This window comes from Vibrio lentus, assembly GCF_030409755.1.
GTDB lineage: Bacteria > Pseudomonadota > Gammaproteobacteria > Enterobacterales > Vibrionaceae > Vibrio > Vibrio lentus.
The window spans coordinates 1-57,671 of sequence record NZ_JAUFQE010000003.1 but is presented as its reverse complement, the minus strand read 5'-3'; the positions used below and the strand labels follow the sequence as shown (position 1 = coordinate 57,671).

The window sequence follows — 57,671 nt, the reverse complement described above, 5'->3', positions numbered from 1 at the left end:
AGAAAGCGATGGAGCAGAGAGATGAGTTTCCTATCTGCTATCCGCTTTTTTAACAATTTGAGTAATATTCGATGATTAACAGTGTCGAAGTAGCTTTTTAAGTCCCCCTCAATAACATAGAAATGTTTTGATATGGAGTTAGCTAAGGGCATCAACACTGCAATCGCATCCATAGTGCATCGACTTTTCCTAAACCCAAAGGAATAGGGATGAAAATCCGTTTCGTATATAGGATCGAGTGCCATTCTTATACCTTCCTGAACAATACGATCTCGTAAAGCCGGAATACCGAGAGGACGTTTGGTTCCATTCGGCTTTGGTATATAGACCCTCTTTACAGGTAGTGGACGGTAATTCCCTGACTTTAACTGTTCTATGATCAAAGACAGTTGTCTTTCATAGGTTTGTTTAAAGTAGTCGCGAGTTTTACCATCTACGCCATCTGTCCTACTTCCTGGCCTAGATAACACATTAATAGCAGCCTGATGTATCCATGTCTCCCAATGAAGAAGATCGTATAAACGATTAAATTTATACTCTGGATTCTCAGTTGCTTTCTTTGCAAGTGTTTGTTGTTTTTGGGCGATCGTTGAAAGCAACATTACCGTTGTTCTCCTGCTTAATTCACTTTTACAAACGTTTTGTCAAACTGCCTCCCTTCGCCATGTGATTAGCTTTCCTAACCTCGGACTACTACGAAGGCTCCGCCCTTTCTAATTGCATGTAGGTTCAGGCTCCCAGATCTTGTTGCCAAGATAACAATAGAAAGTTCCCAAGTTCACATATGTAACGTCACCATCTTGCCTTAGACTCTGACTGTACCCCTTGCACGGCTCGTCGCCGTGCTCGTCACTGGGAGACTTGAACTCGTATCTCTGTAGGAGCGTTCAGTCTCTATCCAAGCGAGATTTCTCCCCCCGTCATAGGTGGAGATCCAGTGACTCTGTCTTGTCCCTACCTTCATAACAGACAGTCCAACCTTCGAGGCGTCAAACATCAGTTTCTTTCGTAGTCTTAGCAAGACTCTGATTAGCAGCTCTCCATTTCGTAGGGGAAATGTCAGCCACATTGTCAAAACGGCTTCACACAACAGCCAGCCTAATGGAAGTTGCATGCGTTTCTAATCATTGATTACTCCTTGAAATCAAGCAATTACATTGCGTTTTACATATGCGCTTCTTGGCGCACCACTCGGGTGATTATGATAGAGAATAACGGCACTCGCGTTCGTGGCCAGCGACGCTTTCACGACTTCACGCGGATAGACCGAAGCGGCATTAACGGTACCGTAGAACATCTCTTTGGTGCGCAACACTCGATGTTGATTATCGAGGAAGATAATCCCAAACACTTCAGACTCACAAGCGGCCAAGGACGTTTGGCAGAACGATTTCACCAATTCAGGCGAGGTTAATGGCGTTTGTTCTGAAATAAACAGTTTGGATTTGAGAATGCTTGCGGCCTGGTCAAGGATGCCCTTTTCTTCTGATGTGAATAACGAAACATTTGAGTATTGAACAAGTGCTGACATGGTATTTCCTTTCGGTCTTGGTGAGCGTCTGACTGTCCGTACCCAGTTGCAGGTTCTGTAGCGCAAGGGCGCGCAGCGGCGAAGCCTCCCTAGCGCGAGGGTTCTCAAATGGGACGGTTTAAAGGAAGTCGCGACAGCAAGCCAAAAGGACAGCCTAAGCCAGTACCTCAACCCAAAGCACGTCGCCCAGTTAGAAAGGTCCCTTCCCCACCAAGAGGGCGCCCTGCTGGTTACTCGACTTGCGCCACTCGATATTAATGCCGGCTCGTGACGAGCGTTTTTCTCGGTTTACTTGACTGGATGATTGCACACCGAATGTTCGCATCCCCCTCAACCAAGGACTCCCCCTCTGACGACGTGCTCATATTTGTCATAAAAGAACCTAAACGTGCTCACACACTCGATAACGTTGACCACTTAGTACAGGGCCGAACAAGGCGTTGCTCGTCGAAAAACACAACCCGTTTGAATGCCGCGAACGGCTAGAATATCGAAACAAAATCCAGACACACTAATGACCTTCTCTTATGAGTGTTTGATGACGTTACACAATAAGCAGGCTTCAGTCGTCATACAGAGAAGAGAGTAAAGCCTTTGCCGACTCGCGATGCTCGGAGGTGGTTTCTATCGTCCTTTCCGTTTTCTTGGCGTAGGCGTAGTCTTCTCGCATCTGCTTAATGGTGGTAGTGTTATCACACACACTGATACTCACCCCCTTCCCTCGGTTGCCTTCCTCTAGTATTAACGAGTCGGTATACCCAAACTCATTCACCAAAATCTCATGAACCTTGACGGCCTTTACGGTGGAGTAAAAGTCGGTTGAATTCACCCAAATCACGTACATGGATATGTCAGCGGATACCGTAGAACGAACTGTCATGTGACCCCCTAAGCGCCAAAACGCACATCGAAACAAAATCCTGAGCACTTAAACGTTCCCTCCCCCGTTGTCACAAAGCGCAACGCTGGAAACACAGACCCGTAAGTGGTGTACATAATGATGTGATCCACTCGCTCGTGAAGAAACCATTCACCAAAGCCAGCGCCATTTAATTCGATGAAAAAGTCACGGATTTCATGGAAAGCAAAACGACGCGACACCAATTGCGGAAACTGCTGCTTGATAGCGTCAACGAACCCTTGGTCTTTTAACGCGGCGATATCAGCCAGTTGCTCTGGCGACTGACGACGACTGAACATTTTCAAACGCTGGATTTTGGAGACAAAATCAGACTTACTTTTCACCTCATCACGACACTTTTTGACTTGATAGCGCAACTTCAATACTGCCAAAGGACTAGAGATATCATTTTTTGGTGAGCTTTCGTGCCCCAGCGGCGAAACGCTGGTCGATGAATTTGAATTAGAGAGAGTTGGGGTTGAGTTTTGTTGCGCCATGAGAGTTTCCTTTCTGTTTGAGTATCACTTTTCGGAGCCGCTTGGCTGTCCGCTCTCTCAACATCGTTCTGCTTTGCAAGGGCGCGCAGCGGCGAAGCCTCCCTTGAAAAACAGGTTGTGGGGAGAGACGGTTAACAGCCTGCGAACCCGAAAATGAGGCGAGTGAAAGAAATCGGCGCATAAGAAAACAAGCCCTTATTCGAACTTATTCAAAGACAGAGAGATCAACGAGGAGGGAACGACAAGGCGCTAAGGCTCTTAGGACAGTCAGGGCCTAGCCCGCAGGGTGCCCCTTAAGGCAACATAAGAATCGTGATAAAGACACGTTTAAAGTGTTTGTCTTTACAAGGAAATGAGGCTCAGAACAGGTAACAAGACTCTTCAAGTGTCATGTTCATCAATGTTTGAAGTTAAGTCCGAGGTAGGCCCTATGACATCGCTTAAAGTCTATAACGAGCCTTTAGATAAGACATGTAATACATATGTAATACATGTTTAATTCATTTTGTTGATCAACTCAATGAGATCTTCATCATCGATCTTGTCTCGATATAAAGCCAAGGCTCGGTACAGTTTTGCTGCAGACACATTTCTCTCTGTCTGCTCTTGCAGATTTGCTACCCAATCAGTTATCCGTTCTTTATCAGTCAGTGACATTCTAAGAGTCAGAGGAGGCACCTTATAAGATGTCGTCACTTTCTTTTTGACAGTCGTAATTCCAGTCGACTTACTTGAGCCTTCGTTCTTGTGAGTGGAGATAACTGTTATCGCTCCTCGTGTCTTTAACTTACTCATGTGTATTACCTATGTATAACATTAAATTTAAAAGAAACGCAGCGAGTTTTCGGTAATCGTTATTAACAAGAGAGCCCGATTTATAAAAGCGCACAGGAGAAGAAACGGCATTAGCTTGGCCGACATGCTCAGAACGACGGACAGATACTGGTAACAATTTATCTTGTACTACCTCCAATTCCTCATCAATGAACTCATTGATAATAGTGTTTCTTGAGTCGACCTCGTTCCTCAGGATCAGATAATTACCTTCATCCTCCTTAATTTCAGAGACAGCTTCGAGTAAAGGGCTAATGCCGTCCAATGAAAATGCACCTGAATCAATAGGGATCAAAATAAGGTCTGAGGCCTGGATTGCGTTGAGAGTCGTTAGGGATAAGTTTGGTGGGGTATCAAGAAGAATGAAATCATAGGTATCACCTAACTTTGCCAATTGCTTCTCTAAAATTCGTTCACGATTAATCTTTGTCAGTGATGTTTCGATGACACGTGACAACTGAACATCAGCAGGAACAACATAGAGGTTTTCAATGGAGTTCCCATTAAGCTTTGCAGGTTGAATTAAATCGACAATGGACACAACTTTAGGCTTATCAAACAAAGCAGCAACCGTCTCTTCAAACTTAAAATCACGTTGTCCGGTTAACGTTTTGGAGCAGTTCCCTTGAGGATCAAGGTCAATGACTAACACTTTTCGTTTTCGTGTAAGCTCAGCTCCTAAATTGACAAGAGTCGTGGTTTTTCCAACGCCACCTTTTTGGTTCGCTGCGCTGATGATCTTTGTTTTCATAGTAGACACCTCATGTATTACATGTGTAATACACAATAATAACCGCACATAGCCCTGTCAATGTATTACATAGGTAATACACTTTTCATTAAAAGTTATCCATCCGTTACTAATCGATAATATCAAGGCTGTAAAAAACCTAAAGAAGATGGCACCAGCCGCGTTGAATTAAGTTATTAGGCTTCTCACCAACCAATACCTGTTGTTTAACCTAACCTCAAGACTAGAATCAAAGTCGAGTCCTAAAATTGAAAATATTGTGACTACGATGGGTACACGGTTTAAGCATTACAACGAACAACTAGCAAGTTACGTCACTTTGCTTTCTGCCATAGAGCCTTGCTATTTTCATGATAAGATACCCTCACCAATAAATAGTCCATGTGAACAATGTCAGAACATTCATACCATCAACTTCTTAAGTCGACCTTCGAAAACACTCTTCTTCACCTTTACTTCAAAGTAAACATTGCCAGTCACTTTGTTAAAGAAGAGCAACGAAACAAGATCATCATTGACTTCTTGAAGCCAAAAATCAAACAAGCTCGATATAGCATTATCAAGAAAAAGCTTAAAACGGTTTGTTTGATGAAGAATAAGTTTGGCTCAATCGAAAAACACTTAGAAAGCGTTTTATCTCAATATTCAGCGATAGAAAGTCAAAACGACGTTGATAAGCTTTATGCCTTGTTAGAACGCTTTGAGAAGAGCGGATTAGAAACAAAACTTATTGAAGAGACCCCTAAACAGGAAATGGACGTTGTTTATATCGACAGAGCACATATCGATAACTGCTTCGATAATGAAAACCGTCAGATTGCACCCATTTCGCTGTTTATACATACGAATGAATTAGACAGGTTCACTCAGTGCTTAGTCACCCAGCCTTATTTCACATTTGAGTTGTGCCAAACAAGTGAAGAGTTGAAGAACTATCACTATCAAGTTCACCCAATTAGCTAACACAACCAAATCTAAAAAGCAGGGCACTTCCAACCCATATCAAGATGTGTTTGACGCGATTTACCAAGTGGTACTACCAGCCTTTTCCTTTTATCATCACAATCTATCGATCGAAGACTCTCTTCGATATAGACTGCTTCTCTATTGATGACGGTAAATTGGTTGGGAAAGGGATACTTGCATTCGATAAAGCTCTCCTAGACGAGCTTGGCGTTATCAATGTGATGGCAATTAAAGATGGAACTACTACGTTCCTTATAAATAAAGAATCCCATCAAGCAGTAAGCGGTACGTACCTAGTAGACATGGATGGGCTGTTGTCTCTAAATGAAATTCAACGTTTACCAGGCAAAAAACTAGCTATCAGCTTTAACGGTTCGACTCTAACAATCGAAGAAGATGAAGTAAGGGTTGTAGGTAGAGTTGCGTTAGTAATGGAAAAGCGTTAACTGTTGCACTCATCTGTTTAAGAGCACTCGCAACTAATTTGATTAATAGCGTCACCGATACTTAACAGCCTATTATCATCCGGGCCCCGGGGGAATAGCACTAACACTTTCGCATACAAACAAAAAAGGCTGCCTTATGGTAGCCTTCTTCTTTGGCTCGTTGTGCAACCTCTAAGTGGTCCTGAAACATTTTTGAGCATTTCTGTGTTAGTGGTTTTGCTAAATTAGCAATTCATGAATAACTACAAGTATGGAAAGTCACTAACTTGGTGCCATGCGTTAATAGACCAGTTCAAGGCGCAATGTCCCTCGACCATCATCGAATAATTTGCTTAATAAAGTGGCTTCAGGCTTGTTCAACACTCGGGATTTAGTGTTGGCTACGCAACACCTTAATCCTTATTTGTTATGCCTCTTGGTCACGATAGACATTCGGTTGCCAGATTTGCATTAATATCTCTGGATTTTCTACTGGTCTAAAACCGAATTGAGCATAGAGCCCGTGAGCATCCCTAGTGGCCAAAACCATCCTACGGAGTCCTTTTACATCAGCGTGTTCGACTATCGTTTGCACTAACAACTTGCTCAGACCTCTCCCTCTATGACGATCGTCAATAAACACATCCGCAAGGTAAGCGAATGTAGCTCTATCTGTTATGAGTCGAGCAAAGCCAACTTGATCGCCAGTGTCAGTAAAAACACCAAAACAAAAAAGAGTTTGATATCGCCTTTTTCAAAGTTTCTCTTGGAATCTCAGAAGCCCAATAACTACGTGAAATAAATTTATAGATAAACTCAAAGTCGAGGCCTTCATTGTTTGTGCTTACTTTGTATCCTTGCATTGCTCTCCATCCTTGAGACATAACGCCAAATTAAGTAGTGAGTAACGCTACCACCCACCTAAACCATTGTGCCGTAAACACTTAAGCTGATTCAAAGCAAAAATGCTGAGCGTTACGAATCTGCTTGAATTTATTGTTAGGCGATTGTTGCACGCAGATACTCCTCGTGCACTGACTCTCTCAAAGTCAGCATATACTCAGATGTCCTATTTTCTGGAAGGTTAGTTTTTCTTTTAGGGCTGTTCGCATTTTCTTGCCAATAACGAAACCTTTGGAAAAGTTTACTCCCATGACCATATTTCTTCCCCCACATAGTAGAGAATGTCTGTTCAAGCCTGTCAAAGTAATCTTCTGGCTCTTCAGTAGAGCGAGGAAGCATCATATTTGCTGTTTTGGCAACAGCTTTGTCCATACTAGCCAGTAGCCACAACTGTTCAGGATCTTTGTTAGCTAATGTTAGCCAGTGCTGAAGTAGTGCTAAATCCCAACCAGCATTCCTGACGCTTTTCATTGAGTTAGACTTGAGCATTTTAGGAACTTTCTCGCCACTAAAATATATCGCCATGAAGAAAAATGCAGGAGCACAAAACACATACTCCTCAAACATCCATTCTAATAATAACTTCACAGCTTCATAATCGTTTTTGCACTTAGAACGAATGCTCAGCCCCTTTTTGATGACGACTATATTGAACTCAAAAGCTTTGACACGGCATTCTGTATCAAAGTTAGCCAACTCGCCTGTTTGATAGCGAGGAGCAACTTCAGAGGGGATAGAGTTAATGTTATTTAAGGCAATATCCAAATATAAATTTGCATCCAAATTATCTGCTGAACGGAAATAGCTTAGCTCTTCATCTGCACGTTCGACAGAAGAGTTCTCAATGTATTCATGATATGAAAGACCCGGTTCAGATTTTATGTTTGAAGCATTGAAAAAGGCTTGAAGAGCGGCGGTCAGCCTATGACAACGGCTTGCTTCAAAGTCTGGCGACAAATTAATACCTTTAACCAAGTCAATTAAATATGAGACGATATTTCTATCAAGCAAACAGCTAACCTTTTGGTTACTGTTCAATAAATAATTTTCAAGTTTATATGCATGGTCAGAATCAATTCCATAGGGATTGAGCAAAACTTTTGACTCAATCAAAAGCTTTTCAATTTCTTTAAAGTCGCTGAGCCTTTCTTGATATATTACTGCTTCCATACTTTCCTCAAATCGCCTAACATTTTAATATCGTGCAGGCACGAATTCACACTTTCACTGCATCCCAAGAACATCACTTAACCAAATGAAAAATAAGAATATAATGCAGTATAAATCCGATTTTTCAGGTGCAAACCGTGCAAACACACATTGCTTCCAATTCAAGGCACGTTATCACTGAAGAACTTCCATTTAGTTATCGACTATTCAATAGCTTAAAAACACTTTAACAACGTATTCGTGCGTAATTGTGTTTGAAGATCAGTCTCTAGTGGTCTAGTAAGTTAGAACTTTAGGCATGAGGAAAAGTAAGACAAGTTCCTGAGTTTGAATCTGAGTTCATCCCTCTCTGGCTCACTTTGGGGCATTTTCGTGTTCCCCCCCCCCGCCAGAACACCTCTGTCGAGTAGACGACACTTGTTACCAAGTGCCGCCCCTCTAAGAACCGTACGTGCAACTTTCACTGCATACGGCTCAAGCCTCCACTAAGGCATCATTGATACCCAGCAACTTATAACGCAGTCGGGACAGGTTCTTTCCAAGAGTTGCGGGCTAGCCTTTTGGGTTTTCTCTTCGCCAAGTATTCTTGGTATTGAGGATCAAAAGGGGTCGCTGCACTCCTGATTTTTACGTGTCGCTCGATGGGCACTTTCGCTATTTGGAACAGATTGAAGTGACAGTCCATGTTCATGATTTTCTGCCAACCGTGAAATTGCCACTGGCCTTTACGATTAAGAAAATACTTGTGAACAATCCAGTCTTTGGACTTAGTTGGATGACGTCTAACTGCCCAGTGCCATAGCGCTTGGAATACTTTGTGGCCGACATACCCGAATACTTGTTTGGCAACACAGTGGCGATAGTAACTCGCCCATCCTCTGAGTTTCGGATTTATCAATTTGATAAGGTCATTAACAGGGATGGTTGCGTGCTTTTTAATGAGTTCTCTTAGATTTCTCAAGAATAACAACGTGTTGGATTTACTCGGTTTAATGAGCAATTTCCCTTTGTACTTCCTATGATTGAAGCCCAGAAAGTCAAAGCCATCATCAATATGAGTGATCTTCGTTTTCTCTTCGGAGAGGGTTAACCCTCTTTCTGCCAGAAAGTCAGCAATCAACGGTTTGATATCATTCACTAGCACCTCCTTTGAAGAGCAGGTGACCACGAAATCATCCGCGTAACCGATAAAGTTGGCCCTAGCACCCTTTTTCAGGGCTGTAGATTTTATTTGTTGCTCTATTCCCGCGAGAGTTATTAGCATCAAAGTTGGAGAGATTATTCCACCTTGAGGTGTACCCTCATCGGTATCGTAGAACAGTCCCTTATCCACATAGCCAGACTTTAACCATTGCTCTAACATACGTTTATCTACCGTGATATTGTTCATAAGCCATTCATGCCCGATTTTGTCGAAGCAAGCTTTAATATCTCCCTCAAGAACCCATTTCGCTGATCGCTTTAGAGCCAAACATTTGAAGCACTGACTGACCGCGTCAGCCGTGCTGCGATTTGGCCTAAACCCATAGCTATTGAGGTCGGCAAACGTTTCGGACACAGGCTCTAATGCAAGAAGGTATAGAGCTTGTTGCGCTCTATCAATCATGCATGGAATGCCTAATGGCCTGAGCTTACCGTTCTTTTTGGGAATGTAGATACGTTTGAGTGGTTTTGCAGAGTAAGCCTTGCGACTCAGTTGATTGACTGCTTTCATACGGCGTGCATCTGTGTTCCAGATAACACCGTCTATTCCAGACGTTTTACTGCCTTTATTCTGAGAGACTCGTTTAACCGCAAGAAGCTTGGCTGAACGAGAATGAGTCAAGAGCCACTGTAAAGACTTCACCTTACCGTATTTCTTTTCTCTAGTTGCTTTTGCGATACGCATTTGAAGCTTTAATACGTGCGCTTCAACGGATTTCCAGTCGATGGACTGCCATTGAGCGCCGTCAGAAGATGCACTAATCTCTTTCGAGACCATCATTTGCTTTTCTCCTTGAATAAAGTTCTTCAAATTCTCTCGCAATGGGAGACCAGTCGGAAGTGGGCTCACTTTCGTGATCAGACATAAGTCTGTATCTGCATCATTACAATGTAGCTTTCGCTTTTTCCGACCTCCTATACCTGCATCACTATCGGCCACAAAGGCTTTCCCAAAGGGAGTGATACAGGCTTACCCTGTTCCGTATGTCGCGCAATGTCAGGTTAGATGCCCACTATAGTGCGGAGAGTGCGGCGACCACGAAAAAGTACTGTCCAACCTCTTTCCAACTCTCATTGCCTTTTGGCCACAGCGTATTAACCACTTCCGCTGCTTCATCATATAACGCACCTTGAATGGATTCACATACGTTCATCATACTGACTCCCTAGCACTTACCCGAATTGTGGTTTTCAGGAGGAACGTCCTCTCACGATTCTTTTCCCACTCAGCCCAACGGCCAAGTTTCGTTACATTGTCCGAGCCGCTGCTTTATTCAGGCTCGTAGGTTCATCTGGTGATACAGACGGTTCACTCGTTAAGCGGTGAACAACGCTTCATACGACTTCAGGTCGCACGGACATAACTGTGTTACAAAGCGACTTATGTGAAGGTTAGGACACAACTATCGGGCGGGAAAACAAGTTAAGTCAGATAGAAGCACAAGCTACTCAGAGTTCTCTATTACGACGAATCACCAAACGGCACCCTAATAGATTAAGATTAATAGCCTCGCATGCGGGGCTTTTTCTTGCATAATAAACACCAATCGCACTCTTAATGCCTTTTTTTACGTTCACTACGTGTTATAAATGCTCACTATGACCGTTTTTAAAGGCATTACATGCTCTGATATTTTTTGTTATCATTGCTGTGTAATGACTGCTTTTTAAGTCATAATCTATATTAAAATTACTTAACGATTGAATTTTAGGTCATTATGATGAAGTCGAATATATACGCAATGTCAGATGAAGCACTGATCAGTGAACTTGGCCGTCGAATCGAAAGACGAAGACTCGATCACCGTTCGTCACTTACTCAAGCACAGTTAGCTAAAAAGGCCGGAATCAGCCGGTCAACATACCAAAATATGATAGAGGGTAGATCAACCCTAATAAACGTCATCAAGGTACTCAGAGTGTTAGATTCATTGGAAGGCATTGAATCTTTCCTACCAGACCCTGGAATTAGCCCAGTACAACTTCTCAAAATGAAAGGGAAAGTACGCCAAAGGGTAAAGCTGGCCTCAACGCCACAACAACCTAAAGAGGAGGACTTAGATTGGTAGGCAAGAAATACGACACAGCAAAAGTCAGTATATTCGGTAAAGATGTCGGCGCTCTAGCTGAAGATACTACGACCGGAATCGTTAGCTTTGAATACTTCGATGAGTGGCTAAAAACTGGGTTTGCCATTTCACAAAGACTCCCTCTTGAGGCTGGCGCGTTTAGTTTTCCCACTCTGAATTATCCAACCTATAAAGGCCTACCTGCAGCCTTCGCAGATACTCTACCCGATGACTTTGGTAATGCCGTAATCAATGCCTGGCTTGCACGCCAGGGCCGAGACCCACAATCTTTCAGTGCATTGGAAAGACTGCTCTATACCGGTTCACGAGGTATGGGAGCTCTTGAGTACACACCCGCATTAGCTGACACGAATAAAAAACAAGATGAATCAATTAAACTCGACTCACTTGTAGCAATGGCACAACTCGTCCTTGACGAAAGAAACAACCTAGATGAAACCATCATCAATGAGCAGGAAGCGGAGCAAGCCTTAACTGGCATCCTTCAAGTCGGCACCTCAGCTGGCGGTGCTAGAGCTAAAGCGGTTATCGCAGTCAACTCAGATCGCACGCAAATACGCTCAGGTCAGGTAAATGCTCCCAAAGGCTTCGAACACTTCCTATTAAAGTTTGATGGCGTTGTCGAACGCTCATCCACTAGTGAGGTATTTGGTGATCCTAAAGGCTTCGGCTTAATGGAATATGCCTATTACTTAATGGCCAAAAAAGCCGGCATCAATATCTCACATTGTGAATTATTAAAAGAAAACGGGCGTGCTCACTTCATGACAAAACGATTTGACCGCGTTGGAAACGAAAAAGTGCATTATCAATCTTTATGCGCTATGGATCACGCAGATTTCAAACAACCTGGCGGTTACAGTTATGAGGAACTCTTCACCCTATTGCGCTCACTGAGACTTGATCGACTATCAGCACTTGAAGTGTTTAGACGCATGGCCTTTAACGTGATTGCCCGCAACCACGATGACCACACAAAAAACTGGGGATTCGTTATCAATAGTACGAACAAGTGGGAACTCGCGCCAGCATTCGATCTAGCATATAGCTACAAACCCGGATCGCCTTGGGTAGAGAGCCATCAAATGTCGATCAACGGTAAGCGAGACAATTTTACCAAACAAGACTTACTAGGAGTCGTACCTCCATCACTACAAGGTGAGGCAGAAGCTATTTTAAGTGAGGTTCATGCCACCGTGACAACATGGCGAGAAATAGCAAGAGACGTAGGTGTCGAACCATCGTTCCTTGATGAAATAGAGTCCAACCACAGACTCAATCTAGTATGATTACGATCGCTCCTTCGGGAGCGTTTGCTCTCTACCTGAATATTTGAAGTATCAACTTAACAAACAAGTGAATCGAAGCACGCAGTAAGGTGCTGACGATCCCGGCAAGTAACTTCCTATAATGAGAGGCTTGTTAGCAGGGATTACCAAATACAAGCAATTCAACACCTCATAGAAAAGTATAACGATACATCAGTATCGTCTAGCAAGCTTTTGGACAAAACCTTGCCAGTGCTTTTGCTAAATTAGAAAATCATCAATAACTACAGGTATGGCAAATTTACTTGTGAAGAGCTAGTGCGATGAGTAACATCACACTAGCAAAAGTATTGGTTTATGTTAGGTGCGTACTAAGTGACGTTACGTTAAATTAAGTTCCTCACATTAAGCGACATGCAGCCATCTAACATTCAAAAATCGGTTTAAGTCTTTGATTTCAAATTGACCATGAAAGATTAAATAGGCATAAATAAACGTGTAAATACGGCCGTTCGCCGTAGAGAAAGCGTTAGGATTCCGAGAGGTTTTTGGTATGACTACTGAAATAATATTACTAAGAGGTTTATTTCGAGGAAGTTATCATTGGGGTAATTTCACGGAGCGTTTATCCACTATTTTTCCTGATTGCCCAATTAGTTGTATTGATATTCCCGGCAATGGCTATTTGTCTTCGGAAATATCTCCAAATACCATTTCAGGAATGGTAGAAAGTGTTAGAAATCAACGCAATCGTCAAGGGAAAGTTCTTATCTTAGCTGTTTCAATGGGAGGGATGGTAGGTCTTAAATGGGCAGAATTATACCCACAGGAGGTCGAGTCAGTCATTTGCGTTAATACAACGGCAAAGGACTTTAGCCCTTTTTACGAAAGACTATTGCCACGAAACTATTTAAGAATTGTGAAAGCTTTGTTTTCGTCGTCGTTGAGTCGAGAAGGTGCGATTTATCAGATGGTTTCGAACCAACCATTTAATCGAAAGACAGTCAACGAGTGGGCGAACCACGGTCAAAAATATCCGATAAGTGTTGCAAATTTTTGGCGACAATTGAGAGCTGCTACTGGGTTCGTAGTCTCGAGGCCACAATGTGAACTACATTTTGTTGCTTCGTTAAATGATGGGCTTGTGAATTCTAATGCCACTCAAGCGATGGCTAAGAAGTGGGGTGCTCGGGTAATAGTTAATGAAATAGATGGGCATGATGTAGCGTTAGACAACCCTGAGTGGTTGCTGAAAGTTGTAGGGTCCATTTGGCTCAAAGCCAAACAAATTGTTCAAGAGTGATTCGCAACGCGTGCCTACAAAAGTCGGTGTTTATTATTCCTATTATGTAAAATCTGTGGGTTTGCTATCAGAAACAGCCCTTAAAGCACGTCAAACGCTCTTAGCGAAGATTTTAGACGCTTAATCAAGCGATATAATTCCATACTGTCTTAAAAATTTATAACGATTTCAGAGCGATTTATAGGGCAAAAATCAGCGTGTTCATTTGGGTCAAGAACAGCACAATGACCCCCATTTTTCGTACTTTGTGAGTTTTGGGTGTCAGATTAGTTATATTTGGTCAAAATTCACTCGACCGATAACGTAGGCTTTTTTGGCGAAACCAATAATGGGGCATTTCTGAGTTACGTCGTCCCGCCAGTAAGGTGCTGGACAAAAATCAGTTACTGAATTTTGAATATTAGCAATTCATGAATAACTACAGATATGGAAAGTCCCTTAATTTGGTGTCCAGTATTAATGGTGCAGATCATTGCATTTAGTGTGTTAGCACACATTCTTACCAATGTCTTTCGACGCGTTAGACTGGGGTGCTATCTTAACGGTTAAATCTACCACCTTGATAACGTGAGCGAGCCTCTATCTTCCTTTGCTCAAAAGCTCTTCTTAGTAAGCACAACGTTAGTGTTTCTGCGACTACCACGGCCATGACATACCCAATAATCTGTCGGATATCGACGACCACTAGCAGCCAAACCATCGACGACTGCAAAAAACACCTGCCGAGCACTTCATATGTCACCGCTACACGATGAAAGCCAAACACCTTGAGATAAGACACAGAAAAATAGCTACTGAGTGATTTCATCCCCAGATCTAACGAAACCATGATTAAAGTACTGCTCAGCATCAGATCCAGAGCTATACCTGACACCGATACACTAATGATAGAAGCGAAGAAAAAGAACACCATAGACACGCGGAGAAAGTAGTCAATCTCATGAGAATAGGACACTACGACAGACATAGGGTCGTTTTTAATGTCCATTTTAGCCATGACAGCAATCATTGATGCCACCGCATTCATTACCGTTAAGGCCATGCCCTGAATGCTCATGATCATTGAATACCCCGCAAATGTCTCGCTTGGCAGGCGGGCCAGATGTGCATAAAGAAATACCGACGCCGCGCTCCCCCCAACACTACTGGCAAAGGACGTGCCAAACAGACCCGATATTTTTTTCAGTATCACTCGCCGGTCAATGGACGCAGTTGTCTGACCTTGTCGTGCGTGAATATGTTTGACCGTATGAAAGCCCATCCAGAGCAACCGGACAAAGCGGGCAATCAGACTCCCGAGAGCGGCACCTTCAATCCCCATCGTCGAAGGATAGATCAGCCAATAGGACACTAGTACATTGATGGGCACTTCAATCAAAAAACCCGTTAATGTGACCTTGGTTTTGCCATAACTGCGCAGAAAAAAACCACAACATAGGGTCATTTGGGTCACGGGGAGAGAGAATACGAGCCACGATAGATAGGTCGAGACCAGTGTGTTGAGAGCCGGTTTACTCACCACTGCGTCGACAATCACCTCGATGTTCAGCCACAGCGAGAAACCCATCAATACCGAAAGCAGGGTTGCCATCGATAAGGCCAGATAAAAAGCGTTAACGTTGGCGGCATCCTCTTCGCCTTTCAACGCGATCACTGATTGCGCAAAACCGATCTGAATCGACAGCAGCACCATCAGAATCCCGCCAGATAAGGCGACAGCAGACACTTCTTCTGTGCCGAGTTTGGCTAGTAGTAACAGGTCAAAGTATGACAGTGACGCGGTCAATACCCCCTGAACAATCAAGGGGAAGACCATCATGTCGAACGCCGTCGGATGGTTGATTTTATTGAACGACGTGCGTATCAAAAGGCCACGACTTTGGGTTCAATGCAGGGGGAAATCATCTCACCCACTTTTGTCATCACGGTTAGAAAGACGTCTGGAGAGGAGATGCTATTGGCGTTGATCACGCCGCTTTCATTGACATGAAATGAAATGCCATCAACTAGCACTTGCAGTCGTTTGAGACGAGTAAAATGGACCGGATGATAACCAAAAGTAACCATCCGGTCCTTTAACTGAGCTAATCGGACCGTCCCCTCTAGATGCATTTTGGTCGCCAGGCTGGATTGTTCAGCACAATATTCATGAAGCACAATCTGTTTTTGCTCAGCGAGATGACTGATTGGATTATCAATGTTCACGTTTTTTCCTCACCAATAACGGATCGCCAACTGGCACTCTTTTTTTAGGCCAAAGACAACGTCTTAGCTTCGTAGGTTTTGAGCGCTTGCTGGGTTGCGGCTTTGATGTGTTTGACTGTCTCCACGGGATCTTCGGCTTGATAAATCGCACGACCAATGATCTCAAAGTCCGCCCCGGCCGCGATCGCATGGCCGTATTTACCGCCTTGCGCCCCAACACCACAACAGACAATGGTCAGACCCGGCCCCACGAGATCTCTCACTTGTGCAACCACTTCTGGGCGGTTACCCGGCGCTTGGACGCCGTCGAGTCCCAAACCTCTTGCCATTTCCGCAAAGTCTTGGGTAAAAGAGGCCGAAAAATCCAGTCCGCCCGGGTTGGTCAGTTGAGTGATCAGGAAAATTTTGGTCTCTGGGGCGGCCTGCTGCATTGACTGAATGGCGTCCACCCCGATAAAGCCGTGCGCCATGACCCCATCGGCACCCGCCTCGGCGGCCAATCGGATTATTCTGTCGTTGGTGACCGGGACATCGGCAATCTTGATGTCCGCAAAGACAGGAATGCCGTAGCGCGCTTTGATGTCGGTGATCACGCTGAGCCCCTCTTTAAGAATCAGCGGGTAGTTAAACTTGATCACATCCACATCATCACTGATCAGATCTAAAATACGAAACGCTTCGGCTTTCGATTTCACATCCACGGCAAACATAATGCCCGTTTTCCTAGGCCATTTCTTGGCAGGTACTCTCATTGCAACTCCTTACTTGATTAATTCGAGACTGTCGCAGAAATAGTCGACATCCTCAGTGGTGGTCATGGTTCCTATGCTGATCCTGACACTGCCTTGCGGATAGCTGTTGGCGATTTTGTGGGCGCTGACCGCACAATGAAACCCGTCTCTGGTTATGATGTTGAAATCCTGCAGCAGAATCAAAGAGAGATCTTTGGGTGACAAGGGTGGGACGTTTATCGTCACCACCCCATGGGGCGTGCACGATCCGGGCAGGTAAGTCACGACGTGGTCCATGCCCTCCAATCTGTCGATCAAATAGCGGGTCAGCGATTTAATGTGGTCTTCAATTGCCCGGATGCCTTTCGCGGACAAATGCTCCAGAGCACCACGCAGACCCACAATCCCCAACATATTTGGCGTGCCCACTTCAAATTTGTGCGGCCCCTCTTCGACCATCACAGGTTCAATACTTTTTATCCCCGTCCCACCGAACTTAATGGGTTTCAACCTTGATTTGCACTGGTGCGAGAGATAGAACCCACCGATACCCGATGAACCGAGCAAGGACTTATGCCCGGGAAAAGCGAGAAAATCTATGTGGCTTTGACTGACATCGATAGGAATACTGCCAATAGACTGAGATGCATCGACAGCAAAAATGATCTCGGGGTGATGTTTAGCTATGACACCGATTTCAGCGAGCGGAGATTCAATGCCTAGCACATTTGACACATGGTTAATAATAACAAGCCGGGTATTTTTCTGGAGCAGTTCACTTATTTGCTGAGTGTCAAAACCTGACTGTAGAGAGGCGTGACAAGTCGTTACTGAAATATCTCGTTCTTCTTTCAGAAAATTAAGTGGTCGAGTAACAGAATTATGTTCACAGGGAGAAATAATGACGTGATCACCTTTATTCAGAAAACCAAATATAAGGTAATTCAGTGATTCTGTCGCACCTGACGTAAAATATATTTCTTCGGGTTTACATTTTATTAAATCGGACAGTAAACCGCGAGTAACGTCAGGAATAGAATTAGCCTGATCCGTAACATCAAACGCACTACGGTTGAAGCTTCCGCAGCCATACTTGGTATGAAAACTGATCCGTTCATGAACCAAATTAGGCTTGGGATAAGATGTGGATGCGTTGTCCATATAACAGATACCTTGTCCATCTAACATTTTATTACCTTACAATCATTAACTAGCCTTAAAAAGACACTAATACAAACTCTTTCAACAACACCACAACCAAATTTTATTTAACTATTTGGTTGTGGTTATTATACTATTACACAACATTAAAAATATAATTAACAATCTATGATAAAGGTTGACAGAAAAATTAATTAATAATTAATAATTAATAATTATCTTGATTAAATTATTAATTATTGCTTAAGGTTTTTATATTGATCTATTATATTTAACCCCTCTTAGCTGTATTAAAAAAATGGTGACCACAAATACATGACAAATATACTAACTAATCTTATTGAAGAAATAAGACATAAAAAGTCAGAGCATGAAATAAATAACCCATCTTCTCCATTCTGGTTAAAAATTTCCAATCTAATATCTAAAATCACGCCAAGTGAATTATTAAATTCGACGGTAGAACATGTTAAACAAAGTCAATATCCGACTGGAAGTTGTCTTGTGCACGAGAATGGTTTTTTCAAGATTTCTCTGTTCAAAGATAGCCAAACGGAATTGCAGATCAGACTGCACTTCTGGCCAGCTGGCTCGCAGGACACCAATATCCATAATCACCGCTGGCACTTCGTCTCTTGCATCATCAGTGGCAGCATGACATTTACCAACTGGGAGACGGCCACCGACTTGGACTCGTCTCAGGACATGACGCTTTATGAGGTGTCCGATGCGAGCTCTGGACTGGTCAAAACTAAGACTAACCTTGGCTCAACACGCCTGATGGCCCATTCCCAGTACATGGTCAATACGGGTACCTTTCATTACTGCCACAAAAACACGTTTCATTCCGGAAAAACCAATCAGGCGACCATCACCTTGATGATCACCGGTGCCCCAACCAAGCCAAGTACGCGAGTGATTTTTCACAGCGAGGCACGCCAATCCGTCCCCAGAACGGCCCTATCAGTCGAACAACAAATTGATCTCCTAACCCAAGCCACAAAGGAACTTACGAGTGAATAACAGAGGGAAGCTAATAGTCATCTGCGGGATCGACGGCTCAGGAAAAACAACCCTTGAGGAGGGTCTTGCCCATTGCTTGCAGGAGCAAGGAATCGACGTTCTCCAAACCAAACAACCTTCCGATCGGTATCGCAATGACCATCATGTCCGCGCCTACCTGGATACAGGTGTTCGTGGGATCAGCATGGAAGCGATGGCGTTACTGTCCGCTTACGACCGATTAGAGCACATCGAAAAAGTCATTTTACCAGCCCTAGAATCGGGCACCTGGGTGCTCTGTAACCGGTATGTGTATTCTGCTCTGGCGTATTTCAAACACCGCGGGGTGGACATCGATTTTGTCAAAGCAATCAACGCTCAAGTGATGGAAGAAGATTTCGCTTTCCTGACCGATCTGCCTGCGTCAGTCGCGTGCGAACGAGTGCGCGCGAGGGACGGCAGCACGGCCAAATTCGAAGAAAAAAACATCGAGTTTATGGAGTCGGTCAGGCAGACGCTACTGGACGTCTTCCCCCCTCAGTATTCCACCCTAGATGGCACCATGACGAAAGCGAAACTATTAAACCTAGCATTGGACCACATCCAACATGAGATTTAACGAAAAGCTATCCAACCGTATCCAACAACAACAGTCCTTTCTGTGCATAGGCCTCGATCCGGACAAGGCAATCCTGAGTTATTACGGTTTTCGCGATGATATATTTACCTACAACAAAGCCATCATTGATGCGACCCATCATTATGCCGCGGCCTACAAACCCCAGTTTGCCCACTATGCGGCCATCGGACAGGAAAAACAGCTGCAACAAACCATCGCTTACATTAAATCTAAGTACCCGACCATTCCGGTGATCCTGGACTCGAAACGAGGCGATATTGGCTCGACGGCCAGCAACTATGCGCTCGAATCTTACGAACGCTATGACGTCGATGCGGTCACACTCAATCCTTACATGGGACTGGAGACTCTCGCCCCCTACTACGATTACCAGGACCGAGGTTGTGTAGTGTTGGTCAAAACCTCTAACCCCGGCTCGAAAGACTTTCAAGCTCTGTTACTCGCCAATGGTGAAAAACTATACCAATCGATCGCCAACGCGGTGTTAGCCAAGTTTGACGAAGCACAAACCTTGTTCGTCGTGGGGGCAACCAGCCCTGAGGAACTGGCCCAGCTGAGACAAGCACACCCCAACACTACGTTCTTGGTTCCGGGATTCGGTGCCCAAGGAGGCGATTTGGAGGGCGTGATTCTATCTGGCATGACCCGTGAGGGGCAAGGGTTGCTGCTCAATGTCTCCCGAGGTATTACGCTCGTCAACGATGTTGAAGACTTTGCCAGCTACCTAAAACAAGTCAAGCTGAACGCCAAAATTTGGCATGACAACATGAAGCACTTGAGAGAGAAATATCATGGAGAATGAGTTCAACAAGCACCTGTTGTCTTTTGAGTCTGGTGTAAACTCAACGCAATATGAATCCTATCGCAAGCACTTTCACCGACCGGTTATCCAACATATCCGGTGTGCCAGGCCCGGTTGCTTACACCGACATTGGCAAACCGGGACACCGATGAAGGCCACTATCACAGTTCAGGAGTTTTTCCACAACCTAGGAATAGAGCAAGCCTTTCTGGGCAGCGATCAGCACTCTTTCCAAGCGCTGGCGTATCAGGCTATCAACCCCTGGGGATTTGTCGGTTACCAGTTTGGCGAAGAGCTTATGATGACATTGGGCTACTACAAACCTAAACGAGTGGCCGTTGCGGGCGAGAGTACCGCGCGCCCCCAGCACTACTCGTACCTCGCGAACGAGCAGCTCTGGTCAAAGGGCACGACTCGACGCCTTCATCAGGGACCCTATGGGCCCTTGCGTGTGACACATGTTAACGAGTGGCAAGGCGTGTTCACGGGTAAGGAGGGCGTCACCGACTTTTCAACGCTGACCACGCCATCGGCTCAGAATGCGATACTCAAGTCCTCACAACAGTTCCATTTAGCCGTGCTCCTTGAGCATTTTGGTCTCAGCAAGTTGCAATCCATGATCCAGGCAACCCCGCTCCTCAGTTGGTCTGGGGTTCTGGCCGCCGCTCACTTGTGTGGTACAGAAGGCATAAAGCGTTACCTAGAACACAAGCACGCCACAGTCGATGAACTGGGGACAAGTTTGGATTTCTATCTATCGAAGTTTCATAGTTTGGACTGCGATATCTCACAACTCATCAACGAATTGTAAACGGAATATTTCATGTTATCTGAACGGATTGCGACTAATCCCACACAATGGCACCTCCTCACTCAACAAGTGTCTGATCTGGATCAATGGCTGCTGGCCTCACCGATCTACCACTTATCGACGCCCGTCGCCCTATCGGCCATGGGTGAGGTCATTGAGGCCATCGTGAACAACAACGATGGATTGACACTTACCATCAGTGACGATGGTCGTTACTACACCGCCCACACCCGACCAGCCATACTTAGCCGATGTTTTGAGGTCATTCCTGTGTCGGAGCACACCGACGAAGCACACCATCAGGCGCTGGCACAGATCAGAGCCTCCTTTGGTCAACTCAGCTCGCCTGTATTGTTTATCGCCTTCACAACAAACAACGCCTCCATCAGCCGTTTCTGCTTTCTCATTCACCATACCGTTGCCGACAGACAAAGCATGATTTTATTGACCAACGAGCTCTTTCATCGTTTAGCCCAACTGAAGCATGATCGGCCGCGTCACCCTGAGATCACCCGAAGCTCTTTCATTCGCCATCTCCAGCAGAATTTCTCACTCTGCTCTCAACCGCGGTCCCCTCATAGCCAGGCATCTAAGCCAATGATGGCTGGACTCAATCAGGAGACCGAAACACGCGCCGTCAGCTTTCGATTTCACTCTCCTGATTACGAGCTAAAGCTTGCAATTAGCTTGGGGCTGGGACTCGAAGAGACGCTGATGTCGGTGCTGGCGATGGCCTATTATGACACGTTTGGCCAACCCGAGTTCGAGTTTGAACTGGTTTGCTCGGGCCGCCGTCAGCAGCAGCAGCAAGAGATTGTGGGCTGGCTATCTCAAACCTGCCAGCTGTCTTTGATCGCGCAGGCCGACTTGAACGCAACCGCTCAAGTGAATCGCCAAGAAATCGACAAGGCGATGTTGCTGGATCCGCGCCAGATGCCGGCATCCGCACCCGCCAATAGGGTGTTAAACATCATAGATCGCGGAAAAAATCAATTTGATTATCAAGGTTTAGTGGCTGAGGTACCGACTCCCACGGGCTTACCCAACTTCGGCGATCAGTCACAGCGAATTTACGCCTTGGGGATTGGGGTGATCCTTTCTGCGTCTTCCCTCACTATCCAGCTTGATTATGCCAAGCAAAATAAGACGGCGCTGCAGATCATCCCTTTTCTTCACCGTATTCAACAAAACATGGCGACGGAATTGGCTTCCATCGTAACCCCATGCTCTGAAACCCCCAGTGATTGAGGACCCCATGCCGAATTTTTCAGTAATCATCCCAACTTACAATCGTCTGTCGCTCCTAAAGGCTTCCGTCGAGAGTGTCTTGAAGCAAACCATGGCTGACTTTGAGATCATTATCGTAAACGACCACAGCGTACCGATTGTGCCGCACACCTTCAGTGATCAGCGAGTGTCTGTCATCAATTCATGCCTTGAGCGGGGACCTGCTTTTGCACGTAATCTCGGTATTCAAGCAGCAAAAGGACACTACATCTCTTTTCTCGACGACGACGACCACTGTCACCCTGAGTTTCTGCGCAAAACCTGGCGTGCGTTAGCGCCCACCGACAGCCAGATTGGCATGAGTTGGACCGGTGCCAAGTTCTTCAACGGGGAGCAAGTGACTCGCGTCTACGCACCAACCATTTCTGAGGACGATGACCAGGCGCTGCTCGATGAGTTCTTGAGTATCGGTACCGGGTTTGGGGTTACGTTTAAAAAAGAGTGTCTGAGTCACACGGGGCTGTTTGACGACCAATACCGCTATATCGAGGACACCGAGCTCTTTATCCGAGCCCTGTCGCACGGCTACCTACCGCTTCATATCCCCGATTTATTGGTCAATATCCTCGACCACAGCAATGAACGACAGACCAATACCGAAAACTACGCCAAGAGAATTGCTGAATGCCGACAACTAATCGAGGCCAACGGCCACTTTTTCACTCGGAATCCACGAATGAAAGGACAACTTCACTGGACAATTAAAGATTTGGAAACTCAAATCGCCACTGCCCTCTTTGCTTAACAACGGACACATTATGGACACCACGCACCTTCTTCATCCTGCTTCTCCCGACGAGTTTCTCAGCGCTTTTGTCCAACTCACCGGACTCGAGCTCAAAGAGTACATCGACGCCGTTTCCGGCATCGAGAGTGAGCACATTTTCTTGGTCGGTTCTATCCCACAAGGCTCTGCAACGCCAGTCTCCGATATTGATCTTATCGTCACTGGCACTCACCGCTACTACCCTGACGACGGGGTCATGTGGCAGCAAAGCGCTGGAGGCGGCGTGATGGTCGCGGAGTTCTTCAGTGAAGTGAACGGGCACGAAATTGACATTACCCTCGTCAATCTTGACGCCATCACCGGTCTTGTCGCAGGACTAGCCAGCGGCAATCTGCACATGAGTGACCTCGAGTTCAAAGTGTTGTCGATTCTCAAGAATGGCTGGCAACTGCAAGGTCAGCTAGAGTTCGATCATCTCCAATCCGGCGATTTGGAGCTCTTTAGCGCCATTCGTCACTGTACTTTGGCTCTGCAAGAATTTAACGATGCCCTACACGCGAGGGACAATGGTCCTTTCTGCCTTTCGATGCTCCGCAGCGTGGTGTTCAGGATTGCTTCCTCATTTTTGGCCATGAATGGCTTGTGTTTCACCGGCCCCAAATGGGTCAAGAAAGCGCAACATCTGCACCGCAATGGGCCACTGAGCACGGCGTCTCAGGCCTTGCTTCAACGAATGGTAGCCTTGTTCACCGACGATGCCCCAATGACGCTCAAGGATCTAACGGGGGCCATCACGTCTGTGTCCGCTCTGATTGACGATTTCTACCAAATCGCACTTGAAGACTACCTAAACTTCAGCATCGCTATCCAGATAAACCAAGAGATCTCGGCACTTGAATCCGCCAATAAGGAGGCCCTATGCATCATCCTCAAGTAGACACTACCCTTCAATCGCTCTGGCTGACCCATACGCAAAGCGAACAGTTCAGTCCAGACGTTGACTTCATCAACAGCGGCGGTAACTCACTGTCCATGGTCAGAATGCTCGGTGCGGTTTGCCAAACGTTCAACATTCGCTTTTCGTTCACTGCCTTTCAACAAGCACCGACCTACCCAGTCCTCAGGTCGCTGGTCGACAGCGCTCTGGAGGACGTACCATGCTAACGGTTATCGAAACCTTTGATGACAGTGTTTGTCGTTTTCCCCACAACGTCTGCATCACCGACGGTGACAGCACGTATACGTACCAAGAAGTGGCCCACATCGCCGATGTAGTCGCCAGCCATTTATTAGCTGTTCCACGAACCGACGAGCTCTGCCTAATAGGGGTTTATTGCCAACGAAATATATTCTTATTGCCGATGATCTTAGGTATCTGGAAGGCGGGATTGACCTATGTGCCGCTCAATCCCGGCGACCCGTCCGAGAAACTGACAACCATTGCCCGCAGCTACCGACTGAGTCTCGTCATCACCGACATCGACGACGCGTTCACTCAGAGCCTTCAGTCACATGGATTGCTGGTCTCACCCGCCGACCTCACGCGCGCCGCAGAGCGCCCTCCTGTCGGGGCCGCGTCATCCAGCCCTGACGCTCTGGCCTACCTACTGTTCACATCAGGCTCTACCGGTGTGCCGAAAGGCGTGATGATCAGCCATCAAGCCTTATTCGCCACACTGAACGATCTTACCACTGAATTGGATCTCTCAAGCGAGATGACATTTCTGGCGAACACCACATTATCGTTTGATATTTCCTTGATCGAGCTGTTTCTGCCGTTGACGGTCTCTGGGGCCTTATATTTGTCCAAAACTAACCTCTTTCTCTCCCCGTTTGAACTCCACGATACCGTGGCAACGAAGGGCATCACCCATCTGCAAGCCACACCGTCGGCGCTCTCCTGTATCACCGGGATTGGGCTTACCTTTCCTCAGGGGACCGTACTGTTGAGCGGAGGTGAAACGCTACCCGTTAATCTGGCGACAGAGCTGGTCGAGATGGGGTTTGATTTGTACAACATGTATGGTCCCACCGAGACAACCATATGGAGCTCATGCTTCCGAGTGACGCCAGACACATTACGCGCGGGCCGTCGCCAAGGTAATACCGTGCCCATCGGGCGTCCCCTTCCAAGCGAAGACTTCTACCTCGTCGATCCGAGCACCTGCCATCCGATCACTCTCCTCGGGCAGGAAGGCGAGTTGGCCATCGCCGGTTCCGGTTTGGCCATGGGGTATTTGTACGATGAGTCCAAAACCGCTCAATCGTTTGTCAAACTCACCCTTTCCGGATGTGAAAAACAACAGGTCTACCTGACCGGAGACCTCGCCCAAAAAATGGAGGATGGGCATTTCGTTTACGTCTCCCGAATCGACAATCAGGTCAAAATCCGCGGACATCGAATCGAGCTATCCGAAATAGAAAACCTTAGCTTAAACCACGCCAATGTGGCTCAATGTAGTGCCATTTGCCAAGATCAACGTCTATGTCTGTTTTACAAAACACACGATGGCGCTGACTGCCAGGAAGAACTAGCAGTCATGTTGGCGAAGTCGTTACCAAGCGTTGCCCTTCCATATCAGTACTTTCTGGTCGACTCACTCCCGTTATTACCCAGCGGGAAGACCAACAAATTAGTATTATCAACTCTGCTGAGTTCTACCGTAGTTCCGTGAGGTATCATCATCGCTTGTTAGGGTCATCGCACCGCGTGTCAAAGGAAACAAGCCATATCAATACTAAGTGTCGTGCTTCGAGTATGGACTCAGAAAGCACATTTTAAAACGTGAAATGGACAGAGATTTATGAATTTTGCCTCTCATAAGGAGACATATGACATTGGAAGCGAAACCATCCAAGTAAGGCATTATGATATCAAACTTTTTTCTATATCAGATTATGCTCAGCAAGAAGTAGCAATTCCAAAATCTATTGAAACTTCTGTCACAAAACGTCAAGCAGAGTTTCTTGCAGGTAGATTAGCCGCTCGAGATGCACTAAGAGCTATTCAATTTTCTAGAAATGTTGATATCCCTATTGGCAGGTTCCGAGAACCGGTTTGGCCTAAGGAGATCATTGGCGCCATTTCTCATACCGACTCGATTGCTATTTCGTTAGTTAAGAATAAAAAAAAGGATGTTATTGTCGGATTAGACATTGAGAACATTATGAGTGAACACCTGTGCAATGACATAGAGCCGCTACTCATGAGTCCTAAGGAAAATGAGCTTCTAAAATCGGCTCCCTTACCACGTTCTATGCTTCTCTCTATATTATTTTCTGCTAAGGAAACTCTCTTCAAAGCTCTCTTCCGTGAAGTTCGTCAATATATAAACTTCTTAGACTCCGAAGTGACCTACTTTTCCTCCAAACAGCAAATAATTAGCTTGCGAATTACACTTAGCCTTATCGGTATCCGTTTTCGCGATAAATATGATGTCCACTTTCGCATATTTGGTGGTAAGGTCATGACTTTGTTAAATGAGTTTTCATGATTGAACGTATCACCTCCCCAATCATGAAAGGCCCCAACCGCTTTTATAAAATTAGAGAAAATGACTTGAAGCCCTTCATTTTCGTTATGTAGGCTACGCTTCATCGAGACCATAGAATATGTATACCAATGTTTCATTCTGCCCAACGAAATCTTGGCTTTTTCATCTCGCTCAAAGAACCTGATCCTGTTGAACTCTGAGAACAAAACCCTTACTTGTGATTCTGACAACGGTGTTGTCGGGTTACGTGTAATGAGTTAGTAAATTTGGCCACATAGTTAAATGAGGAAAAGTAAGTCAATTGATGCTTTGGTGAAGTGTACCTTGAATCGCATGTACAGCTTGCGTTGTTACGTTTTTCGCCTTCGCCAACTCAAAAATTAAGTCGTTTAAGGAGAGGTCTTGCGGAACGGTTGGAGCTGGAAGAGCTGCAGCTGTGGGCATACTGTCGAACGCACGAATGACATTTAGATGGAACTTAGGGCTAACCCACATTGCATAAGAATAAACAAGTTCTTTGCATACCCAAGTCCCCGCATTACTACCGCCACGTTTGGTGTTTACAGCAAAGCAGGAATTACTGCTTTGCTCAATTTCATTAACCAGTTCTTGAGTTTGCTGATTCTTAATAAAAATACTTGGACGATGTCGACTGTGTCCACCACTTGCTTTATGTAAATCATTTAACGAGTACAAATTATCAAGTGTGCGGATGTCTTTATTAACGATAGTTAGATTAGGCATGATGGCCTCCTATGCGACTTAATTAAATCACCACAAGAAGGTCCTAAACTTCGGGTGGTGAACTGAACAAGGTTAGGACTACCGCGCATAGGAACGGCTAGCCGAAGCTGCCTCGCCCTGCCCACCATAATGCTGATAGTACGTTTTTTAAGTAAAACGACTATGTTCAGGTGTGCCGAAGCCGCACATAAAAAAGGCCAGCAGAAGCTGACACTAATGTGCCCTATACAAAAGCGGGGCCCTAAACCCGACACTGGATTTTGCCAGTGTCGGGTTTAGGATGTGGGAGATCAGTGTCAAACGTTTAATAACGTTGCATATTGTATAGAGCATAGTTCTTACAATCAGCTTGCCTCACCCATGAACGTAGACAGGATTGAGACAAAAAATTCCAGAGAAGACACGCCGTTCCAGAGTCACACTAAATTATTAACTAATTTAGATTCGTTTTATTTGTAACTATTGTAGTTTGGCCACTCACACAAATACGAATGAGAATTGTTGTCATGGGTTATTTAAAGAAAATAATAGTTCCCTTATTTTTCCTCTCACCAATACATTGTTATTCCACAGAAATTAGAGGGGAAGCTTTGCAATCGAATGACTCTTACGAAAATAAGATTAGAGATAAAAAATCGTTAGCGTTAGAAGCCTCTGACTGTACTGGCAACTCCTCTTGGATTGACTACCCTTCCTTACCTCAAGAGCCTACAGAAACTAGTAAATCCGATATTAATTGCAGTTTTATGCAGTTTGCCTGGCAATCTTTTGCTTATTATACCAGTGACAAGACACCGGATTTATTCTTGAATATGATGCCGAAAGACAGAATATTTAAAGAGATACCCGATAGTTGGGACAATAAAGGTGATCAAGGATTAGTACAAAGTGAGATCCTTCAAGCCGGCTCTAATTTCCCATTGAACGATCAAGAAAGCAATCCGGTCTTCTATCAACAAAGTGTCAATAAAAAATTCTACAATGACATCGTCAAACACGGATTAAACAATAGCCAATGTGTCGCCGAGATTGACAGTGGGAAAACACCGTTTGAAATATCCCCAGGCTCCACTGAAGTAAAAACCTCATGGAAATTAATATCTAATAACGACAACCCTGAAAAATTTTTCACTATTCATAGAGATGTTGAGATCAACGGGGTAGTAAGGAGTAATGTTCTAATGGGCTTGGTTGGGATTCATGTAGTACGAAAAACAAGGAATCATCCTGAATTCATTTGGACCACATTTGAACACAAGGAAAACGCTCCTGATTGTGCTGATGTTCCTAACCTATCAAATTTTGAAAAATCAGGTAATTGGACATTTTTCAATCCAATGTCCTTTCAGAAAGTGAATACTTACTTCCCTGGTAAACCTACCCAAGTCTGTAGAGAAACACCCTATGGGGTTGGTGTTTTAACGAAAACTGAAGTAGCGAAAGATATAAAAGCGCTTAACGAGGCAATGTCAGATTATTACCAATCACGCAAATCTGTTTGGTCTAACTACTTCCTGGTGGGTACATCTTGGACAGTCTCAAACGAGAGTGATTTAAATAAAGGAGAGGTGCCTCCCACTTGGAAAAATGAAATAGGGGGTTCGAAGTTATTATCAAACAGTACAATGGAGACCTATGTCCAAAACCCTCAATGGTTTGCTTTAGTGCACCCTAAAGAAGATAGGGGCTGTTTTGCTTGCCATAAATATGATCCTTTAACAAAGAAAGCCTTACATTTAAGCCATATGTTTAATGCGGCCCAAGATTACGGTCAGTGTTTTCTTTAAGGCTTGATTTAGAGCCTAAAAATTAAAACTTCCTAACAAAAAGTGATCAGCTTTCCACTTTTATAATTTGCCTTTTAAGATCAAGGATTTCTTATAGAAAGAAACATTAATTAAACCGCATAATAACATTTGACAACTCAACACAATCCGTTGGATTTATAATTATAAAGAGTTAAGCATGCGCTCCAGACACCCTTGGTTAAACCGCTTATTCAGTCCCCACCCTCAATGGGTCTATAAAACTGGTGTTATGTTATTGGCCCTGTTGTTTAGCTTATTGGCTTCATTAGCCACCAGTCTTTATCAAGTTCATAATGAAATTAAGAATGACGTCGACTACCTCGATCAAATCGTTTCTGTTGCGATTAAATATGGGCTTGAAAAACCCACTCTTTCTGAAGCCAGCGTCGCTAGCGGTGAATGCTCCACTGACACTATCGAACAGTTAGAGAAGCTTTATGTGTCGCATCTACTTATGTCGATACCCATCGTTAATCTTGATAAGCAGAAGCCCTATACCTATTGCTCTCCTTTCGGTGTTGAACAATTTGAACAACGTAATTTTAAGAACTTACTCAATACACAATTAAAAGGAGAAATGTGGCGTTTAGCGATTTATTCTCTCTCTACAACCCCAAAACATCCCCCCTATCTATACGGTTCGAATGGACAATATGGCTTCCTCTTTCCATTACGCACGGAATACCTTTTCCTTGAAAATGATTTAGACCATCAACGCTCTATTCGTTTATCTTTACCAAAAGAAAATTACACTATCCTTGAAATAGGCAGTTTGCCCAAGGCCGATCGCCTGTACTCGAACTCAGTTGCTTCAAACTATCTGCCTCTTACCTTTGAATCCTCCGTCTCTACCTCACGAGTACTCTCGAAGTTTAAGCAAAACTTGTGGCCGGTTACCACTTTACTCTTTATGATTTCACTCACCATTCTTTGGTTATGTGTTTCCTATTGGCACGCAAAAAAAGAAATTGCTCTTCAAAAAGCGGTTCGAGACGCCCAGTTTTTCCCCTATTATCAACCCATCGTCGACGCACAAACAGGTAAAATGCTCGGTGTCGAAGCTTTACTCCGATGGCTTCCCTCTGATGGCCGTGTCATAGAACCAAGCAAGTTCATCCATTATCTAGAGCAAAGTGGGGAGATCATTTCAACAACAGAAAATCTCATTACAACCATTTACCGCGACTTATCGCCTTTGATGAGTCAAAACACCGAGTTTTATTGCAGTGTCAACATCACGCCTCTGCACCTACAAAATGACGATTTTTACCACTATTTAAAGCGGTTTCAGCACGACTACTCAAAACTGACGCTTGAATTAACAGAACGCCAACCGATTGAAAATTTAGCGTTTGCCAGTCAGCGTATCGCCTTGCTCAAAACATTAGGGCTTAAAATAAGCCTTGATGATGCAGGTACCGGTTATGGCGGAAACTCCTATTTGCATTATTTCGATATTGACACTATCAAAATAGACAAAATGTTTACACGCTCCATTGATGAAGGAAAGTCCGCTGTTCTCGATGGGTATATTGAGATGGCTAAACAATTAGAACTCAATCTAGTAGCGGAAGGAGTTGAAAATAAACTCGAAGCTAAAGGGCTTTTATTAAGAGGCGTATTTCAACATCAAGGTTACTACTACGCCAAACCTATGTCGATTGAAGATCTCCATCGCTGGGCTTTAGATTACGGTTATACTCACGAGCGGGTTAGTGAGACGCTCAACTAAAAACATCACGGAGCTTGCCTTATTCAACGACGAGCGCCCAAATAGATATCATTTTTTGGTGAGCTTTCATGGCCAGCGGCGAAACACTGGTCGCTGAAATTCGATTTAGAGAGAGTTGGAGTTGTATGTTGTTGTGCTATAAGGAGTTTCCTTTCTGTTTGAGGAAGGTTAACAGCCTGCGAGCACCATCAAATGATGCGAATCAAAAGGGAAATCAACACATAAAACAGCAAGCCCTTACTCGAACTTAATTGAAATCAGTAAAAGGTAACGACGAGGCGCAGTTGCGCAGGCGTTCAAGATTGCAGCGATATCCTTTTAGATACAGCTGACCGCACATCTATGAAAAAGATAACCACCTGCAAAGTAGGTGGTTATAAGTTGGAATATCAAAAACTCATACGTTAAACGTTAGGGAACTGAGACGCAGGACGCGTACAACTCTTCTTCTCCCAGACTCAACCCTTCGCCGCCATTCCTGAGGTCTATATTAAAAAAGCCAGGACCTCTACTCTCACTTGACCAGTAATTTAACCTGACTGGCCAGCCGCGCGCGTTGAACATATTGCCGTATGTATTGAAGAGCAATTTTAACTCATTTTTTGTTGCCAAACGCCAGTTGGTGCGTCCTGCTAAATCCTCATTACTATATGTACTACATAATCTATTTGCATTATCCCAAGAGAACCAAAAGAAATCTCCAGCAGGCCCAGAAGTTCCAATTTCTTGCGTAAAACCATTATTTGCACTTCCTCCAATGGAGAATAAAAATAATTTTGAGGGTGAATTGGTAAACAACTTCCCATTCCCAGTATCGAATAGATCAATACATGAAGCACCGACGGACGTACATCTATATACCTCCACGCTCACTGTGTTACTGGTGACGCCATCTTTAGTGGCGGTTATCGTTGTTTGGCCGACGTTGACGCCAGACAGGAAGCCTGTCGGCGTTACTGTCGCGGTACTCAGATCATCCGACGTCCAAGTGACGGAATCACTCACATCGGAGGAAGTGGTATCACTGTAGGTTGCGGTTGCCATTAGTGGTGTCAGTTGACCTTTTGCCACAGAAACCGAAGGCGGTGTGACCGAAATCGCGGTGATGACCGCAGCGCTGACCTCCACGCTCACTGTGTTACTGGTGACGCCATCTTTAGTGGCGGTTATCGTTGTTTGGCCGACGTTGACGCCAGACAGGCTTCCTGTCGGCGTTACTGTCGCGGTACTCAGATCATCCGACGTCCAAGTGACGGAATCACTCACATCGGAGGAAGTGGTATCACTGTAGGTTGCGGTTGCCATTAGTGTTGTCTGTTGACCTTTTGCCACAGAAACCGAAGGCGGTGTGACCGAAATCGCGGTGATGACCGCAGCGCTGACCTCCACGCTCACTGTGTTACTGGTGACGCCATCTTTAGTGGCGGTTATCGTTGTTTGGCCGACGTTGACGCCAGACAGGCTTCCTGTCGGCGTTACTGTCGCGGTACTCAGATCATCCGACGTCCAAGTGACGGAATCACTCACATCGGAGGAAGTGGTATCACTGTAGGTTGCGGTTGCCATTAGTGTTGTCTGGATGATTCCCAAGTGGTAACAATGACCTCCAATGAGTCTGCATCTAGTTTGTTTTCTTGGGGTGTGTTTTAGGGACGTCGAGCTCAAAAGCCGAACCGTTGGCGATTGAATCTAGGGTGATTGAGACCATTAGGGAAGGAATGTAAAACGGAAAAAGAAGATCGTGACACAACTAGCGCTGCACCGTTATGGTGCGAGAAAGGTTATTTTAATGGCGACTGATAATAGACTTTTTGAACTTTTTTGATGTATATTTTTCTGGCGCTTTCGGTACGTTTAAGAAATCCTGCATTATAAGCGCCTACGCTATTCCAGTTATAACCATGGCTGGCAAAGTTAGAGTTTAATACCCACGCACCTAATGAAACATTAAAACAAGGTTCGTAGACATTGGTTTCATTGACATTAAATTCAGCCAGTCGAGGAAACCAACTAGAGTTAATTTGCATGAGTCCAAAATCACGACTGGTTACTTGACCTTTTTTATTTTTGTTTTCGTTATAAGCATTAGGATCAAGACTGCTTTCAACTTGAGCTATCGATCGCAGCAGATCTGGATCAACATTATAATATTGTCCTGCTTCATCAAAACAAAACGAATACCCGACACTTGGAAATACCGACAATAATAAGATTAGTTTTTTCATAAGCTAAAAAATGGAGTCCAAAGGAACTCCATTATATCGCGTGAATTGACGTCATCAATATTCATTAGGGAGTAAAATCGTAGTGCAACTACGATCACGCTCGGTAATTATCCAGACTTGTTCATTACAAATGGTGTAACTGGATAAAACCCGCTCGCCTGTCTTGGTGGCTTCGTCATTGGTAAGTTTATCTTCAACACAGACATTTCCCCAATCACCATTTTGGTGACGATGTAAGTAAATCGGTAAATTCACACCAATATTGTTATTTAGCAGTTCAGTAATGCCTTGTGTACAAACAACTTTGCCAAGATCAAACGGCACAGCCGTACAAACATAATTTTTTTCTTTTGTTTCTTCGTTACCTGATATAACATTTTTAATGTTCATTTTATTTACCCCTGTATTTAAATTGAATTTTCCTTGATATTTGATACAGCAAATATCAAGGCGCTTTACTTTTAGCGTTTAATAAACGTCTTCCGTTTTACGAATGTGATTAAATACCTCATACACTTCATCGTAAGAAATGCCATACCCTTCGAGCTTTTCGACACAATCACAAATGTCATTGGTATAGAAACACTCGTGATTGAATAGCTCACGGCGAATGATCGCTTTTTTACCATTCTCTTCGATGTCTTCGGCGATCCCTTCTTGAGCAATAGAATCTAAACGGGTCATTAATTGCTTCGCATTATCAACAGGGCAAATTAAACCCATACCTAACGACGCATATTTCACGCCCTCTTTTTTTGCTTCATCGAACTGCTTATTAGAAAAAGCAAAGAACGCCCCCGCCTCATTCTTGCGAATCCCCTCATAATCAGGCTTAAAAACAATGAGGTAGACGTGCATCGCCGTCTTTGATCTAATGAATATCGCTGAACACACATTTCGAACAAGTGGGTTAATAATGCGCGACATTCAGATTCTACAACAAACCATACAAAACCAATGCCCCTCCATTCACAAAAAACGCGTTAGTTCTCTGATACTTGCTACAAAAAGTGTACTTGACGGCTCAGACTTAACGCTGACTAAACTAGGTCGCAAACTAGAAACTAATACCACGGTAAAACATGCGATCAAACGCGTTGATAGACTGCTTGGAAATCGCCAACTACATCGTGAAAAAGACCTTATTTATAAATGGCATGCCTACTTAATAACGGGCGCTAACCCATGCCCTGTGATCCTTGTGGATTGGTCTGATGTTCGTGAACAACTTCGTTATATGACGTTAAGAGCATCCGTTGCACTTGATGGTCGAGCCGTCACAATCTTTGAACAAGTTTTTGAGTATGGCCAATACAATTCACCGAAAAGTCACCAAACATTCCTCGATAAATTGCAGAGTATTTTGCCGAATAAAATCAGTCCGATCATCGTTTCTGATGCGGGTTTTAGAAATACTTGGTTCCGCCAAGTTCAGGAGAAAGGTTGGTTTTGGTTAGGTCGTGTCCGAGGTGAAGTATCAATCAAACAACCTCAAAAACCTTGGGTCTCAAATAAAACCTTTTATCCAAACGCTGTCCATAAACCCAAATATCTTGGCAACTGCTTATTAGCAAAGAGATCACCGATATCTTGTGAAGCCTATGTTTATAAGGGATTAGAAAAAGGCCGAAAAGCCCAGCGCCATAGTAGAACCAGCCAAAAACACTCCGCTACACATCTCTATCAACGCAGTGCAAAGGAGCCGTGGCTACTCGCGACTAATGTCCCTCGACATATCTTAAATGAAGTACAAATTACCAATCTGTACGCCAAGCGTATGCAGATAGAAGAAGCCTTCCGCGATCTAAAGAGTACCGCCTATGGGATCGCACTTCGTCACAACAGAACTCGCTGTACTAAGCGATTAGATATCCTGCTTCTTATTGCGTTGCTCGCTGAAATCTTGATGTGGTGGAATGGCCTAATTGCAGTACAAGCCAAATGGCATTTTGACTTCCAAGCCAACAGCATTAAACACCGCCGAGTTCTATCCATACCTCGTCTAGGGAGAGAGGTACGAAATCATCGGCGATATCAAATTAATGAATCCCAATATCAATGGGGAATGTTCGAATATCAAAGGCTCACACACAACGCAGGACTAGGGAAATTATGAGGGGATCCGTCAGCGCCTCATTAAATGCTTGCGTTTGTTTGGCTTGAATATAGTGAGAGAGATATTTCATGACTTACTCCTGACGTTAATACAAAAACATCCCAGTAATTAAAACGGGCAACGGTGAAACGAAAAGAGGGATCTCGAAGGGGTTGATACATCCTTAACAATAAAATTGTCAGTTAAGTCCCCTATTTTAAAGTGGTGCAAGATACTTTTCTCAACCTCAGCCTGAGTGGATGGGTAGAACTTAGAATCACGCAAAGTAAATCCCGCGATTTTGAGTTCAGCTAAGGTAATGTCGCTACACGGCGTAAGAGAAAAGCCGTGATCTTCTCCCTCTGTACGCTGAGGAATAGGCAGTAAAGAGATATCATTTTTTGGTGAGCTTTCGAGCCCAGCGCCGAAACGCTGGTCGCTGAGCGTCAATGTAGAGAGAGTTGGGGTTGAGTTTTGTTGTGCCATGACAAGTTTCCTTTCTGTTTGAGTATCACTTTTATGGAGCCGCTTGGCTGTCCAGATCTCAAACAGGGTTCTTCTCTGCAGGGGCGCGCAGCGTTTATTAACCCTTGCAGAGAAGGTTCTGATTGAGGATGGTGAACAGTCTGCGAGCGCCATCCAGTGATGCGAGTCGAAAGGAAAATCGGCACATAAGAAAACAAGCCCTTACTCGACCTTAATTGAAGCCAGTGAAAGGCAATAAGGAGGCACGACGATGCGCAGCTACGCAGTAGCGGAGGCGTTGGGTGATTGTTCGCCGTAACTTAATGTCACATCGAGCTTGCTCGATAACAGTGCCATAAGTTATCGCGAGAGGAGTGAAGCGACAGAATGAGCCGACCGAAGGGAGAACGCCCAATATTTAAGTTTAATGCGTACTTTATAGGTTGATTGGCGTTAGAAAAAGAACCGTCCGTACTCAATTTTCAAAGGTAAGCGTTCGAAGGCGGTTCAAGTCAAATATAGCAATAAATCTAAAGGGCGATTCGCCGTCTAGCCATTAACTCAATTAGCCCCCACCTTTTTGGTCAGGGAGAGTGAAAAGTGAAAAAGATTGATGCAAAGAAACGCAGAACATAGCAAAAGCTACACTTAGCTGTTCATGTCGATATACTCGAAACCATGAGTGTGGAAGTCAGTTTTGTTGCGCCATGAGGTTCTGAAAAAGAAAGGTTTTACCTCATTGAGAGCACCTCGAAAGAATGCAAGGCGTTGGGAAGAGAGTTACTCAATAAATAAAGCGGAAAAGCGCTAAAGCGAGTTTGAGATATTACAACGCTCAAATAGGTGAAATGATAGTAAATGTCAAAACTATGAACAAAATTATAGCTCTAGGTATGCCAGTTAGAAGCCCACGGTTAGCCATAAACGATGTAGCTTTGTCTCCAGGCAGATTTTATCAACACAACCCTTTATGCTTGAGCGGCTAATGAGAAAGTTGTGCTAGTTCGTCTGTATTCAATCCCGTGACATCCATAATGGTTTGTTGATCTAGACCATTAAGCAGCATCTTACGCGCCATCTCCTTGAGTGCTTCTTGGCGACCTTTTTCCTCACCTAATTGTATACCTTCTTGGCGGCCACGTTGCTCGCCTTGTTGGCGCAATTGTTCTGCAATAGTCATAAGTGTTTCCTCGTGTTTCGGTACTGATGAGACCAGTGACGTAATTAACGCTTCTAGGTTATTCGTTTCACCCACTTGGAGTAGGTAGCTCATCAATGACTGTACTTGCTTATCTGTAGTGTAATCGGTTAAGAGCAATGTGACCAGAGGCTCAAAGAAATCCATGATATCACGATGCCTTGCGTGCTTTTGTACAAGCTCAAGTAACGCGATGCGGCGATGCTGCATTATCTCATCATCGGAGATGACCGTGACATCGACCAATGGAAAATCTTGAGTATAAAGTGCTTTAGCCTTGTCAGGGTTAGCGAACCCTTTTAAACAATTCATTTTATAGGGATAAGGCGAGACTTGGCCATGGTAAAACTGCAAAGGTATCACCAAGGGTAAGTGCTCATGACCCGCTTCAATATGCTGTTGCATGGCAGCGATAGCGTAACGCATCAGTCTGAACGCCATGTGTTTATCTGGTCGACTCTGGTGCTCGATTAACGCGTAGACGTACCCTTCCCCCTGAGACGTTGTGAGAGAATAAAGAACATCCGAATAATAAGGCCGTAAACTTTCTTCAATAAAGCTGCCTGATTCGAGCTTTAAGGTCGTCAAATCACAGATTTCACGCAGCTCAGCAGGTAGGTGAATATCCAATAAGTCCTTAGCGGTTTCAGGATGAGTGAGAAACTGCTTAAAGAGCGCATCATGTGGCGTTGGCGTGGTCTTTTTCATACCGTTACCTTAACACTAAATAAGTCAAATCAGTACTAGGATAAAAATTCTGCACCACGTTGGTTTCTTTCTACACATCAATTTAGTTCATTTACTCTAAGTAATCTTTGCCCCATTATGCGTTTCGGCAGCTAGCTATCACAGAATGCAGCCGCCAATTTTGACCTACTTGTTCTTATGTCTAGAGCTCTAACTATGTAACCAAATCTGCTAATCCACTACATTAGAAGGGTAACTTTCTTCCCTGTAATTGATCGTTATCCCGTAAAATTCGAGCTTATCTAGTAATAAACTGCCGAATACCTTTTTGGTCATTTAATTTTCACATCTAAACCAAGTGATATTAAGGTACCTACCAGTGTTGTGATCACCACCGATATCAAGGAACCAATCAGCACATACTCAGTCATGCTTCGGTCATCTGATCTATTCAACTCACCAAACCTAAATATTGACTTAGCCGCCAATACGAAACCCACCGCTGCATAGCTCCCCACAAGCGTAAAGGTCAGTATTAACACTCGCTCTAAATAACCGATCAACTCACCACCTGCGATAAGACCACTAATACTAGTAGTATCTTTATCTGATATTGGAAACTTCCTTAAGACGCTGCCAATCACAATCGAAGTTGGCTTGAGAATTAGTAAGTAAGCAAAGACCACCATAACACCATCTGAGAACTTCTCATCTTGTAGTACGGCATCGATCGTTACACCATCTGCAATGTGAAAGGCAATGGCTATTAGCACTGAGACATGCAAAGTCTGGTCAATAATAAAATAGGAAAACTTACCACCATTTCGTGCTTTTACTTTCCACAAATCGATAATAAAATGACTTACCGCTATGATAACTACCAAACAAGTAGTTGAGCGCCAGTCAATACCTAACGCAATAGCAGGAACTAACAACGCGACGCCGTGTAATAGTGAGTGAAAGTACAGTTCAGTTGAACGGTAAGTGTATTTTTTCTTTGCTTCTACCCATTGGTTTGGCTGGAGGTAAAAATCACAGATGATGTGAATCATCAAGAACGGTATTAGAACATCAAAAAATTAAACATACTTGAGTCCCGTCACTTGGTTTATGAATCGCCAATTTAGCTCACTGATTAGCGGCCAACCTGAAGCTTTAAGAGACTTACTGGCAGTGGCAGTAGCAACATCGAGCTTTTCTGCTAACTCACTAATAGACAAACCTTCATTGGTTCGAAGCATCGGAAGCATAACTTCACATTGGCGCGAGGTTAATTCCGTTAGTTGTCTATCGAGGTACTTAAAGAGTAAGTCAAAGTGTTCTGTGAGTTCGAAACGGTCAGAGTTAAATAACAACCTGTCGCTTTTTAAGGCTTTTAGTCCACGCCCAGAAAGAACAAATGCTTCACCCATCGATTCAGAAACAGACTCACGCAAATCGGCATTAGAGGCAATAGCAAGGCTAATGCGACTATCAAACCCTTTGCCAAGCGCTTTAATGCCAATACGATAAATGATGGTGTATCTCAGAGCGCTTTCAATATCATGCACCACGGTCTGAAATTCATCGCCACGCTCAATACTGTGCGCATTTGATGAATTTCCTTCGGTGATTAGTCTCTGTATGTCTTTGATTCGTTTAAGAAGTTGTTCAAACTGTTCAGATGTTAGCTTGGTTGAGTTGACAATATCGCCGCTGATCACTGCGATAGGTTTAGAGGTAAGCTCCACATTAAAACTCCTTCTTTTATGTAGATGCCAGTTTAGCCGTTTATGGCTAATAATACAAATTTAGCCATTTATGGCTAATAGGTGAGAATTAGCCGTTTAGGGCTAAACGATTCATGAAGATTGTCATCACTTTTACGAGTGCCGTTCGACTACTGTGGTAGTGATCCAATATGATCTGCACCATCAATAATGGATACTGAGTTAAGCGACTTTTCCATATTTGAAGTAATTCATCAAATACTAATTTAGTAAAGTCACTGACTCACTTTTGCCCCAAAACGTGCCAGCTCGATTTAGGGCCGATAAATTTCGTCCCTGATTTATCGGCACTGCCCGAGCGAACGGAAGTAAAGATTCGGTGAGCGATTTCTCCCATTTTCGGTCAAAAATGGCATACCGCTCTAAAATCATCGCTTGTATTGTTATGCAGTCATGCAAAGAAACCGAAACTGTTTACACACAGAGTTTTTCTACTAGCTCAGCAAAAGACGCATCGATAGTATGACCCGCTGTGTCAATCTTGATGACATCTGTTTTCCACTTGTCGTAGTGGCGATTCTGTACCTGTTGCCAATTTGGTAGATTTAGGTTCTCAATTTCATTATCTCGTGTCTTAACTCTGTGCTCGTGCTCAGTGAGATCTGAGCACACAACCTCGATATTAACGAAATTAGCCCCTGTACTTTTTGCAACATCTTGCCATTCGTGTCGTGTTAGCTCTATTGGATTACAAGAGTCTGAAATAGAGCTAATCCCGAGAGCCAAATTATCTCTAATTATTCGGTAACTTAATCTGTACCCCTCCCCTTCAACTTTGAAACTACATAGATCTCTAAGCCCCTGCTCGAAGGTGTCGATACGCACATACATTGCGCCTGTACGGCTAGCAAGTAACTTAGCCAGTGTAGATTTTCCTGAAGCTGGAAGACCTGAAAATATGTACAAAGTAGGAGTGCTCATTTCGCCTCTTTTCCTTCTGTTCCTTTACGCAATTAGTGAACACAAGCCCGTATTTAACAGTACTGATGAACAGTATGGCAGAGTTACCTACAAACTCTACCAGATATCACCTAATGCATGGAGTTGAATAATCTGATGAAAATTCTGAATAGGTTGAATCCAAGACTATCGGTCTAGGATGAAAGCTTTTGTCCATTTTCTATCACGAACGGCATCATTTGAAGTGGTGTCGTTCTGCTACTTGGGAGATGGTAAACTCTTTGATGGGTAGGTTTCGTCCTAAGCTTCAAACTCAGTTCTGTCCATTTCCTTCCAACTACAAGCGTGATGACCAAATTAAAAAGGAGGTCATCATGGTAGTTTTCAACAAAACGAAACGAAGTGGCGTCAAAAAGCCTTTTCGGCTTGAGGAAATTTGACGGATCAGAACCAGATTAGAAATTGAAAATAATTTGATGCAGCTTGCGTTGCTCAACTTAGCTATTGATAGCAAACTTAGAGCAAGTGATTTGCTCGTTCTCAGAGTTTGCGATGTATCTTCGCAAGATAGGATATTTAACCGCGTTAAGCATATCCAGCGCAAAACAGATATTGAAGTTCAATTTGAGATAACGACAAGAACTCAGCAGAGTCTAATGAAATGGATTTTGATGGCTTCGCTACATGACAGCAATTTTATTTTCCCAAGCCAAAGGCGAAAGCAACAACCGATTAGCTATTCGTACTATCGATACTTAGTGAGGAGATGGGCTTCTAATCTGGGGTTGGATCCTAACTTGTATGGCACTCACTCGATGAGGCGAACAAAAGCGACGTTAGTCTACGCAAAAACGAAAAATATCCGAGCGGTGCAGCTACTACTTGGTCATACCAAGGTAGATAATACAATCCGCTATCTTGGGGTTGAATTAGAAGATGCATTGTTGCTTTCAGAAGGTACTGAGTGTTAATCGAAAAGGAACCTAAATACTTAGGTGTTTCAATTGCCATTACGCTGAAAGTTGTTACCCATTCACCTCTACACTTGATTATTTTCAATACTTTAAGTGCAAATACTACTAATCTGTCCAAGGTTTAGAGGACCTTGAACAGATTAGGTATACACAGTCTTAAATTAAATCTTGGAATGTGCGTTTTTTTTCTTTGACTTGTAAGCTTTCATTGAGATTTTCAACACAAGTTGTTCTTGTTTAGTTGAAATGACCTGCTTAGTTAAAGCTTTGTGGTGTAGGTCCGTGATAAAGTTTTTTTCCCAAGGCGTAAGACGGTCAAACTTCAATAAAATAATGTCATTGAGTACATTGAACAACTCGTATTGGCTTTTATCCATTCGACTGCTGAGCATTCAATTAGAGCAGTTAGCTAGAGAAATGACGTTAAGGCTTTCTACTTTCTCATTTTTTCCTAAGGTAATGATTCGATAAGAGATCCCACTCTCTAATAGTGGCCTTATTTCGATGTTGTCACAAAAACTAACGGCGACTTTTTCTACTAAGCTGTCCATATTCAACGTTTTCTTTTTTACGAAAACAAGAGTGACACTATTGCCTTCTGACTGTGCATTTACGAGTGTGATTAAGCCTAACTCTTGTGGCAGTTGGCTTGAGATAACCGTCGCTCTATAATCGGCAAGCCCACTAGATTTCATTGGGCTTATCTGACAACCGTTAAGCATGACACTGACGGAAATAATTACTGCTGTTCGTAGCATTATGCGTTCCTTCTTGCTTTCTTCTCCCTTTAGGTGCCTTAAAATATTTATTGATATAACGTGAAGACATAGAAGATAAGAGCGCACTGTAATCTAAACCGAATGTGACTTTTTCCCCTACAAATAGTGGTTTTCGTGAGGATTCAAGGACAAGATGATCACTGGTTGAAGACATGATCTTAATCCCATTCGGAGCCTTAAGCCCGCTGACACAAACATCTTGGCGGCCTAATGCTACAATAGCTTGTGAGACCTCCCCTCTATCTTGAAGGCTTTCTTTTTCACCAAAAGCATTTAACCCCCGAATCCCCCAAGGCAAAGTCGGTTTAGTCTTGGATTCAATCACTTCAGCGGTCAAAGAAACCGCATCCGTATGTAAGCCTTTGATATTTTCCTGCTCTAAAGGCTCACAGCCTAAAAAAATGGCTTCTCCTATACGAAGGTTATTTACTCGAGTTAAGCCTGTTCTCTGAAGAGCCCAGTTAACTGAAGCAGAATTACCCCCTGAAATAATTTCTAGACTGATCCCAAATGTAGCTTCAATTCCATCGGCAAGATCAGAAAGAACATTCATATTTTGCTCATCTGGAGCGACACCATACCGACAGGCTAAATTCGTACCAATTCCTTTTATCGTGATGTTCGGTAAAGAAACAATCTCACGGATAAAATCAATCACATAATTAGGCATCACACCTTCTCTTAGATCGCCAAGCTCAACCATAATAATAATATCGTGACAGCAATTTTGTTGTTCCGCTGCATGTGAAAGCCCCTGAATCACTTCAACTTCAGAGTTTAAACTCATATCACTGTATTTTATTACGCTCGCCACTTGACTGAGCATGGGTGTACGTATCAGCATTTTAGGGATAGCAATGCCAGATTCAGTCATCTTTTGAAGATTTTCGATTCTTGAATCGGCTAACATTTTTGCGCCAGCATCAATAAGAACTTGTGCGATGATAGGGTGGCCGAGGAAGGCTTTTGTTACAGGCGTAACGGATATGTTTTTCAGTGAGAGCTGAGTAATCAGGTGCTGAGCGTTATGGTGAACTTTCCCACAATCGATGTGTAACCTAGGGTAGTTCACCCTTTTTCGGCCAGTTTACTTGCTATTATAGGGAAGGCTGACGATACGATGTGTAGTAGATGCTCAACAGGCTGTGACAAGACATCAGTAACCGGTAGACCAAATTCGGTAGTGTAACTGTCTATCGCACGACAGGTTTCATCTAAAGACATATCTTCATGATTCAGTGTTAGTCCAATAACATCGGTATTAGAAAACGTTTCGATAAGATTTATTTCTGAGGCAATCGAAGGCATTGGGCAATCAGGAAAATCACTACGATATAAACGTTTAGGAGCATGTTGCAATATCACACCCGTTGGACAACTGCCACGTAAGATAAAAGCGCTGGTTGAAAACGCAGGGTGACTTAAAGCTCCTTGCCCTTCAATAATTATCAGATCCGGATTTTCTTTTTCATAGGCCTGTACAATGACAGATTCCAACTCACCGGCACAAAATTGTGAAGGAACAGCATCGAGTGCAACGCAGTATTGTGCGCCTTGCATAATGCCTGTTTGACCAGTGGCAATCAGAACGACGTTAAGGCCTTTTTTAATCAGTTCATTCGCCAATATTGTCGCTGTTGTTCGTTTTCCTAGCGCGCAATCCGTCCCCATGACAGCAATTCTCGGACATTTAACGTTGTGTATTTTCCCGCTAAACGTTTTCAGATCGCCTTTATTTTTAGGTTTGCGAGTATCGAATATTCGAACGTTATTCTTTAAGCTAGCTTCTAAAAATAGAGGATCATCGGTTAGGAATTCATGTAAGCCATTTACGATGTTCATTCCTAGTGACATGGCATTTAAAATGATGCTTTTATCTAAGTCAGATAAAAAACCACTTGATGGCGCAATGCCAAAAATGAAGTAATCGGGAATACTTTCCGCGTGAATGATAGCTTCTTCAGCATTGGCAAGGATCGGTATTCCATTGGCTTTGTTATCAAGTACTTCTCCAGCATCTAAGCCGGCAGACACACTATCAATAACCGATAGAATACGATAGCTTAATGAATGCCTCACTAGCCCATTAGCGGTTTTACCATCAATTTCACCGAAATTACCTTCGCAATATATAATTGCCGAAGGGATGACAGGTTTCACTTTCTGAGCAAGTGGTAGCCAAGGAGCGATATGGGTTACATCGTAGTTGGTTTTGAAATTTTCAATTCTAGTGAGTTTGAAGATGTTTCTTAACTTTTGGGTTGAAATAGACATAATTAAAGCCTGCTATGAGGCTTAGGAGGGCAACTAAGGAGTGCCGAGATGCGAGTTCGGAAAAGAAAAGAAGCCCCTACTAAGCGGTAGGGAGAACAACCAAGATAACACACTCACCAGACTTTTTTTGATTATTATTCATACGTCCTCTAAGTCTATTACTTTCAGGCTTCACCCATGCTAACGTGACTGATTAGAGGTCTAAGACTCATTGTTCAACGTCGCCGTATCAACCTCTGGGCTTTAAGGTTTCAAGATGTTTTTTCTAATATCAGTTAATTGGATTAGAGTTTTTGATCTAACGCGTTTTTTGTCCAAAAGCTTCGCAGGTTGAATTTTTACCCGTGGCACTTTCTAGAGCGAAAGTGCCCCATTCTTTCTTAGCCCTGTATTTACATATATAACTATAATTTGTGGGAAACGAATTGTTTCCTCCAAATCTCCAAATTGTTACTCAATTGTGCAGTCGCTTATTATCAAACGAGTTATTAGGTATATATGCTCAATTAAATTTGAAAAAATACCGCTAATGCTTTGTCCTGTCTATTTGGTTCGAGCTATCATGAGTGTTGAAGACGTCAAGGTTACTTCCCAGAACGACCACATTGGAGTATCCCCCCTGAGTCACTGGAGACAAAGTAATTGACGCGTAACGTCTTATGGTAAGGTGGATTAAAAATATACAGCCCAGCCGATTAGGAAGCCTTGTGACGCTGTGTCGTACTGAAAAGTCCCTCTGTTTTCGTAATCAACCCATGTCGATTTGTAGGCAACATTTAAGTCAGACCAACTGTTTATCTGGTATCGCACGCCAGTTAACAGAGATGAGGTAAAGTCGGTATCACTACCAAGCCCTGCATCAATAGTTGCGTGAAACTTCCAATCCTTATTGATCTGCGTTATCCATCTCATACCTATTTGATAGTCAACCCAATCTTCATCGAGTGATCGATCTGCACTTAGCTTGCCACCTGAACCGTAAAGCTTGGCATCGATGTCGTTATCCCACCAACGAAGCCCAAACAGATAATCAATTGTGCCAAAATCGTATTGGTAGCGCTTAAAACCCTTCACATCTAAAACACCTTGTCGGATATCAAGATTACCTTTCAATACCTCTAGGTTACTACCTAACACTGAATTTGTTTTTCCGCTTAGCTTCATGAAGCTGTAGTCAATGTAATATCCCCACTGATTGTCATAGATACCCTCAAAGCGCACCATTGCGGTCATATCAAGATGATCCATGATGAATGAAGGATCAACATCGACATCTGCAGACAAATCATCAATGGTGCTGTCTCCGCGGATGTTGAGTGCGAGCGCGTAAATTTCGAAGCTATGTTGCCACTTTTTTGTATCCGCTTGTGCGCTTGCTTCCTGAGCATTTACGGTTGAACTTGCAGCCAATGTTAATGCGAGTAGGTAACGCCATTTAGCCATATTGATCTCCTGCTCCGGTTTGAAGAGTACACACTATAAATGTATGTATTAATTAGCCATTTTCTATATATGCAACTTGTATATTTCTGATTGTAGACTATGTTTTTTAAAAAGTAGGAATATGAATTTACAAAGTGTTTTCTTGTTCGTCGCGGTTTTAGGCTTAACGCCTATTGCGTTGTCTTACGGCTACGCCCCCATGATTTCTATGGATTATCTTTTCGGAATCGATGCTAGTTCTATCAACGTGACTCATATTTTTCGAGCAGTGATGGGGCTGTATTTGGCACTGGCTTTATTTTGGGTTTGTGGCGCATTGATAAAAAAGTATCGACTGCCAGCGCTTTATAGTTTGGTGGTTTTCATGCTGGGTTTGGCTGCAGGCCGAGTTATCAGCTTAGTATTAGATGGCATGCCGCACTGGCTGCTTTTTGTCTATCTAATCTTGGAGCTTGGCTTTGGTTTGATCGGAATAAAAATGATTCACAAAGAACAATCTGAAACAATATAAGGACATTCTATGAAAGGGATTTTTCACCTTCTTACCTTGAGCGTGTTGAGTAGCTTTTCGCTATCGGCATGGTCGGCACAAGAACAACCCAATATCTTCGTCATTTTCACCGATGATATTGGGATCTCAAACCTGAGCGCTTATCACAATGGCGTGATGAGTAGCCAAACACCAAACATCGATAGTATTGCTGAGAAGGGAATGCTTCTGACAGACTACTATGCGCAGCCATCTTGTACCGCCGGTCGTTCTGCTTTCTTAACCGGGCAATTACCAGTTAGAACCGGAATGCATACGGTTGGACTGCCGGGTGGTCCTGTGGGTTTAAGCGCAGATACACCAACACTTCCCGAGGTATTAAAAACCATGGGCTATGTGACTGGTCAATTTGGCAAAAATCATTTGGGTGACCGAGACGAGTATTTGCCAACGATGCATGGGTTTGATGAATATTGGGGCTGGTTGTATCACTTAAACGCAATGGAATACACCGAAGACCCAGATTGGCCGAAAGACGGATCGTTAAATGCGTTTGCTCCTCGAAATGTGATTTACTCTAAATCTGATGGTAAAGGTGGCCAAAGCATTGAAGACGACGGTGCGCTTAATATCGAGCGTATGAGAACATTGGATGATGAAGTAAACAAACATGCGATCAACTTCATTGAACGAGCCGTAGAAGCGGAGAAGCCATTTTTTACTTGGTACTGTCCATCACGAGGTCATGTATGGACGCACCTTTCTCCTGAATATGAAGCGATGCTTGGCCAAAATGGTTGGGGACTTCAAGAAGTCGTGATGAAAGATCTTGATGATCATGTCGGTGAAATGTTGGCGAAAATAGATGAACTTGGCATCGCCGATAATACTATTATTATTTTCACGTCCGACAACGGCCCTGAAATCATGACGTGGCCAGATGGTGGCATGACACCATTCCACGGAGAGAAAGGTACAACGTGGGAAGGTGGAGTTAGAGCCCCTGCCCTGGTTAGCTGGCCGGGTAAAATCCCTGCGGGTAGTGTCGGTAATGGCATCTTCGATGGTATGGATTGGCTACCAACATTGGTTGCAGCTGCGGGTGGTCCAACAGATTTAAAAGAGAAAATGCTCAAAGGTCACGATGGCTTTAAAGCGCACCTCGATGGTTACAATCAAGTCGACATGCTGACGGAAAAAGGCGAATCGAATCGTAATGAAATTTACTATTATGAACGAGATAAGCTACAAGCCGTTCGCGTAGGTGATTGGAAGGCTCACTTCATTGTGCAAAATCGTGGATGGGGTGGTCCGAAAGATGAATTGAATGCGCCGTTACTCTTCAATCTACGTCGTGACCCTTATGAGAGAGCTGCAGAAGAGTCAGGTATGTACTTGAAGTGGATGGGAGAAAAAATGTGGGCGTTTGGTCCTGCTCAAGCTGCTATTCAACAACACTTAGCGACATTCCAAGAGTGGCCTCCAATAACGCCTGAAACACCAGCAGAGAAAGTAGGTGGTGTGGGTAACTAAAGAAAGGTCTTATATGTTGCCTGGAGGTATATCCAGAGTGGTCAATATAATTTGGCCACTAAATTGGCGGCTTTAGCGATATACTAGGCAATCCGTTAATCACTAATTAAACAAAATCTGTAACTCGGAAATGTCCGTGCGACCTGAAGTCGTATGAAGCGTTGTTCACCACGACAAGAGTGAACCATCTGTATCACCAGATGACCCTAGGTTCCTGAATAAAGCAGCGGAACCGACAATGTAACGAAACTCAGTCGTTAGCTGAGTGGGAACGGAATCGTGAGAAGATGTTCCTCCTGAGAACCACAGCTCGGGTGAGTGCTAGGGAGTCAATATGATGAATGTAATGTGAATCCATGTAAGGTGCGTTATACGATGAAGCAGCGGAAGTGGTTAATACGCTGTAGCCAAAATGGCAATGAGAGTCGGAAAGAGATTGGACATTACTCTTTCGTGATCAGCGTACTCTTCGCACTATAGTGGGCATCTAAGTTGACATTTTTACGCAACATACGGAACAGGGTAAGCCTGTATACCTCCCTATGGGAAAGCGACCTGTGAGGGTTGCCGATAGGTATGCAGGTAAAGGAGGCTAGAGAAAGCGAATGTCCCTTTGTAATGAAGGGGATACAGGTTTATATCTGGCGCGAAAGCGAGCTGACTTCTAGCTGGTCTCCCGTTGCGAGATAGCTTGAAGAACTTTATTAAAGAAGAAAAGCAAATGATGATTTCGAATGAAATTAGTGCGTCTTCTGACAACGAACCGTGGTTTCTTATTCACTGAGTGACCATTGGGTAGTTTTAAAGCTTTAAGTGTGTATCGCAAAGGTAATTTATTTACTGGGTGCTTAACGGTGCCTTTGTGGAGGCTTGAGCCGTATGCAGTGAAAGTTGCACGTACGGTTCTGAGGAGGGAGGCACCTGGCAACAGGTGCCGCCTATCCGACAATCACAGGCCAAATTTTTACCCGTGGCACGTTCTACCTCAGAAATTCTCCAAAATTATTAAGAGTAAATGCTCATTCATATCCTGTTAATGTTAGTTGGCCTTACAGTAAATTTTCCGATTTCAACTCATCTAGAAATTATGCATTTCTTAGTAGTCTAACTCCCTTGCGTTGTTACTAAATTATTGATTGTGAATTGAGCTAGTAAGAGAAACACGACATTATGTGAGGGTTAAAGCGGCTGTGAGCCGTCTAATTAGCGTTATATGCAGGAAAGGAGATAAATTGAGTACCCCGACTTTATACATATTTTCAGGGCTTCCGGCTTCTGGAAAATCAACACTTGCTAAGTTGCTTTCGCATAGAACAGGTGCAATGTATGCTCGTATCGACACAGTAGAGCAAGGGATTAGAGAACTTTGTAATTTCAAGGTTGAAGGCGAAGGTTACAGGTTAAGTTACAGAATTATCAGAGAAAATCTAGCTCTTGGGCTAAGTGCAATTTCTGATTCATGCAACCCAGTCGAACTAACGCGACACGAGTGGCAAGAAGTTGCGGAAAGTGTAGGTGCTAAGTTTGTAAATATTGAAGTTCGGTGTTCAAATGCCAAAGAACATAAGCATCGAGTTAACACTCGAAAAAGCGAAGTGTGTGATCACCAAGCGATTCTGTCGTATCGTAACTACCAAGCGACTTTGTCATTCGCTTAATTACCGAGGGAAATTGACGGTCTCTATTTTTACGTAATCCTTTGACTAGTGCTACGAATTAGTCAGGGGTGTATAGGATGATCGTTATGGATACTCAATCTCAGCTTACCGTGGATATCATCGCGAAAGTTGCTCTCGGTAAAATATCAATTACTAATGCCTCTAAGCTCCTCAATAAGTCTCGCAGAACCATTGAACGTTATCTCAGGCGATATCGCTCTGATGGTATCCGATTTGTGGTTCATGGCAACACAGGAAGGACACCCGCTAATAAAATACCCATTACCTTAAAGCAGCAAGTTCAAGCTCTTATAAAGGCCAAGTATTACGACTTTAACATGCTTCATCTCGCCGACATGTTAGAGGTATTTGAAGGCATCAAAGTAAAGCGGGAGACGCTTCGTACCTGGGCACATGAAATCCATCATGTAAAACGAGCCAAACATCGACGTTCTAAGGTAAGAAGACGACGTGAGCGTATGGAGGCCGAAGGCTTAATGCTGCAAATGGACGGCAGTCCACACCTTTGGTTCGGTGATAAAAAATCTTGTCTTATCGCCATGATTGATGATGCAACCAGTGAGGTTCATGCGGAGTTTTTCCCTTCAGAAACCACCGAAGGATGCCTCAAAGTAATGAAAACTTATATCGAGAAAAAAGGGCTTTTTAAGACTCTTTATGTCGATAGAGCTGGCATCTTCGGTGGACCAAAACGTTGCCACTTCTCCCAGATGCAACGAGCCTGTGAAGAGCTGGGTATAGAAATTATTTTTGCCAATTCGCCTCAAGGCAAGGGTCGCATCGAACGTGCCTTTGATACGTTCCAAGATCGTCTAGTCCCTGAGTTAAGGTTGGCTGGGGTTACTGATATGATCAGTGCAAATAACTACCTACAAAACACCTTCATCCCTGAGTATTGGGCAACGACCCTCACAGTTAACGCCAAATTAATGCGCTCTGAGCATACACCCGTTCCGAAGTACCTGAACATTGACGCGATATGTATTCAAAAAGAATATCGAAAAATCCGTCGAGATCATACCTTCAGTTACGCCAACGCAATGTATCAAATCACCTCCCCGTTACGGCACTCTATCGTGAGTCAACAAGTCGAATTACGTAAGCAACTTGATGGGGGTTTTACGGCTTATTTTGCCGACCGAGAGTTATCGATTAAAGAGCTTACTGAGCCTAGCTCTAGGAAAGAATACGGAGAAGAAGTTCAGAAAAAGCTCGATGTCATAGAGCTTGCCAATAAGTTAGGCAATGTGAGAGAAGCGGCTCGACAAAGCGGTTGTTCTGTCAAAAGCATTCACAACAACCGTCAATTACTTGAAGCCCATGGCCCACTTGCTTTGAAACGTCTGTATGGTCAATCACACAACAATAATCGCATCGATGAAAAGACTCGAAATATCGTCATCTCATTAACACTAAAATCGCCTCACCTAACCTCTATTAGGATAAGTGGTGAGATGAGGAAGCGCTTTAACATCTCGATTAGTCACTCAACAGTAAGGAACATCTGGCTTGAAGAAAAGCTGAATACAAGAGAGTTACGGGAGGCACGTGCCGAGGAATCAATTATCGAATAGAAACTAATCTGCAATAGTGGACTACTATGAATAAAGCAACGACAGAATCCTTCGGTATTTAGACCGTCAACCTCCCTCGGTAATCACACTCGAAAAAGCGAAGTGACCAACCTAAACCAGCCTACCTGGCAACAGGTTCAAAATCGTTACTACGAACCGTGGGGCGATAAGGTGATTCAAATCGACACTGCGGGCCAAACAATTGAAGAGTCTTTCGCAGAATTAGTGGGAAAGCTTAGTGTTTGAAAATGCATACAAGCGTTTAAGGTTTCAAGATACTTCTTCTAATCTATATCGAGCGTGTTAGACCTTAAACTCTAACGCGTTTCTTGTCCACAAATTTGTTAAAGGGTAGTCTCCTACCCTATTTCAATCAGCGGCCATAAGCCGCTTTTTTAAATCCAGCCTCGCTCAGCAAAAGACACCACACACTCAAATGAAACCACAAAGTGGTCCAGTACTCGGATATCAACCAATGCCAACGCATCCGTCAGTTGACGGGTAATGCGTCGGTCAGCTTGACTTGGGGTGGCGTCGCGTAGAGTAGGGGCAAGTACGCCATACCAGCTTCACAGCTGGCGGTTTTACTCACTCCTCTCTCCGAACCGGACGTGCGAGTTTCCCCGCATCCGGCTCTCCATTTGACAATCATCAACTCGCAGTTTCTTGTGTTCCATCATGTGATGCTTTCGACATAATGTTACCAAGTCTTTTACCGCCCACGATTTAACGCCTCTACGGTGATGAACTTGGATGTCATTTTGTTCTTTGCATATCACACATGCAAAGCTATCTCGCTTTAGTACCTTTAGTCGTCTATAGTGCCAGTCCTTTGGATACTCTCTATTATCTTCACGGCTCATCCGTGCTGTTAGATATATCGAAGGCTCTGGACCTTTAAGTCCTAGTGGTGGTTGGATTTCGTTACTGGACGCGACTAGATAGGGATGTTCAAATCCATTTCTGCCACGATTCCAATAACGAGAACGATTGAGCTCTTTTGCTGATGGCAGCCATTGATGTACTTGAATACCGAATGTATTCGCTACCCATCGTTGACGTTTCATGATTGTGCATGTTTTGTCCTTGATGAGTTGCACCTTTCTACTTCCTTTGTATTTTGCCAGTAACCACTTGTGGTATCTGTGCCACGCATAGCGACTGATCGCTTCTAAATCACTGAGTAAAGATGTATGTTTATAATATTCACACCACCCTCTAACTACTTGATTTATTTGTTTCATCTTCGTAACTTCATCATATAAAGTTTGGTTTCGTGTAGTAAGACTTTTAAGCTTAGCTTTCACACGCTTCACACTTTTCATTGAGGGGCGCAAGTGTACCACCCATCGTCCTTCCGAGTAGTTCCGTTTAATATAGAACCCCAAAAAGTCGTATCCTTTGTTAACGTGTGTAATTAAAGTTTTCTCCTCAGAAAGAGTAAGTTTTAGCTCTTCCTCCAGAAATTCCTTAATTTCAGCTTTAGCTTGCCTTACTCCAGCTATCCCATCATTTGATACGACAACAAAATCATCGGCATAGCGAACCATGGTATAATTACCGCGACCCGCTTTCCTCGTATTTTGTCTTTCTGATTGAGATAGCTGCCATTTCTTCGCTGCCCATTGATCAAATTCGTTCAAGTATAGATTTGCTAGCAGTGGGGAAATGATCCCCCCTTGCGGTACCCCTTCACGAGTTTGAGCAAATAGCTGCTTTTCCATGACACCGGCACGAAGAAAGCGATGGAGCAGAGAGATGAGTTTCCTATCTGCTATCCGCTTTTTTAACAATTTGAGTAATATTCGATGATTAACAGTGTCGAAGTAGCTTTTTAAGTCCCCCTCAATAACATAGAAATGTTTTGATATGGAGTTAGCTAAGGGCATCAACACTGCAATCGCATCCATAGTGCATCGACTTTTCCTAAACCCAAAGGAATAGGGATGAAAATCCGTTTCGTATATAGGATCGAGTGCCATTCTTATACCTTCCTGAACAATACGATCTCGTAAAGCCGGAATACCGAGAGGACGTTTGGTTCCATTCGGCTTTGGTATATAGACCCTCTTTACAGGTAGTGGACGGTAATTCCCTGACTTTAACTGTTCTATGATCAAAGACAGTTGTCTTTCATAGGTTTGTTTAAAGTAGTCGCGAGTTTTACCATCTACGCCATCTGTCCTACTTCCTGGCCTAGATAACACATTAATAGCAGCCTGATGTATCCATGTCTCCCAATGAAGAAGATCGTATAAACGATTAAATTTATACTCTGGATTCTCAGTTGCTTTCTTTGCAAGTGTTTGTTGTTTTTGGGCGATCGTTGAAAGCAACATTACCGTTGTTCTCCTGCTTAATTCACTTTTACAAACGTTTTGTCAAACTGCCTCCCTTCGCCATGTGATTAGCTTTCCTAACCTCGGACTACTACGAAGGCTCCGCCCTTTCTAATTGCATGTAGGTTCAGGCTCCCAGATCTTGTTGCCAAGATAACAATAGAAAGTTCCCAAGTTCACATATGTAACGTCACCATCTTGCCTTAGACTCTGACTGTACCCCTTGCACGGCTCGTCGCCGTGCTCGTCACTGGGAGACTTGAACTCGTATCTCTGTAGGAGCGTTCAGTCTCTATCCAAGCGAGATTTCTCCCCCCGTCATAGGTGGAGATCCAGTGACTCTGTCTTGTCCCTACCTTCATAACAGACAGTCCAACCTTCGAGGCGTCAAACATCAGTTTCTTTCGTAGTCTTAGCAAGACTCTGATTAGCAGCTCTCCATTTCGTAGGGGAAATGTCAGCCACATTGTCAAAACGGCTTCACACAACAGCCAGCCTAATGGAAGTTGCATGCGTTTCTAATCATTGATTACTCCTTGAAATCAAGCAATTACATTGCGTTTTACATATGCGCTTCTTGGCGCACCACTTGGGTGGTTATGATAGAGAATAACCGCACTCGCGTTCGTGGCCAGCGACGCTTTCACGACTTCACGCGGATAGACCGAAGCGGCATTAACGGTACCGTAGAACATCTCTTTGGTGCGCAACACTCGATGTTGATTATCGAGGAAGATAATCCCAAACACTTCAGACTCACAAGCGGCCAAAGACGTTTGGCAGAACGATTTCACCAATTCAGGCGAGGTTAATGGTGTTTGTTCTGAAATAAACAGTTTGGATTTGAGAATACTTGCGGCCTGGTCAAGGATGCCCTTTTCTTCTAATGTGAATAACGAAACATTTGAGTATTGAACACGTGCTGACATGGTATTTCCTTTCGGTCTTGGTGAGCGTCTGACTGTCCGTACCCAGTTGCAGGTTCTGTAGCGCAAGGGCGCGCAGCGGCGAAGCCTCCCTAGCGCGAGGGTTCTCAAATGGGACGGTTTAAAGGAAGCCGCGTCAACATGCCAAAGGACAGCCTAAGCCAGTACCTCAACCCAAAGCACGTCGCCCAGTTAGAAAGATCCCTTCCCCACCAAAAGGGCGCCCTGCTGGTTACTCGACTTGCGCCACTCAATATTAATGCCTGCTCGTGACGAGCGTTTTTCTCGGTTTACTTGATTGGATGATTGCACACCGAATGTTCGCATCCCCCTCAACCAAGGACTCCCCCTCCGACGACGCGCTCATATTTGTCACAAAAGAGCCTAAACGTGCTCACTCGATAACGTTGACCACTTAGTACAGGACTGAACAGGGCGTTGCTCGTCTAAAAAATCGTCCCGCTTGAATGCCGCGAACGACTAGAATATCGAAACAAAATCCAGACACACTAATGACCTTCTCTTATGAGTGTTTGATGACATTACACAATAAGAAGACTTCAGTCGTCATACAGAGAAGAGAGCAAAACCTTTGCCGATGCACGATGCTCGGAGGTGGTTTCTCTCGTCCTTTCCGTTTTCTTCGCGTAGGCGTAGTCTTCTCGCATCTGCTTAATGGTGGTAGTGTTATCACACATACTGATACTCACCCCCTCCCTCGGTTGCCTTCCTCTAGTATTAAAGAGTCGGTATACCCAAACTCATTCACCAAAATCTCATGAACCTTGACGGCCTTTACGGTGGAGTAAAAGTCGGTTGAATTCACCCAAATCACGTGCATGGATATGTCAGCGGATACTGTAGAACGAACTGTCATGTGACCCCCTAAGCGCCAAAACGCACATCAAAACAAAATCCTGAGCACTTAAACGTTCCCTCCCCCATTGTCACAAAGCGCAACGCTGGAAACACAGACCCGTAAGTGGTGTACATAATGATGTGATCCACTCGTTCGTGAAGAAACCATTCACCAAAACCAGCGCCATTTAATTCGATGAAAAAGTTACGGATTTCATGGAAAGCAAAACGACGCGACACCAATTGCGGAAACTGCTGCTTGATAGCGTCAACGAACCCTTGTTTTTTTAACGCCGTGATATCAGCCTGTTGCTCTGGCGACTGACGACGACTGAACATTTTCAAACGTTGGATTTTGGAAACAAAATCAGACTTTCTTTTCGCCTCATCACGACACTTTTTGACTTGATAGCGCAACTTCAATACCGCCAAAGGACTAGAGATATCATTTTTTGGTGAGCTTTCGTGCCCCAGCGGCGAAACGCTGGTCGATGAATTTGAATTAGAGAGAGTTGGGGTTGAGTTTTGTTGCGCCATGAGAGTTTCCTTTCTGTTTGAGTATCACTTTTCGGAGCCGCTTGGCTGTCCGCTCTCTCAACATCGTTCTGCTTTGCAAGGGCGCGCAGCGGCGAAGCCTCCCTTGAAAAACAGGTTGTGGGGAGACACGGTTAACAGCCTGCGAGCCCGAAAATGAGGCGAGTGAAAGAAATCGGCGCATAAGAAAACAAGCCCTTATTCGAACTTATTCAAAGACAGAGAGATCAACGAGGAGGGAACGACAAGGCGCTAAGACTCTTAGGGCAGTCAGGGCCTAGCCCGCAGGGTGACGCCTACCTTGAAAAACGCCGCCTAAGGCAACATAAGAATCGTGATAAAGACACGTTTAAAGTGTTTGTCTGTACAAGGAAATGGGCTCAGAACAGGTAACAAGACTCTTCAAGTGTCATGTTCATCAGTGTTTGAAGTTAAGTCCGAGGTAGGCCCTATGACATCGCTTAAAGTCTATAACGAGCCTTTATATAAACATGTATTACATAGGTAATACATGTTTAATTCATTTTGTTGATCAACTCGATGAGATCTTCATCATCGATCTTGTCTCGATATAAAGCCAAGGCTCGGTACAGTTTTGCTGCAGACACATTTCTCTCTGTCTGCTCTTGCAGATTTGCTACCCAATCAGTTATCCGTTCTTTATCAGTCAGTGACATTCTAAGAGTCAGAGGAGGCACCTTATAAGATGTCGTCACCTTCTTTTTGACAGTCGTAATTCCATTCGACTTACTTGAACCCTCGTTCTTGTCACTAGAGATAGCTGTTATAGCTCCTCGTTTCTTTAACTTGCTCATGTGTATTACCTATGTATTACATTAAATTTAAAAGAAACGCAGCGAGTTTTCGGTAATCGTTATTAACAAGAGAACCCGATTTATAAAATCGCACAGGAGAAGAAACGGCATTAGCTTGTCCGACATGCTCAGAACGACGGACAGATACTGGTAGCAATTTATCTTGTATTACCTCCAATTCCTCATCAATGAACTCATTAATAATAGCGTTTCTTGAATCGACCTCGTTCCTCAGAATCAGATAGTTGCCTTCGTCATCCTTAATTTCAGAGACAGCTTCGAGTAAAGGACTAATGCCGTCCAGTGAAAATGCACCTGAATCAACAGGGATCAAAATAAGATCTGAAGCCTGGATTGCGTTAAGAGTGGTTAGGGATAAGTTTGGTGGAGTATCAAGAAGAATGAAATCATAGGTATCACCTAACTTTGCCAATTGCTTCTCTAAAATTCGTTCACGATTAATCTTTGTCAGTGATGTTTCGATGACACGTGACAACTGAACATCAGCGGGAACAACATAGAGGTTTTCAATAGAGTTCCCATTAAGCTTTGCAGGTTGAATTAAATCGACAATGGACACAACTTTAGGCTTATCAAACAAAGCAGCAACCGTCTCTTCAAACTTAAAATCACGTTGTCCGGTTAACGTTTTGGAGCAGTTCCCTTGAGGATCAAGGTCAATGACTAACACTTTTCGTTTTCGTGTAAGCTCAGCTCCTAAATTGACAAGAGTCGTGGTTTTTCCAACGCCACCTTTTTGGTTCGCTGCGCTGATGATCTTTGTTTTCATAGTAGACACCTCATGTATTACATGTGTAATACATGAGTAATACATGAGTAATACATGAGTAATACATGAGTAATACATGAGTAATACACAATAATAAACACACATCGCCCTGTCAATGTATTACATAGGTAATACACTTTTCATTAAAAGTTATCCATCCGTTACTAATCGATAATATCAAGGCTGTAAAAAACCTAAAGAAGATGGCACCAGCCGCGTTGAATTAAGTTATTAGGCTTCTCACCAACCAATACCTGTTGTTTAACCTAACCTCAAGACTAGAATCAAAGTCGAGTTCTAAAATTGAAAATATTGTGACTACGATGGGTACACGGTTT

Annotated in this window: 55 protein-coding genes and 5 pseudogenes (1 of these 60 running past the window's edge); 24 read left to right on the top strand and 36 right to left on the bottom strand. The window is 43.8% G+C overall.

All coding sequences use genetic code 11. The annotated features are described in order from the left end of the window. The 6 genes from ltrA (QWZ07_RS25585) to QWZ07_RS25560 all read right to left on the bottom strand — a co-directional run. Window positions 1-602: the 5' portion of a group II intron reverse transcriptase/maturase gene (gene ltrA, locus QWZ07_RS25585; protein ID WP_192854734.1), read on the bottom strand. The gene continues 1,153 nt to the left of window position 1, outside the view; only the first 602 of its 1,755 coding nucleotides appear in the window; its start codon is at window positions 600-602; its stop codon lies beyond the left edge, outside the window. Between the two features lie 542 nt (window positions 603-1,144). Beyond that, entirely contained in the window at window positions 1,145-1,531 is a 387-nt protein-coding gene (locus tag QWZ07_RS25580) for a JAB domain-containing protein (protein ID WP_261891726.1), read from the bottom strand. A 562-nt stretch (window positions 1,532-2,093) separates the two neighbouring features. After that, the gene (locus QWZ07_RS25575) at window positions 2,094-2,411 is read right to left on the bottom strand and encodes a hypothetical protein (RefSeq protein WP_192854729.1); all 318 of its coding nucleotides are present in this window, start codon (window positions 2,409-2,411) and stop codon (window positions 2,094-2,096) included. 8 nt (window positions 2,412-2,419) lie between these two features. After that, window positions 2,420-2,929: a hypothetical protein gene (locus QWZ07_RS25570; RefSeq protein WP_171350126.1), complete on the bottom strand. Its 510-nt coding sequence runs from the start codon at window positions 2,927-2,929 to the stop codon at window positions 2,420-2,422. Between the two features lie 495 nt (window positions 2,930-3,424). Beyond that, window positions 3,425-3,724: a hypothetical protein gene (locus tag QWZ07_RS25565; RefSeq protein WP_192854692.1), complete on the bottom strand. Its 300-nt coding sequence runs from the start codon at window positions 3,722-3,724 to the stop codon at window positions 3,425-3,427. Continuing rightward, window positions 3,717-4,514, bottom strand: coding sequence for a ParA family protein (locus QWZ07_RS25560; protein WP_192854690.1), 798 nt, complete (start codon window positions 4,512-4,514; stop codon window positions 3,717-3,719). Before QWZ07_RS25560 ends, QWZ07_RS25565 begins: the two co-directional genes overlap by 8 nt. A gap of 390 nt (window positions 4,515-4,904) precedes the next feature. Between QWZ07_RS25560 and QWZ07_RS25555 the strand changes: the two genes are divergently transcribed. Both QWZ07_RS25555 and QWZ07_RS25550 read left to right on the top strand, forming a co-directional pair. Then, complete coding sequence (locus tag QWZ07_RS25555) at window positions 4,905-5,477, top strand: DUF2913 family protein (RefSeq protein WP_171762994.1); 573 nt, start codon at window positions 4,905-4,907, stop codon at window positions 5,475-5,477. Between the two features lie 110 nt (window positions 5,478-5,587). Beyond that, window positions 5,588-5,926 (top strand): annotated as a pseudogene (locus tag QWZ07_RS25550) (S24/S26 family peptidase); the annotation flags it as partial. A gap of 406 nt (window positions 5,927-6,332) precedes the next feature. Here the strand turns inward: QWZ07_RS25550 and QWZ07_RS25545 are convergent. The 4 genes and pseudogenes from QWZ07_RS25545 to QWZ07_RS25530 form a co-directional block, all read right to left on the bottom strand. Then, window positions 6,333-6,768, bottom strand: a pseudogene (locus tag QWZ07_RS25545) (GNAT family N-acetyltransferase). Between the two features lie 136 nt (window positions 6,769-6,904). Further along, window positions 6,905-7,978, bottom strand: a complete 1,074-nt coding sequence (locus QWZ07_RS25540; protein WP_192854688.1) for a hypothetical protein — start codon at window positions 7,976-7,978, stop codon at window positions 6,905-6,907. A 511-nt stretch (window positions 7,979-8,489) separates the two neighbouring features. After that, window positions 8,490-9,962 (bottom strand): group II intron reverse transcriptase/maturase, encoded by a 1,473-nt coding sequence (ltrA, locus tag QWZ07_RS25535; protein ID WP_192854744.1) that lies wholly within the window; start codon window positions 9,960-9,962, stop codon window positions 8,490-8,492. Between the two features lie 232 nt (window positions 9,963-10,194). After that, on the bottom strand, window positions 10,195-10,338 hold the full coding sequence (locus QWZ07_RS25530) for a hypothetical protein (protein ID WP_192854745.1): 144 nt from the start codon (window positions 10,336-10,338) through the stop codon (window positions 10,195-10,197). A 564-nt stretch (window positions 10,339-10,902) separates the two neighbouring features. Between QWZ07_RS25530 and QWZ07_RS25525 the strand changes: the two genes are divergently transcribed. From QWZ07_RS25525 to QWZ07_RS25515, 3 genes are all read left to right on the top strand, one after another. Then, entirely contained in the window at window positions 10,903-11,250 is a 348-nt protein-coding gene (locus tag QWZ07_RS25525) for a helix-turn-helix transcriptional regulator (RefSeq protein ID WP_225998621.1), read from the top strand. Then, on the top strand, window positions 11,244-12,560 hold the full coding sequence (locus tag QWZ07_RS25520; protein ID WP_261891713.1) for a type II toxin-antitoxin system HipA family toxin: 1,317 nt from the start codon (window positions 11,244-11,246) through the stop codon (window positions 12,558-12,560). Before QWZ07_RS25525 ends, QWZ07_RS25520 begins: the two co-directional genes overlap by 7 nt. Before the next feature lie 532 nt (window positions 12,561-13,092). Then, on the top strand, window positions 13,093-13,842 hold the full coding sequence (locus QWZ07_RS25515) for an alpha/beta fold hydrolase (RefSeq protein WP_192854761.1): 750 nt from the start codon (window positions 13,093-13,095) through the stop codon (window positions 13,840-13,842). Window positions 13,843-14,380: 538 nt separating this feature from the next. Here the strand turns inward: QWZ07_RS25515 and QWZ07_RS25510 are convergent. From QWZ07_RS25510 to QWZ07_RS25495, 4 genes are read right to left on the bottom strand one after another with little or no spacing between them, the layout of a single operon-like run. Then, window positions 14,381-15,661 (bottom strand): MATE family efflux transporter, encoded by a 1,281-nt coding sequence (locus tag QWZ07_RS25510; RefSeq protein WP_192854587.1) that lies wholly within the window; start codon window positions 15,659-15,661, stop codon window positions 14,381-14,383. Between the two features lie 44 nt (window positions 15,662-15,705). Further along, on the bottom strand, window positions 15,706-16,047 hold the full coding sequence (locus QWZ07_RS25505; RefSeq protein WP_192854589.1) for a hypothetical protein: 342 nt from the start codon (window positions 16,045-16,047) through the stop codon (window positions 15,706-15,708). Between the two features lie 44 nt (window positions 16,048-16,091). Beyond that, entirely contained in the window at window positions 16,092-16,799 is a 708-nt protein-coding gene (gene pyrF, locus QWZ07_RS25500) for an orotidine-5'-phosphate decarboxylase (RefSeq protein WP_192854591.1), read from the bottom strand. A gap of 9 nt (window positions 16,800-16,808) precedes the next feature. Next, on the bottom strand, window positions 16,809-17,966 hold the full coding sequence (locus QWZ07_RS25495) for an aminotransferase class V-fold PLP-dependent enzyme (protein ID WP_192854593.1): 1,158 nt from the start codon (window positions 17,964-17,966) through the stop codon (window positions 16,809-16,811). A gap of 288 nt (window positions 17,967-18,254) precedes the next feature. Here QWZ07_RS25495 and QWZ07_RS25490 point away from each other — a divergent pair, with 288 nt between their 5' ends. The 10 genes from QWZ07_RS25490 (at window position 18,255) to QWZ07_RS25445 (ending at window position 26,702) form a co-directional block, all read left to right on the top strand. Then, entirely contained in the window at window positions 18,255-18,962 is a 708-nt protein-coding gene (locus tag QWZ07_RS25490) for a hypothetical protein (RefSeq protein WP_192854595.1), read from the top strand. Next, window positions 18,955-19,560, top strand: a complete 606-nt coding sequence (gene tmk / locus QWZ07_RS25485) for a dTMP kinase (RefSeq protein WP_192854597.1) — start codon at window positions 18,955-18,957, stop codon at window positions 19,558-19,560. Before QWZ07_RS25490 ends, tmk begins: the two co-directional genes overlap by 8 nt. Next, a complete protein-coding gene (pyrF, locus tag QWZ07_RS25480) occupies window positions 19,550-20,383 on the top strand; it encodes an orotidine-5'-phosphate decarboxylase (RefSeq protein ID WP_192854599.1) in 834 nt (277 codons plus the stop codon). The genes tmk and pyrF (QWZ07_RS25480) overlap by 11 nt, the downstream gene beginning before the upstream one ends. A gap of 148 nt (window positions 20,384-20,531) precedes the next feature. Further along, entirely contained in the window at window positions 20,532-21,194 is a 663-nt protein-coding gene (locus QWZ07_RS25475; RefSeq protein WP_192854601.1) for a hypothetical protein, read from the top strand. Window positions 21,195-21,206: 12 nt separating this feature from the next. Further along, entirely contained in the window at window positions 21,207-22,442 is a 1,236-nt protein-coding gene (locus tag QWZ07_RS25470) for a hypothetical protein (RefSeq protein WP_192854603.1), read from the top strand. A gap of 7 nt (window positions 22,443-22,449) precedes the next feature. Further along, window positions 22,450-23,226: a glycosyltransferase family 2 protein gene (locus QWZ07_RS25465; RefSeq protein WP_192854605.1), complete on the top strand. Its 777-nt coding sequence runs from the start codon at window positions 22,450-22,452 to the stop codon at window positions 23,224-23,226. 13 nt (window positions 23,227-23,239) lie between these two features. Further along, window positions 23,240-24,145: a hypothetical protein gene (locus QWZ07_RS25460; RefSeq protein WP_192854607.1), complete on the top strand. Its 906-nt coding sequence runs from the start codon at window positions 23,240-23,242 to the stop codon at window positions 24,143-24,145. Next, window positions 24,127-24,372, top strand: a complete 246-nt coding sequence (locus QWZ07_RS25455; protein WP_192854609.1) for an acyl carrier protein — start codon at window positions 24,127-24,129, stop codon at window positions 24,370-24,372. The genes QWZ07_RS25460 and QWZ07_RS25455 overlap by 19 nt, the downstream gene beginning before the upstream one ends. Beyond that, window positions 24,366-25,883, top strand: a complete 1,518-nt coding sequence (locus QWZ07_RS25450) for an amino acid adenylation domain-containing protein (RefSeq protein WP_192854611.1) — start codon at window positions 24,366-24,368, stop codon at window positions 25,881-25,883. The genes QWZ07_RS25455 and QWZ07_RS25450 overlap by 7 nt, the downstream gene beginning before the upstream one ends. A 129-nt stretch (window positions 25,884-26,012) precedes the next feature. Continuing rightward, the gene (locus QWZ07_RS25445; RefSeq protein WP_192854613.1) at window positions 26,013-26,702 is read left to right on the top strand and encodes a 4'-phosphopantetheinyl transferase family protein; all 690 of its coding nucleotides are present in this window, start codon (window positions 26,013-26,015) and stop codon (window positions 26,700-26,702) included. A gap of 333 nt (window positions 26,703-27,035) precedes the next feature. Here the strand turns inward: QWZ07_RS25445 and QWZ07_RS25435 are convergent. After that, window positions 27,036-27,446: pseudogene (locus QWZ07_RS25435) on the bottom strand (KilA-N domain-containing protein); the annotation flags it as partial. A gap of 506 nt (window positions 27,447-27,952) precedes the next feature. Here QWZ07_RS25435 and QWZ07_RS25430 point away from each other — a divergent pair. Both QWZ07_RS25430 and QWZ07_RS25425 read left to right on the top strand, forming a co-directional pair. Continuing rightward, window positions 27,953-29,233, top strand: coding sequence for a hypothetical protein (locus tag QWZ07_RS25430; protein ID WP_261891653.1), 1,281 nt, complete (start codon window positions 27,953-27,955; stop codon window positions 29,231-29,233). Between the two features lie 178 nt (window positions 29,234-29,411). After that, the gene (locus QWZ07_RS25425; protein ID WP_261891656.1) at window positions 29,412-30,986 is read left to right on the top strand and encodes an EAL domain-containing protein; all 1,575 of its coding nucleotides are present in this window, start codon (window positions 29,412-29,414) and stop codon (window positions 30,984-30,986) included. 411 nt (window positions 30,987-31,397) lie between these two features. On the opposite strand, the gene QWZ07_RS25420 is transcribed toward QWZ07_RS25425, so the two are convergent. The 4 genes from QWZ07_RS25420 to QWZ07_RS25405 all read right to left on the bottom strand — a co-directional run bounded on the left by QWZ07_RS25420 (window position 31,398) and on the right by QWZ07_RS25405 (window position 34,069). Beyond that, entirely contained in the window at window positions 31,398-32,552 is a 1,155-nt protein-coding gene (locus tag QWZ07_RS25420) for an Ig-like domain-containing protein (RefSeq protein WP_192854717.1), read from the bottom strand. Between the two features lie 215 nt (window positions 32,553-32,767). Further along, on the bottom strand, window positions 32,768-33,211 hold the full coding sequence (locus tag QWZ07_RS25415; RefSeq protein WP_171750895.1) for a lytic transglycosylase domain-containing protein: 444 nt from the start codon (window positions 33,209-33,211) through the stop codon (window positions 32,768-32,770). Between the two features lie 54 nt (window positions 33,212-33,265). Continuing rightward, a complete protein-coding gene (locus QWZ07_RS25410) occupies window positions 33,266-33,601 on the bottom strand; it encodes a type I restriction endonuclease subunit M (RefSeq protein WP_192854768.1) in 336 nt (111 codons plus the stop codon). A 78-nt stretch (window positions 33,602-33,679) separates the two neighbouring features. After that, the gene (locus QWZ07_RS25405) at window positions 33,680-34,069 is read right to left on the bottom strand and encodes a DUF7659 family protein (RefSeq protein WP_261891734.1); all 390 of its coding nucleotides are present in this window, start codon (window positions 34,067-34,069) and stop codon (window positions 33,680-33,682) included. Window positions 34,070-34,127: 58 nt separating this feature from the next. Between QWZ07_RS25405 and QWZ07_RS25400 the strand changes: the two genes are divergently transcribed. Further along, window positions 34,128-35,327, top strand: a complete 1,200-nt coding sequence (locus tag QWZ07_RS25400; protein ID WP_132982278.1) for an IS4 family transposase — start codon at window positions 34,128-34,130, stop codon at window positions 35,325-35,327. Between the two features lie 108 nt (window positions 35,328-35,435). On the opposite strand, the gene QWZ07_RS25395 is transcribed toward QWZ07_RS25400, so the two are convergent. From QWZ07_RS25395 to QWZ07_RS25370, 5 genes are all read right to left on the bottom strand, one after another. Then, a complete protein-coding gene (locus tag QWZ07_RS25395; RefSeq protein WP_171750892.1) occupies window positions 35,436-35,792 on the bottom strand; it encodes a hypothetical protein in 357 nt (118 codons plus the stop codon). Window positions 35,793-36,753: 961 nt separating this feature from the next. Next, window positions 36,754-37,677 (bottom strand): Rpn family recombination-promoting nuclease/putative transposase, encoded by a 924-nt coding sequence (locus tag QWZ07_RS25385; RefSeq protein WP_192854643.1) that lies wholly within the window; start codon window positions 37,675-37,677, stop codon window positions 36,754-36,756. A gap of 311 nt (window positions 37,678-37,988) precedes the next feature. Continuing rightward, complete coding sequence (locus QWZ07_RS25380; RefSeq protein WP_290256830.1) at window positions 37,989-38,720, bottom strand: DUF3307 domain-containing protein; 732 nt, start codon at window positions 38,718-38,720, stop codon at window positions 37,989-37,991. A 15-nt stretch (window positions 38,721-38,735) separates the two neighbouring features. Continuing rightward, window positions 38,736-39,386, bottom strand: coding sequence for a hypothetical protein (locus QWZ07_RS25375; RefSeq protein WP_171750889.1), 651 nt, complete (start codon window positions 39,384-39,386; stop codon window positions 38,736-38,738). A 453-nt stretch (window positions 39,387-39,839) separates the two neighbouring features. After that, window positions 39,840-40,346: a P-loop nucleotide/nucleoside kinase family protein gene (locus tag QWZ07_RS25370; RefSeq protein WP_048657859.1), complete on the bottom strand. Its 507-nt coding sequence runs from the start codon at window positions 40,344-40,346 to the stop codon at window positions 39,840-39,842. A gap of 353 nt (window positions 40,347-40,699) precedes the next feature. On the opposite strand from QWZ07_RS25370, the pseudogene QWZ07_RS25365 reads away from it, so the two are divergent. Then, window positions 40,700-41,296 (top strand): annotated as a pseudogene (locus tag QWZ07_RS25365) (tyrosine-type recombinase/integrase). Between the two features lie 164 nt (window positions 41,297-41,460). On the opposite strand, the gene QWZ07_RS25360 reads toward QWZ07_RS25365, so the two are convergent. The 5 genes from QWZ07_RS25360 to QWZ07_RS25340 all read right to left on the bottom strand — a co-directional run bounded on the left by QWZ07_RS25360 (window position 41,461) and on the right by QWZ07_RS25340 (window position 45,795). Continuing rightward, window positions 41,461-41,691 (bottom strand): hypothetical protein, encoded by a 231-nt coding sequence (locus tag QWZ07_RS25360; RefSeq protein ID WP_210442759.1) that lies wholly within the window; start codon window positions 41,689-41,691, stop codon window positions 41,461-41,463. Then, window positions 41,692-42,057 (bottom strand): type II secretion system pilot lipoprotein GspS-beta, encoded by a 366-nt coding sequence (gene gspS2, locus QWZ07_RS25355; RefSeq protein ID WP_192854641.1) that lies wholly within the window; start codon window positions 42,055-42,057, stop codon window positions 41,692-41,694. After that, window positions 42,014-43,150, bottom strand: a complete 1,137-nt coding sequence (locus QWZ07_RS25350; RefSeq protein WP_192854639.1) for an alanine/ornithine racemase family PLP-dependent enzyme — start codon at window positions 43,148-43,150, stop codon at window positions 42,014-42,016. The genes gspS2 and QWZ07_RS25350 overlap by 44 nt, the downstream gene beginning before the upstream one ends. Beyond that, entirely contained in the window at window positions 43,147-44,352 is a 1,206-nt protein-coding gene (locus tag QWZ07_RS25345) for an N-acetyltransferase DgcN family protein (protein WP_192854637.1), read from the bottom strand. The genes QWZ07_RS25350 and QWZ07_RS25345 overlap by 4 nt, the downstream gene beginning before the upstream one ends. Before the next feature lie 672 nt (window positions 44,353-45,024). After that, window positions 45,025-45,795 (bottom strand): DUF481 domain-containing protein, encoded by a 771-nt coding sequence (locus QWZ07_RS25340; RefSeq protein WP_192854635.1) that lies wholly within the window; start codon window positions 45,793-45,795, stop codon window positions 45,025-45,027. A gap of 121 nt (window positions 45,796-45,916) precedes the next feature. Between QWZ07_RS25340 and QWZ07_RS25335 the strand changes: the two genes are divergently transcribed. From QWZ07_RS25335 to QWZ07_RS25320, 4 genes are all read left to right on the top strand, one after another. Next, window positions 45,917-46,306 carry a DUF4345 domain-containing protein gene (locus tag QWZ07_RS25335; RefSeq protein ID WP_192854633.1) on the top strand — a complete coding sequence of 130 codons (390 nt, stop codon included), beginning with the start codon at window positions 45,917-45,919 and terminating at the stop codon, window positions 46,304-46,306. 9 nt (window positions 46,307-46,315) lie between these two features. Then, window positions 46,316-47,818 carry an arylsulfatase gene (locus tag QWZ07_RS25330; RefSeq protein ID WP_192854631.1) on the top strand — a complete coding sequence of 501 codons (1,503 nt, stop codon included), beginning with the start codon at window positions 46,316-46,318 and terminating at the stop codon, window positions 47,816-47,818. 1,232 nt (window positions 47,819-49,050) lie between these two features. Then, entirely contained in the window at window positions 49,051-49,476 is a 426-nt protein-coding gene (locus QWZ07_RS25325; protein ID WP_192854764.1) for a P-loop nucleotide/nucleoside kinase family protein, read from the top strand. Between the two features lie 77 nt (window positions 49,477-49,553). Then, window positions 49,554-51,071, top strand: coding sequence for an ISNCY family transposase (locus QWZ07_RS25320; protein WP_080967516.1), 1,518 nt, complete (start codon window positions 49,554-49,556; stop codon window positions 51,069-51,071). A 395-nt stretch (window positions 51,072-51,466) separates the two neighbouring features. Here the strand turns inward: QWZ07_RS25320 and QWZ07_RS25315 are convergent. The 7 genes and pseudogenes from QWZ07_RS25315 to QWZ07_RS25285 all read right to left on the bottom strand — a co-directional run. Then, window positions 51,467-51,604, bottom strand: a pseudogene (locus QWZ07_RS25315) (JAB domain-containing protein); the annotation flags it as partial. Window positions 51,605-51,655: 51 nt separating this feature from the next. Beyond that, window positions 51,656-53,410 (bottom strand): group II intron reverse transcriptase/maturase, encoded by a 1,755-nt coding sequence (ltrA, locus tag QWZ07_RS25310; RefSeq protein ID WP_192854734.1) that lies wholly within the window; start codon window positions 53,408-53,410, stop codon window positions 51,656-51,658. A gap of 542 nt (window positions 53,411-53,952) precedes the next feature. Next, complete coding sequence (locus QWZ07_RS25305) at window positions 53,953-54,339, bottom strand: JAB domain-containing protein (protein WP_225998628.1); 387 nt, start codon at window positions 54,337-54,339, stop codon at window positions 53,953-53,955. Window positions 54,340-54,896: 557 nt separating this feature from the next. Continuing rightward, on the bottom strand, window positions 54,897-55,034 hold the full coding sequence (locus QWZ07_RS25300) for a hypothetical protein (protein ID WP_225998541.1): 138 nt from the start codon (window positions 55,032-55,034) through the stop codon (window positions 54,897-54,899). 187 nt (window positions 55,035-55,221) lie between these two features. Then, on the bottom strand, window positions 55,222-55,731 hold the full coding sequence (locus QWZ07_RS25295; protein WP_192853984.1) for a hypothetical protein: 510 nt from the start codon (window positions 55,729-55,731) through the stop codon (window positions 55,222-55,224). A 512-nt stretch (window positions 55,732-56,243) separates the two neighbouring features. Further along, the gene (locus QWZ07_RS25290) at window positions 56,244-56,543 is read right to left on the bottom strand and encodes a hypothetical protein (protein ID WP_192853985.1); all 300 of its coding nucleotides are present in this window, start codon (window positions 56,541-56,543) and stop codon (window positions 56,244-56,246) included. A gap of 16 nt (window positions 56,544-56,559) precedes the next feature. After that, entirely contained in the window at window positions 56,560-57,333 is a 774-nt protein-coding gene (locus QWZ07_RS25285; protein ID WP_192853986.1) for a ParA family protein, read from the bottom strand. Window positions 57,334-57,563: 230 nt separating this feature from the next. Between QWZ07_RS25285 and QWZ07_RS26440 the strand changes: the two genes are divergently transcribed. Then, window positions 57,564-57,671: Fic/DOC family N-terminal domain-containing protein (locus QWZ07_RS26440; RefSeq protein WP_353959778.1), on the top strand; the 108-nt coding region annotated here is incomplete at its 3' end.

What these genes read in the sequence shown, in the direction of transcription:
- QWZ07_RS25580 (WP_261891726.1), bottom strand. Translation starts at nt 1,531, where the DNA reads ATGTCAGCACTTGTTCAATACTCAAATGTTTCGTTATTCACATCAGAA.
- QWZ07_RS25575 (WP_192854729.1), bottom strand. Translation starts at nt 2,411, where the DNA reads ATGACAGTTCGTTCTACGGTATCCGCTGACATATCCATGTACGTGATT.
- QWZ07_RS25570 (WP_171350126.1), bottom strand. Translation starts at nt 2,929, where the DNA reads ATGGCGCAACAAAACTCAACCCCAACTCTCTCTAATTCAAATTCATCG.
- QWZ07_RS25565 (WP_192854692.1), bottom strand. Translation starts at nt 3,724, where the DNA reads ATGAGTAAGTTAAAGACACGAGGAGCGATAACAGTTATCTCCACTCAC.
- QWZ07_RS25560 (WP_192854690.1), bottom strand. Translation starts at nt 4,514, where the DNA reads ATGAAAACAAAGATCATCAGCGCAGCGAACCAAAAAGGTGGCGTTGGA.
- QWZ07_RS25555 (WP_171762994.1), top strand. Translation starts at nt 4,905, where the DNA reads ATGTCAGAACATTCATACCATCAACTTCTTAAGTCGACCTTCGAAAAC.
- QWZ07_RS25540 (WP_192854688.1), bottom strand. Translation starts at nt 7,978, where the DNA reads ATGGAAGCAGTAATATATCAAGAAAGGCTCAGCGACTTTAAAGAAATT.
- ltrA (WP_192854744.1), bottom strand. Translation starts at nt 9,962, where the DNA reads ATGATGGTCTCGAAAGAGATTAGTGCATCTTCTGACGGCGCTCAATGG.
- QWZ07_RS25530 (WP_192854745.1), bottom strand. Translation starts at nt 10,338, where the DNA reads ATGATGAACGTATGTGAATCCATTCAAGGTGCGTTATATGATGAAGCA.
- QWZ07_RS25525 (WP_225998621.1), top strand. Translation starts at nt 10,903, where the DNA reads ATGAAGTCGAATATATACGCAATGTCAGATGAAGCACTGATCAGTGAA.
- QWZ07_RS25515 (WP_192854761.1), top strand. Translation starts at nt 13,093, where the DNA reads ATGACTACTGAAATAATATTACTAAGAGGTTTATTTCGAGGAAGTTAT.
- QWZ07_RS25510 (WP_192854587.1), bottom strand. Translation starts at nt 15,661, where the DNA reads ATGATGGTCTTCCCCTTGATTGTTCAGGGGGTATTGACCGCGTCACTG.
- pyrF (WP_192854591.1), bottom strand. Translation starts at nt 16,799, where the DNA reads ATGAGAGTACCTGCCAAGAAATGGCCTAGGAAAACGGGCATTATGTTT.
- QWZ07_RS25495 (WP_192854593.1), bottom strand. Translation starts at nt 17,966, where the DNA reads ATGTTAGATGGACAAGGTATCTGTTATATGGACAACGCATCCACATCT.
- QWZ07_RS25490 (WP_192854595.1), top strand. Translation starts at nt 18,255, where the DNA reads ATGACAAATATACTAACTAATCTTATTGAAGAAATAAGACATAAAAAG.
- pyrF (WP_192854599.1), top strand. Translation starts at nt 19,550, where the DNA reads ATGAGATTTAACGAAAAGCTATCCAACCGTATCCAACAACAACAGTCC.
- QWZ07_RS25475 (WP_192854601.1), top strand. Translation starts at nt 20,532, where the DNA reads ATGAAGGCCACTATCACAGTTCAGGAGTTTTTCCACAACCTAGGAATA.
- QWZ07_RS25470 (WP_192854603.1), top strand. Translation starts at nt 21,207, where the DNA reads ATGTTATCTGAACGGATTGCGACTAATCCCACACAATGGCACCTCCTC.
- QWZ07_RS25465 (WP_192854605.1), top strand. Translation starts at nt 22,450, where the DNA reads ATGCCGAATTTTTCAGTAATCATCCCAACTTACAATCGTCTGTCGCTC.
- QWZ07_RS25460 (WP_192854607.1), top strand. Translation starts at nt 23,240, where the DNA reads ATGGACACCACGCACCTTCTTCATCCTGCTTCTCCCGACGAGTTTCTC.
- QWZ07_RS25455 (WP_192854609.1), top strand. Translation starts at nt 24,127, where the DNA reads ATGCATCATCCTCAAGTAGACACTACCCTTCAATCGCTCTGGCTGACC.
- QWZ07_RS25450 (WP_192854611.1), top strand. Translation starts at nt 24,366, where the DNA reads ATGCTAACGGTTATCGAAACCTTTGATGACAGTGTTTGTCGTTTTCCC.
- QWZ07_RS25445 (WP_192854613.1), top strand. Translation starts at nt 26,013, where the DNA reads ATGAATTTTGCCTCTCATAAGGAGACATATGACATTGGAAGCGAAACC.
- QWZ07_RS25430 (WP_261891653.1), top strand. Translation starts at nt 27,953, where the DNA reads ATGGGTTATTTAAAGAAAATAATAGTTCCCTTATTTTTCCTCTCACCA.
- QWZ07_RS25425 (WP_261891656.1), top strand. Translation starts at nt 29,412, where the DNA reads ATGCGCTCCAGACACCCTTGGTTAAACCGCTTATTCAGTCCCCACCCT.
- QWZ07_RS25420 (WP_192854717.1), bottom strand. Translation starts at nt 32,552, where the DNA reads ATGGCAACCGCAACCTACAGTGATACCACTTCCTCCGATGTGAGTGAT.
- QWZ07_RS25415 (WP_171750895.1), bottom strand. Translation starts at nt 33,211, where the DNA reads ATGAAAAAACTAATCTTATTATTGTCGGTATTTCCAAGTGTCGGGTAT.
- QWZ07_RS25410 (WP_192854768.1), bottom strand. Translation starts at nt 33,601, where the DNA reads ATGAACATTAAAAATGTTATATCAGGTAACGAAGAAACAAAAGAAAAA.
- QWZ07_RS25405 (WP_261891734.1), bottom strand. Translation starts at nt 34,069, where the DNA reads ATGCACGTCTACCTCATTGTTTTTAAGCCTGATTATGAGGGGATTCGC.
- QWZ07_RS25400 (WP_132982278.1), top strand. Translation starts at nt 34,128, where the DNA reads ATGCGCGACATTCAGATTCTACAACAAACCATACAAAACCAATGCCCC.
- QWZ07_RS25395 (WP_171750892.1), bottom strand. Translation starts at nt 35,792, where the DNA reads ATGGCACAACAAAACTCAACCCCAACTCTCTCTACATTGACGCTCAGC.
- QWZ07_RS25385 (WP_192854643.1), bottom strand. Translation starts at nt 37,677, where the DNA reads ATGAAAAAGACCACGCCAACGCCACATGATGCGCTCTTTAAGCAGTTT.
- QWZ07_RS25370 (WP_048657859.1), bottom strand. Translation starts at nt 40,346, where the DNA reads ATGAGCACTCCTACTTTGTACATATTTTCAGGTCTTCCAGCTTCAGGA.
- QWZ07_RS25360 (WP_210442759.1), bottom strand. Translation starts at nt 41,691, where the DNA reads ATGCTCAGCAGTCGAATGGATAAAAGCCAATACGAGTTGTTCAATGTA.
- gspS2 (WP_192854641.1), bottom strand. Translation starts at nt 42,057, where the DNA reads ATGCTACGAACAGCAGTAATTATTTCCGTCAGTGTCATGCTTAACGGT.
- QWZ07_RS25345 (WP_192854637.1), bottom strand. Translation starts at nt 44,352, where the DNA reads ATGTCTATTTCAACCCAAAAGTTAAGAAACATCTTCAAACTCACTAGA.
- QWZ07_RS25340 (WP_192854635.1), bottom strand. Translation starts at nt 45,795, where the DNA reads ATGGCTAAATGGCGTTACCTACTCGCATTAACATTGGCTGCAAGTTCA.
- QWZ07_RS25335 (WP_192854633.1), top strand. Translation starts at nt 45,917, where the DNA reads ATGAATTTACAAAGTGTTTTCTTGTTCGTCGCGGTTTTAGGCTTAACG.
- QWZ07_RS25330 (WP_192854631.1), top strand. Translation starts at nt 46,316, where the DNA reads ATGAAAGGGATTTTTCACCTTCTTACCTTGAGCGTGTTGAGTAGCTTT.
- QWZ07_RS25320 (WP_080967516.1), top strand. Translation starts at nt 49,554, where the DNA reads ATGATCGTTATGGATACTCAATCTCAGCTTACCGTGGATATCATCGCG.
- ltrA (WP_192854734.1), bottom strand. Translation starts at nt 53,410, where the DNA reads ATGTTGCTTTCAACGATCGCCCAAAAACAACAAACACTTGCAAAGAAA.
- QWZ07_RS25305 (WP_225998628.1), bottom strand. Translation starts at nt 54,339, where the DNA reads ATGTCAGCACGTGTTCAATACTCAAATGTTTCGTTATTCACATTAGAA.
- QWZ07_RS25300 (WP_225998541.1), bottom strand. Translation starts at nt 55,034, where the DNA reads ATGTGTGATAACACTACCACCATTAAGCAGATGCGAGAAGACTACGCC.
- QWZ07_RS25295 (WP_192853984.1), bottom strand. Translation starts at nt 55,731, where the DNA reads ATGGCGCAACAAAACTCAACCCCAACTCTCTCTAATTCAAATTCATCG.
- QWZ07_RS25290 (WP_192853985.1), bottom strand. Translation starts at nt 56,543, where the DNA reads ATGAGCAAGTTAAAGAAACGAGGAGCTATAACAGCTATCTCTAGTGAC.
- QWZ07_RS25285 (WP_192853986.1), bottom strand. Translation starts at nt 57,333, where the DNA reads ATGAAAACAAAGATCATCAGCGCAGCGAACCAAAAAGGTGGCGTTGGA.